A 56350-nucleotide genomic window follows, 5' to 3' on the forward strand; every position below is an offset into this window, starting at 1 on the left:
AGAATACCGGCCTGTCACGCCGGGGGTCGCGGGTTCGAGTCCCGTCCGCTCCGCCACTAATTTGAAAGGCCTTCCCTCACGGGAAGGCCTTTTTGCTATGCGCCTTCAGCATCTGAGTCCAGGAAGCCCAATCTGTCGATTGGGCTTCTTTCGTTGTGCTTTGCCACTGTGGCGAGGGATTACTCTAGTAGTAGATGCAGAGCCAGACGGTCGTCTCTGTAGGGTGGGTCCACTCCACCCTGTGCTGAAGGTGCGCCGGGATGTTGATGTAATCCCCTGGCCCAAGGTGGACGCGCTCCTGGACCCCGGTATCCGGTGTGATGAAGACCAGGATGGCTTCGCCCTGTATCAGCGCCACCCACTCGTGTTCATCCTGATCGAACCACTCTCCCGTGGGGGTTTGTTGCCCCTGGGAGAGGATGCGCTCGATGCGAAAGTGATTGGTGCTGACCAGGTCGGTGAACACCTCGTTGGGCAGGGGGGAGGGGATCTGGCCAAGCAGGTTGCCTGTGTGCATGGGCTTGTCTCCGGCTGATGGGGGCTAGCTAAGAGTGTAGAAGCTGAAGGGGCGCTTCCCATGTGGAAGTTGAGGCTTCCAATGAGGCTTTAAATGGAAAAGTTCGGGAAAATGGTGCCTGATCCGCTGCAATCTCGCCAAATTCTTGCTATTTTGCGCGCCATTACGCAAACGATTTCCTTCACACATTCAGGATGAGTTATGGCAACGCAAGAAATGACGGCCCGCACCGGCAATAGCGGGTTTCTGGACTCCTATTTCTCCATCACCCAGCGTGGCAGCACTGTCCGCCAGGAGCTGCTGGCCGGTTTGACCACCTTCCTGGCGATGGTCTACAGCATCATAGTGGTGCCGAACATGCTGGGTGCTGCCGGCTTCGAGCAGGGCCCCGTCTTCGTGGCGACCTGCTTGATCGCCGCCTTCGGCTCCCTGCTGATGGGTCTGTGGGCCAAGCTGCCGATGGCCATAGGTTGCGCCATCTCCCTCACCGCCTTTACCGCGTTCAGTCTGGTACTGGGTCAGGGACTGAGCATTCCGGTCGCCCTGGGCGCCATCTTCCTGATGGGGGGGCTGTTTACTCTGATCAGCGTCACCGGCGTGCGCCAGTGGATCCTGGACAACCTCCCCTCCGGCATCGCCCACGGCACCGGCATTGGTATAGGTCTGTTCCTGCTGCTGATCGCCACCAACGGCGTCGGCATGGTGATCAAGAACGAAGGGGCCGGTCTGCCGGTTCAACTGGGTGAAGTGACCTCCTTCCCGGTCATCATGACGGTGCTGGGTCTGGCCGCCATCTTCGGTCTGGAGCGTCGCAAGGTGCCGGGCGGCATCCTGATGGTGATCATCGCCATCTCCATCCTCGGCCTCATCTTCGATCCGAAAGTGACCTGGCAGGGCTTCTTCGCCATGCCGAGCCTGACCGGCGAGAAAGGTTCGCTGGTTGGCAGCATGGATCTGCTGGGCGCCCTCAATCCGGTGGTCATCCCGACCGTGCTGGCGCTGGTGATGACAGCCGTGTTTGACGCCACCGGCACCATACGTGCCGTGGCCGGTCAGGCGGGCCTTATCAACGAGCGTGGCCACATCATCAGCGGCGGCAAGGCCCTGACTGCCGACTCCGTCAGCAGCATGGTCGCTGGCGTGGTGGGTGGTGCTCCGGCTGCCGTCTACATCGAATCTGCCGCAGGCACTGCGGCTGGCGGCAAGACCGGTCTGACCGCTGCGCTGGTCGGCGTGCTGTTCCTGCTGATGATCTTCCTCTCCCCGCTGAGCTACCTGGTGCCGGCTTACGCCACCGCACCGGCGCTGATGTACGTCGGCCTGCTGATGCTGGGCAACGTCACCAAGCTGGACTTCAACGACTCGGTCGATGCCCTGGCAGGCATGCTGTGCGCCGTCTTCATCGTGCTCACCTGCAACATAGTGACCGGCATCATGCTGGGCTTCGTGGCCCTGGTTGTCGGTCGTCTGTTTGCCGCCGAGTGGAAGAAGCTGAACGTCGGCACCGTCATCATCGCCCTCGCGCTGGTGATCTTCTATGCCGGTGGCTGGGCTATCTAAGGCTTCCGGTGATAGTGAAGGGCCCTGCGGGGCCCTTTTTCATGGCTGTGAGGCCGCTAGCAGTTTCTCTCCCGTTTGCCCCGCCAAGTTTCAGATTGAAACGCCAACGCACCTAATCCTGTTTCAAATCCGAACCTAACCTGCTGTCATTTTCCTCCCGATTTATCCCGTTAGACTGGCTCCATCAACCATCTGCCTACCCCGTGTGGTGGCAAGCCAAGGAGTGAGCCATGAAGAAACTGATCAATGCCGTCGATGCCGTGGTCCGTGAACAACTGATGGGGATGGCTGCCGCCCACCCCGAGCTCAAGGTACGCATCGAACCCCACTACATCACCCGCGCCGACGCCCCCGTGATGGGCAAGGTGGCGCTGGTCTCCGGCGGTGGCAGCGGCCACGAGCCGATGCACGGCGGTCTGGTGGGCAAGGGGATGCTGGATGGCGCCTGCCCCGGCGAGATCTTTACCTCCCCGACCCCGGATCAGATGTACGAGTGCGGTCAGGCGGTCGATGGGGGCGCGGGCGTGCTGTTTCTGGTGAAGAACTACACCGGCGATGTACTCAACTTCGAAACCGCGGTCGAGCTGCTGCACGGTGACGGGGTCAAGGTCGGCTTTTCGCTGATCGATGACGACGTAGCGGTCAAAGACAGCCTCTATACCGCCGGTCGCCGTGGCGTTGCCACGACAGTGCTGTGCGAAAAACTGGTGGGGGCCGCAGCCGAAGCGGGCTATGACCTGACCCGCTGCGAGGCGCTGGCCCGCCGCATCAACAACCAGAGCCGCACCATAGGCGTCGCCACCCACGCCTGCACCGTGCCTGCCGCTGGCAAGCCCTCCTTCACTCTGGCCGACAACGAGATGGAGTTCGGCGTGGGCATTCACGGCGAGCCCGGCATCGAGCGCCGCCCCTTCACCGACCTCAATACCCTGGTGGATGACATGTTCAGCGAGCTTGCGGACAACACTCCCTATGGCCGTACTCTGCGTCACTGGGACCGAGCCTCCGGCAGCTGGCAGGAAGAGCACACCTTTATCGAACCGCTCAACAAAGGCGATCGGGTTATCGCGCTGGTCAACAGCCTGGGCGGTACCCCCATCTCCGAGCTCTATGGCGTCTATGGCCGTCTTGCCACCCTGTGCGAAGAGGCGGGCATCCATCTGGTGCGCAACCTGATCGGCCCCTACTGCACCTCTCTCGACATGACCGGCATCTCCATCACCTTGCTCAAGGTGGATGATGAGCTGATGACCCTGTGGGATGCCCCCGTTCACACCCCCGCCCTGCGTCGCGGCTGCTAAGGAGAACCCATGCTAAGCAAACATCAGATCGTCAACTGGCTGCTCGACTGCGAACACATCTTCACCGAGCAGCGCGACTACCTCACCGCGCTGGATACCGACATCGGCGACGGCGACCACGGCCTCAACATGCAGCGCGGCTTTGCCAAGGTGGCCGAGAAGCTGCCCGCGGTGGCAGACAAGGACATCGGTCAGGTGCTGAAAACCACCGGCATGACCTTGCTCTCTTCGGTCGGCGGTGCCAGCGGCCCGCTCTACGGCACCTTCTTTATCCGGGCGGCGGCCAGCAGCGACGCCTGCCAGAGTCTGAGCCTCAGCCAGCTGTGCAAAATGCTGAGCGACGGGGTCGAGGGGATCGTCTCCCGCGGCCGTGCCGAGCCGGGCGACAAGACCATGTGCGACGCCTGGTGGCCGGCGCTGGCCGCCCTGCAACAGGCCCAGCAGCAAGAGCTTTCCCTAAACGATGCGCTGGACAGGGCGGTGGCCGCTGCCGCCGCCGGTACCGAGGCCACCATCCAGATGCAGGCCCGCAAGGGGCGCGCCAGCTATCTTGGCGAGCGCAGCATAGGCCATCAGGATGCCGGGGCCACCTCGACCCTGCTGCTGCTGACCGCCCTGCGTGACAGAGCGAGGTTGTGACATGATCGGAATCGTAGTTGTCTCTCACAGCGCCCAGCTGGCGGCCGGCTTGAAAGCGCTGGCCGACCAGCTGGGCAGCCCGGCGAAACTGTTGCTGGCGGCCGGGGTCGATGACCCCGACCACCCCATCGGCACCGACGCCATCGCCGTGATGAGTGCGATTGAAGAAGCGGACGACGGCAGCGGCGTGCTGGTACTGATGGATCTCGGCAGCGCCCTGCTCAGCGCCGAGACCGCCCTCGAACTGCTGCCCCCGGAGCTGAGTGCTCGGGTGCGGCTCTGCCCCGCCCCGCTGGTCGAGGGCACCCTGGCCGCCGTGGTGGCGGCCGGTTCCGGCCTGACGCTGGATGAGGTAGCCGCCGAGGCACTCGGTGCGCTGGGCCCGAAACAGGCGATGCTGCCAGCCAGTGCGGCGCCGACCGCCACTGAGACAGCCCCCGTTATCGACGATGGCTGGCTGCGCTGCGAGGTAGTGGTGGATAACCCCCACGGCCTGCATGTGCGCCCCGCCGCCCGACTGGTGGCCGCCCTCAAGCCCTTTGCCGCTGAACTCAAGCTGCAAAAGGGGGATAAAGAGGCCAACCCCCGCAGCCTGACCCGGCTCGCCATGCTCAACGTGCGCCAGGGCGACCGGCTCACCCTGCTGGCGCGCGGGGAGGATGCCAACGCCGCCTTGGCCTGCTTCCAGCAGCTGGCTGACGAGCGTTTCGGCGACTGACCTGTCTGCTTCAAGGCGCGGCAGCGGCTTCATCGGCCAGCCGCCGCGCCACTGTTATGCAAGTAAAAGACGAAGGAGTCCCCGGCACAGCCGCCCCTTCGCCCCGATTCTTAATAGATAAAGAGAGAGGGATAGAATATGGACCGCATCATCATCAGCCCCAGCAAATACGTGCAAGGCAACGGGGCCCTCGCCAATATCGGCAACTACGTCAAAGCGCTCGGCAGCAAGCCGCTGATCCTGGCCGACGCCTTCGTCACCAAGCTGGTGGGCGATTCCGTGGCCACCAGCTTCCACGGCGCCGGTATCAAGCCGGAGTTCGACTGCTTCAACGGCGAATGCTCCCGTCCCGAGATCGACCGCCTGCTGGCTCGCTGCAACCAGACCCCGTTTGACGTCATCATCGGCATCGGCGGCGGCAAAACGCTGGATACCGCCAAATCGGTCGCCTTCTACCAGAAGGTGCCGGTGGTCATAGTGCCGACCATCGCCTCCACCGATGCCCCCACCAGCGCGCTGGCGGTCATCTACACCCCACAAGGGCAGTTCAGTGAATACCTGATGATCCCGACCAACCCCGACATGGTCATCATGGATACCGGTGTGGTCTCCCGCGCCCCAGTACGGCTGCTGGTCTCCGGCATGGGGGATGCGCTCTCTACCTACTTCGAGGCGCGCGCCAACAAGGTCTCCGGTTGCCAGACCATGGCCGGTGGCGCCTCCACCCTGGCGGCGCAGGCCATCGCCGAGCTCTGCTACAAGACCCTGCTGGCCGATGGCTACAAGGCCAAGCTGGCGGTGGAGCAGGGGCTCTGCACCAAGGCGGTGGAGAACATCATCGAGGCCAACACCTATCTGAGCGGTATCGGCTTCGAGAGCAGCGGGCTGGCCGCCGCCCACGCCGTCCACAACGGCCTGACCCAGCTCGCCGAGTGTCACCACCTCTACCACGGTGAGAAGGTAGCGTTCGGTACCCTGGTGCAGCTGGTGCTGGAGAACGCGCCGATGACGGAGATCGAGACCGTGCTGGCCTTCTGCCGCTCGATCGGCCTGCCGACCAACCTGCATATGATGGGGGTCAAGGAGCTGGATATGGCGCGCCTGATGGAGGTGGCCAAAGCCTCCACCGCCGAGGGGGAGACCATCCACAACATGCCGTTCAAGGTCACGGCCGAGGATGTGCTGGCGGCCATTGTCACCGCCCACCAGCTGGGGCTGTAACCGCGCCACCGCTGACCTTGTCATATAACACGGCCCCGCATCTGCGGGGCCGTTTCGTTTTCTGCGGGCCTCTTGGCGACGGCTCACCGTCAGCCGTGATAGTCGACGGGATCGATCTCGAGCAGCTTGAGCCGCCGCCAGAGGGTGGTGCGGCTAATGCCAAGATGCTGGGCCATCTGGCTCACCTGTCCCTTGCAGGCATGGGCGCAGCGCAGGATGGCTTGCCGCTCCAGCTCCGCCAGGGTGAGCAGCGGTTGCCCCACCACCTCGTCCGCCACCTGCTGATAGCCGTGACGAATGGCAGCGGGCAGCGCCTCCGGCGGGATCGGCCCCTGACCGGCGTGGAGCAGGGCATGCTCGACGGCGCTGCGCAGCTCCCCCAGATTGCCGGGCCAGGGATAGGCGAGCAGGCAATCGAGGGCCGCCGGGCTGAACTGGCGCACCGGCTCGCGCCCCTGCGCCCCTAGCTGCTGGCTGATAAGGCCCGGCAGATCCGCTGCACGCTCCCGCAGCCCCGGCAGCCACAGCTCGCACGCCTGCAAGGCATAGAGCAGCTGGCGGCCAAACAGCCCCTCCTGCACCCGCTGCTCCAGCGGGGCGCTGCTGGTGGCGATGATCCGCACCTTGAGCGGCAGGATGCGGGCCGAATCGAAGCGCTGGATGCGGCCGGTCTTGAGCAGTTGCAGCAGCGCCGCCTGCATGGGGGCAGAGAGGCACTCCACCTGCTCCAGCACGAGCGTGCCGCCGTGGGCCAGCTCGAACTTGCCCGCCCGCTCCTGCCCCGCCTCGTCGGAGCCCATCAGCTCCAGCGCCATCCGCTCGCTCGGCAGCGCCTGACAGTTGAGGGTAATGAGCGGCCCGGCGGCCCGTTCGCTGCCAAAGTGGATCGCCTCCGCCAGCTGGGCCTTGCCCACCTCCTCCTCGCCGCGCAGCAGGATCGGCCCCTGACTCTGGGCCGCCTGCCGGGCGTAACGCAGCAGCTTGCGCATGGCGCTCGATTCCCCCACCAGCGCCGACAGCTCGGGCACCGTCTGGCGCAACTGGTGGATGGCCCGCAGCCGATCGACCGGGTGCAGCAGGGCGATAAAGCTGACCCCCTCCGGCCCCGGCAGCGGCTTGAGGCTCACCAGCGCATTGATGAACTCCCCCTCCTGAGCGCCGAGCCGCTCCAGCGTCACCTCCACATGACTGAGCGGCGTCTGCCCCTTGATGGCCAGTTGCAAACGCTGGGGCAGCAGCAGGTGCTGCTCCAGGGGCTGGCCGAGACAGAGCGCCGGATCGAGCCGCAGCCGGTGTGCCGCCAGGGCGTTGAGGTAGCGCAGCCGACCCTGCGGATCCCAGGCCAGCACGCCGTCATCCATGCCGTCCAGCAGGGCGTAAAGCTCGCTCAGATGGTGCTGGGACTCCTGCATCAGGGTCTCCATCTGCAGCAGATGGGCCAGCTCGCGCCCGGCGCTGACGGTGAGCGCCAGATCCCCGGCACTCGCCTCTTCCACCTTGCAGAGCAGCGCCATGATGGCGACCTGACGGCCATTGCTGTTGTAGACCGGGCTGGCGCAGCTGTGCCAGGGGTGCAGGGTCTGGTTGAAGTGCTGGGGGCCGCTGACACAGAGCGGCACCCCCTCCAGCGCCGCCAGATTGATGGCATTGGTGCCGATGCGCCCCTCGCTGAAGAAGGCGCCGGGGCCAAACCCCAGGGCTTCGAGTTCTGCCAGCGTGTCGGGATGGCCGGTGCGGGCCAGCAGGCAGCCGCTCTCGTCGGTGAGCAGCAGGGCGCAGGGGCGCCCCTCCATGAATTCGTAGAGATCCTCGAGGGCCATCTCGCCAGTGGTGAGCAACTCCCGCTTGCGCTGACGCAGGCTCTGCAAGGTCTGCCCCTTGGCGCTGTGGGGCGGGTGCCAGAGGGTGGCGCTGGTCTGGTGGGCGCAGCGCAGCCAGGAGGCCTGCAGATAGTCAGGCCAGGGCTGAAGGTGCTGGTGGTCGGATGGCATGGTCACAGCAATATCCGGCAAGATGTGAGTCGACCATTTAACCACTCTTGCCGGCCCGATTCAGTGACCTGCCTCAGAGGGTGGCAAGCCCGCCCCCCTCCTGGTCGCGTTCACCGTCGGTAAACTGCTGGCCGAGCCAGTGGCAGAAGGCGCGGCACTCCGGCATCGCCTCGCACGCCTGCTATGTCACCTCGATCACACACCTGAGCTGTTTTATGAGGAGGAGGCCGGATGGCGCTTTCCATTGCCGCCCCAGAAGTGTATTTTTGCCAGACGGCCAAAAATAGAGCCAAAGGAGAATGTTGAGAGGGTGCGTTCAGCACCAGAGTCCATAGGCACTACAGCGCTTTAAAATGAACTTTTCCGCAGTGTTCAGAGCGAATCGGTGTTATATGGAAGGCTTTATTAACGGATTAGTACCGCCTTCCATATAATCACTGTTATAACTCATTATCAAATCTGAGGATGGGCATTAAGTTGGATTGGAAAACATTCATAGTTGAAATCGTAAAGGCTTCAGCTTGGCCTTTAATTGTCGCATTAATCGCTTTCCAGCTAAAAGATAAAGTATCGGAGCTACTACCTAGAATTAAAAAACTAAAACATAAAGATACGGAATTAGAGTTTGCAGAAGGTGTAAGTAAGCTAGTTCGAGAGCAGGAAGCGGAAGGCAATAATAAACCAGTGAGTTTTGTGACTAACGAGGCTCAGGAACGATATAATTTCTTGTTGAAGTTAGCTGATATTTCTCCTCGTTCAGCGGTGTTAGAAGCATTTCGAGAAATAGAAAACGCATCAGTCTCTACGATATCAAAATTATCAGGTGAAAATTCAGCACATGGTGCTATACCCCCTTCGATTATGCAACGGATGTTGTCCGAGTTAGCATTGACCAAAAATGAAGTCAAAATGTTTAATCAGCTTAGGATGTTGAGAAATAAAGCAGCACATGATAGAGACTTTAATCTTCATGGAATGCCTATCGAGGCTTATATTGATCTTTCCCTAAGCTTGGCTAATAGAATTAGTTTGGCGGGAACTGAGTTATAACAAACGCTTCAAGAGGAACTTCCAACGCGCGGCATTTTTACTGTGCGTTGATTTCAGTAGTTTCAGTGTTATGCGGAAACTTGGTAGTAGCGTTGTCAGCCCCTTAAGCGGGCGTTATGTGCAATAAGAAAAAGGAGATGACGTGCAAGGCACTGTAAAATGGTTCAGCTCAGAGAAGGGTTACGGCTTCATTACGTCTGAAGCCGGAGAAGATCATTACTTCAATGTTCAGAGCATCAATGGCGCATCACTGCCATCAAATGGCGATTCGGTTCAGTTTGAGTCAAAGTCCGGTAATAAAGGCCAGAGAGCAATCAATATCACAATTACTGCGAAAGCATCCTCGCAAAAAACTCGGCCTGCTGATGACAGAATCAACTGCCCAAGTTGTGATAAAAAAATTGTTCCTAGACTCATTACTTATCGAGGTAGCCCAGAAAAGTCGGTTTGCCCCTATTGTGCTGCAACAGTAAAAACTTTCAGTAAGTGCTTCATTGCTACTGCTGTTTATGGCGATCCTTCGTGTTACCAAGTAAGAGAGTTGCGCAAATATAGAGATGAAACGTTATTAAGAAGTGTCTTGGGTAGAGCCTTTGTGAAGACCTACTACAAAGTATCTCCAGCAATAGCCAACTGGTTAATAACTAAACCTGCTTTATCAGGCCAAATACGGGCTGTCCTAAATTTTGCAGTAAATCACATAACAAATACCACCAGCCCGTAGGTTCGATTAGCCGTCAGGCGTAATCGGACGTTCGCGTAAATCCATTCCCCCGCAATAACGGCCACCCGATTTCCCCCTCTGCCAGATGCCGCTGGCTCACGAATACAACCGGGACAGCGGCATCTCGATCGTCCGATTACGCTTCGCCAATCGAACCTGTATGGGACGGTAATAAACCAAAGAGCCGCCCTTATGGGCGGCTCTTGGCATCAGCGATGGATGGCTGATTCGTCTTTTTACTGAATCGTCACTCCGCCTTGGGCGCTTCAACCGCAGCGGTCGCCGGTTGCTCATCTTCCTTGATCCAGGCGTCCAGCAGGGTGTAGCCCACCGCCAGCACCACGGGGCCGATAAACAGGCCGATGATGCCCATCGCCAGCAAGCCGCCGATAACCCCTACCAGAATGAGGATCAGCGGCAGGTCGGCGCCACGCTTGATCAGGAAGGGGCGCAGGATGTTGTCCATGGTGCCGTTCCATGGTACCTCGCTCAGATCCCCGTCATGCCGATCTCGTCGAGCTGGACATGGGCGCCCTGGCGCAGGGTGTAGAGCACGGCCTCGGCCAGATCCTCCACCTGCAACCAGCCGGGCTTGCGATCGCCCGGGCAGGCCGGGGGCGGCACCTGGACCAGCCCGGGGCAGAGGGTATGCACCCGGATGCCCTGATGCTGCACCTCCTCCCGCAGCGCCTTGGCAAACCCCAACACGGCAAATTTGGCGGCGCAGTAGACGCTGGCCCGGGCGTAGCCGTGCCTGGCGGCCTGGGAGGCGATATTGATGACGGTACCATGGTGGCTTGCCAGCATGTCCGGCAGGCAGGCCTGGGTCAGCAGAAAGGTCCCCTTGGCGCAGGTGTCCATGACCCTGTCCCACTCAGACTCCGGCAGATCCTGAACCAGATGGTCGCTGCCCACCCCGCTGTTGTTGACCAGCAGGTCGATGGGACCGAGCCGCTCCCGGGCCTCGGCGTGGCGGGCGCGGACCTGATCGCCGTCGCAGAGATCCAGCGCAAGCGGCAGTACCCTCACCCCGTAGCGGGTGCTGAGTCGCGCCGCCTCCTGCTCCAGCAGTCCCAGGCGGCGCGAGACCAGCACCAGCTCCACCCCCTGGCTGGCCAGGGCTTCGGCGATGGCCAGCCCTATGCCACTGGCGCCACCGCTGATCAGGGCGCGTGTTGCTCTCAGTTCGTTCATCTTGTCTCCTCCTTCAATGGAGCAGCCATTGTGGCGGCAGGGGCCTGGGGATCCCAGGGGAGGGAGGGGGCGGATTCGAACCCTGGTTCGTGTTTTGGCGAGACGATTCGAACTTTGGTTCTATGTGGGCGCGACCGGGCCCAAGCCGTGCAAAAAAAGACGCCGCCCAGTGGGCGGCGTCTTGCTTCTCTTGCGGGCGGGTCACTCCACCGGGGGCGGCACGGGCGCCTCTGCGGCGGGCGTTTGCTCCCCCTCTTTTATCCAGGCATCCAGCAGGGTGTAACCCACCGCCAACACCACGGGGCCGATAAAGAGCCCTATGATCCCCAGCGCCAGCAGGCCGCCGATGACGCCCACCAGGATCAGGATCAGCGGCAGGTCGGCGCCGCGCTTGATGAGGAAGGGGCGCAGGAAGTTGTCCATGGTGCCCGCCAGCAGGGACCAGACCAGCAAGAAGGTGCCCCAGGTGGTATCCCCGCTCCAGTAGAGGTAGGCCACGCTGGCCAGCAGCACGGGGAAGGGGCCTATCTGGGCGACGATCAGCAGGAACATCAGCACCACCAGGATCATGGTGTAGGGAATGCCGGCGATGAGCAGGCCTATCCCGGCCACCGAGGATTGCACCAGGGCGGTCACCACCACCCCCATGGCGACGGCGCGGATGGCCTGGGAGGCGAGCACCACGGCGTTGTCGCCGCGCTGGCCCGCCAGCCGGTGGGCGAAGCGGCGAATGCCGTCGGCGGCTTTTTCCCCGGAGTGGTAGAGCAGGCCGCAGATGGCCACCGTCAGCAGGAAGTGGACGAACAGCAGGCCGAGGTTGCCCGCCTGGGCCGCCAGCCAGCGGGCTGTCTGGCCGAAGTAGGGGGCCAGCTTGGCGAACAGCACCTGACCGCCGCTCGCGAGGATCTGCTGCCAGAACTCGAACAGCTTGTCGCCCACCAGAGGCACCTGTTGCAGCCAGAGCAGCTCGGGGGGCGGGGAGTGGCTCAGCTCGGTGCCGAGATCGATCAGCATGGGTGCCTTCTCCGCCACGTTGGCCAGCGCCATGAACAGGGGGATGACGAACATCAGCAGCAGGATGCAACTCATCAGCAGGGCGGCCAGGGTGCGCTTGCCCCACAGCAGGCGCTGGGCCATCTGCATCAGCGGCCAGGTGGCTATGGTGATCATGGTGGCCCAGACCAGGGCGGGCAGGAAGGGGCGCAGCACCATGAAGCACGAGATGATGAGCAGGCTGAGAAACAGCAGGCCCAGGGTGATCTTGGCCAAATCCACTTTTTTCATATGCATTGCGTTCCCTTTAACGAGGGGTGGGGCGCCGGGATCCGGCGCCAGTATTGATAAAAGACAGCAGCCACCAGAGTGCGGCACTCAGCCAGAACCCCAGGCAGCCATAGAGTAACCCTTTTCCCGCCAGGAGCAGCACAGAGCTGTCGGTGAGCACAGGGAGCACGAACAGCCCCCCGCCGATGAGCAGGCCGCCCGCCAGGGCCAGCAGAGTGGCATGGAGGGCGGGAGCTGGGTGTCGTTCGAGTTGTAGCAGATTACCCGATACCAGTCCCAGGGTGAACATGGCGAGCCCCGCCAGGGCGGTGGACTGGGTCAGCCAGCCCGCCAGGGCGCAGGCCAGCAGCAGGAGAGCCCAGGGGGCTTGGCGCTGCGCCAGTGCCGCCAGGGGGGCGCGCAGTGCCAGCAGCAGGGCGCCGAGACCCAGGCCGGCCGCCACATCCGAGAGGAAGTGCACGCCGAGCCAGATGCGGGCCAGCCCGGCCAGGGCCGCCAGCAGCAGGGCCAGCCCCATGCCCTGCCAGGCTCTGAGGGAGGTCAAGGCGCCGAGCAGCAGGCCCCAGTAGAGCAGGGTCGAGGCGGCGTGGCCGCTCGGCATGCCAAAGCCCTGGGCGCTCCTTTGCCCCAGCATGGGATCGAGGTGGAAGGGCCTGGGCCAGGCTACCCCCTCCTTGAGCAGCTGCACCAGCAGGGTGAGCAGCACCATGGCAAACAGCAGGTTGCGCAGCCTTGGCCAGCCCAGCAGGGGGAGCAAGAAGGGGATCAGGGCCAGCTGGAAGGCCGCCGATCCCAGCAGATTGCCGACCTCAAGCCAGCGCGCGTCTGGCCCCAGCCACTGCTGCAGGCGCTGGATCAGCGGCAGCTCTGCCCTGTGCAGGGCGCTGCCTTCGGGACTGAAGTCCGGCACCCACTGCACCTCGCTCTCGGGCACCTCGGCCAGCCTTGGGGTTATCCAGTCGAGCTGCGTCGGGAAGCGGCGCTGATCATGGGGCAGGCTGGCGGCATCGATCAGCCTGGCGTTGAGAATTTCGCCGCCGAGGTTCGGGGCCTCAAGCAGGGAGACAAAACCCGAGCCGCGCTGGGCCCGGATGGGGGTCAGCGTCTGGCAGGCGAATACCATGGCGCGCTGCCAGCGCCCCAGCTCCCCGGTGATCCGGCCATGGAGCCCCGTCTCCTCGAACAGCTCCCGCAGAGCCGCCTGGGCGGGCGTCTCGCCCCCGTCTATGTAGCCGCCACTCAGGCTGTAGCGATCGGAGATCCTGTCCTGGACCAGCAACAGATCCTGCTGGTGGCGGATCACGCAGGCGGCCGCACCTGGGGGCGCCTCGGCGGCGAACAGGGAGGATGACAGGGAGCCGAGCAGCAGAAGCAGTAAGAGAGCGAGTCTGGGCATGATGGTGCCACTAAGGGAATAGATGGGGACAAGGGTCACAGAAATCAGATACTTGGGCAATGACTTCCGGTAGATGGCCGGTGCAGGCCGGGAGTGTCTCGGCCCAATCTGGGGCGCAAGGATTGCCGTCGGCCCGGGCAGTCCCTAGTATTGGCGGCTATTGTTCTTCTCATTCAACACATCTTGGGGCCTTTCATGCGACAGTTCGGTTTCTTCCTGGGGATTGCCATCGGCGTCATCCTGATACTGTTTGGCAGCATCGTCATCTTCCAGGCCTTGCCTGCCGCACTGGACGTGCTGGAGATGCCGAGCCGCATTCCGTTCGTGCGCGAGGTCTACACCTGGCTGATGACCAGTGCCAATGGCCTCACCAGCCAGCTGGAGCAGAACTTCCTGGAAGCCTTCCAGACAGTGCTCAAGCTGATCCTGCTCATCACCTTCATGTGGGTCTGCGTCAAGCTGGTCAACATGGGGGTGCTGATCATCCGGGCCGGCGTCGACCTCATCCGCACCGCCATCGAGCACAGCGAAGACAAGGTGGCCAAGCCCACCGAGCAGGACCGCCACCTGTAAGGCTCCCCTGCCCATTCGCAGATAAACGACAGGCCATCCTCGGATGGCCTGTTTGCATGGTGCACGGGTTCGCCCTCTTACACGACTTAGTTGAGCAGCTTCTCCAGCTCGGCCTCGGCATCCGCCCTGGCCTGATCGCTCTGCTTCATCTGGGTTTCCACCTTGTCGGCCTGCACCTGCACAGTGCCGGTCGCCCCGCTGACCACCTTGTTCAGCTGTTGCTGCGCGGCCTGCCTGGCGGTGTCGCCGACGACCTTGTCTGCCTGTTGCTGCGCACTGGCTGCGGCCTGCTTGGCGGTATCGTTGACCGCCTGCTGGGCGGAGCGGCTCACGGCCTGGTTGGTTTGCCGCAAGATATCGGTGGCATCGCTCACCGTCTGGGTGGCCGAGTCGCTGACAGCCTTGCTGGCCTGCTGCTGCGCCTGGGCAGTGGCACTGCCGACCGCCTGTTTGGCCGAGTCGCTCACCGCCTTGCTGGCCTGCTGCTGCGCCTGGGCAGTGACGCTGCCGACCGCCTGTTTGGCGGAGTCGCTCACTGCCTTGCTGGCCTGCTGCTGCGCCGAGGCAGTGGCACTGCCGACCGCCTGTTTGGCCGAGTCGCTGACAGCCTTGCTGGCTTGCTGCTGCGCCGAGGCGGTGGCACTGCCGACCGCCTGCTTGGCGGAGTCGCTCACCGCTTTGCTGGCCTGTTGCTGCGCCGAGGTGGTGACGCTGCCGACCGCCTGTTTGGCGGAGTCGCTGACAGCCTTGCTGGCCTGCTGCTGCGCCGAGGTGGTGACGCTGCCGACAGCCTTGCTGGCCTGCTGCTGCGCCTGGGCAGTGGCACTGCCGATCATCTGGCTGGTCGAGTCGGTCAGGGCCTGAGTCGCGCTCTGTTGCAGGTTGCCCATCACATTGCCAAGCAGGGAACCGCTTGTTCCCGTCATCACCTTGCCGGCGTCGGTGAGGGCGGTGGCGGTCGGGTTGCCGGCCTGCCACTCCTGCATGGCGCTCGGCCAGATCGGGGTCGCCGCCGTCAGGTTCTCGCCAAACACCTGGGTGGCGCCGTCGCCCTTCTGCAACATGACGGAGAGCTGGTTGGTGTCGGCGTTCCACACCATGCCGGCCTGTTTGGCCACATCCGGCACTGGGGCGTAGCGGGAGACCACGTAAAACAGCGGCCCCTCCTGCTGCAACTCGTTGGCCGTCTTGAGCAACTGCATGGTGCTGTCGTAGTTGGGCCCCAGCATGGCGGTCATCCTGTCCTTGATCAGCGGTTGTTCGAACAGGTTGGCCTCGTTCGGATCGAAACCGACCAGGGGTTTGAGCAGGGCCCACATCAGCTGGCTGGTGGGGCTCATCATCAGCAAGGGGGCCACGCAGGCGGACAACATCAGGCTCAGGCAGGCGGCCTTGAGCAACGGCATGATACGCATCGACAACATATCCAAGTAATTATTTGATTAATAAGGTTATATACTGTCTTTTCCCGACAGCATGACCCGAACTGGCCCGGCCCTTCACCCATGGGGATCGGCGGGCGCTGGCAGGCTATCATATTGCTTCCGGAATGCCAGATGAGCCGACACTTATTGGTCAAGTCGGCGACGCTGGTGGTCGCTTTAGGGGATCACTCTCTCGTTGTCACAGGTGTCACTCATGATCCGAACCGCGTTTTGTCTGTTTGCCCTCGGCGGGCTCCTCCCTGCCCAGGCGGCCCCGGCGTCGAACACCCTCAGCCACTCGGTGGGCACGGATCTGGTGTTGCCCCTGGGCTCGCTGCCCGAGCGGGTCTGCTGGTATCAGGATCAGAAATATTCCCTCGGATCTCGCATCCAGCAGGGGGATCTCTGGCTGGAGTGCGGCCCGCAAAACGACCAGGAGAGCAACGGGCCCCTGGCCTGGCGCGAACCCGCCAGCTACGAGCCCGTCGACGAAGGGGCGGCCAACAGGGAGACGATCAGGGTGGGTCAGTGAGCCTTTTCTTGATCCAGCTACAGACACGGGCGTGATCCCTGTCGCATAATGCAGCTCCTTTCTTCTCTTGGCTGGAACCTAAGAAATGGCTCGTCGCTCTTCCAATGCACAACGTCGTCGCAGTAGCTGGTGGTACAAACGCTTGTTGGCAAGGGAGCGGGAAGAGCGCGAAGCGCGTTCCGTCCGGGATTGATACCGCATTGAAAAACGGAGCCTCGGGCTCCGTTTTAATTCATCACCACAGGTTCATTACCGCAGGCAGGTTGATTACCACAGGTGGATAATGGTGCCGCTCTGCCAATGCACAACGTCGTTGCCGTCGTAAGCTGGTGGTACAAACCCTTGTTGGCAAGGGAGCGGGAAGCGCGCGAGGGCGCTGCGTCCGGGATGGATACCGCATTGAAAAACGGAGCCTCGGGCTCCGTTTTTATTCATCACCACAGGTTCATTACCGCCGGCAGGTTGATTACCGCAGGTGGATAATGGCGTCGCTCTGCCAAGGCACAAGGTCGTTGCCGTCGTGAGCTGGTGGTACAAACCCTTGTTGGCAAGGGAGCGGGAAGAGCGCGAGGGCGCTGCGTCCGGGATGGATACCGCATTGAAAAACGGAGCCTTGGGCTCCGTTTTTGCATTTATCACCGTCAGCATCACGATAACGGGGGCCATCAGGCCCCCGCTTTGCGTTTGCAGATGTTGCCTGCCTGCGGCTTAGCGCTGCAAGGCGGCCAGTGCCAGCTCGACCCGCTTGGCGTACTCGGGGTCGGCCTGCTCGAAGTGCTTGAGCTGGGCCGCGACTATGGCGTCATCCTCCACATTGATAAGGGAACGCGCCAGGTTGGCGGCCAGGCGCGCGCGCTGCCCCTCGTCCATCAGGCGGAACAGATCCCCCGGCTGGCTGTAGTAGTCGCTGTCATGGTCACGGAAGTCGTAGTGCAGGGCGGCCCCCTCCAGACTCAGCGCCGGCTCGTGCTGCTCGCTCGGTTGCTGGGTACCGAAGCGGTTCGGCTGGTAGTTGGGGCTGGCGCCGCCATTGCTGTCGCTGCGCATGGCGCCGTCGCGGTGGGCGCCGTGGTGGAAGGGGCAGCGCGGGGCGTTGACCGGCAGCAGGCCGTGGTTGACGCCGAGGCGATAGCGCTGGGTGTCGCCGTAGGAGAAGAGCCGCCCCTGCAGCATGCGATCCGGCGAGAAGCCGATGCCGGGCACCACGTTGGCCGGGGTGAAGGCGGCCTGCTCCACGTGGGCGAAGTAGTTGTCCGGATTCTGGTTGAGCTCAAGCACGCCGACCGGGATCAGCGGGTAGTCGCTGTGCGGCCACACCTTGGTGAGGTCGAACGGGTGGATCCTGTAGGTCTGGGCCTCGGCCTCCGGCATCACCTGCACATAGACCTTCCAGCGCGGGAAGTCTCCCCGCTCTATGGCGTTGTAGAGATCCGCCTGGCTGGTCTCTCTGTCCTGACCGACGGCATTGGCCGCCTCCTCATCTGTGTAGAAGCTGTGGCCCTGCTCTGTCTTGAAGTGGAACTTGACCCAGAAGCGCTCGTTGGCCGAGTTGATGAAGCTGAAGGTGTGGCTGCCGTAGCCGTTCATCTCCCGCAGGCTCCTGGGGATGCCGCGATCGCTGAACAGTATGGTGACCTGATGCAGGGATTCCGGATGGCGTGACCAGAAGTCCCAGGCGGCGGTGGCGCTGCGCAGGTTGGTGCGCGGATCCCGCTTCTGGGTGTGGATGAAGTCGGGGAATTTCAGGGGATCCCGGATGAAGAAGACGGGGGTGTTGTTGCCCACCAGATCCCAGTTGCCCTGCTCGGTGTAGAACTTGAGGGCGAAGCCGCGCACGTCGCGCTCGGCGTCGGCGGCCCCCTTCTCACCGGCCACGGTGGAGAAGCGCAGGAAGACCGGGGTCTGCTTGCCGATGGCGTTGAACAGGTCGGCCTTGGTGAATTGGCTGATGTCGTGGGTGACGGTGAAGGTGCCGTAGGCGCCCGAACCCTTGGCGTGAACCACCCGCTCGGGAATGCGCTCGCGGTCGAAGTGGGCGAGTTTCTCCATCAACCAGATGTCTTGCATCAGCACGGGGCCGCGGGGGCCGGCGGTGAGGCTGTTGTTGTTGTCGACGACGGGGGCACCGTTGGCGCTGTGCAGGGTCTTGTCAGTCATGGGGCATCTCCTTGTGATGAGCCGCCAGACTAGGGGAAGGGCGCGCCCGGCTCCAATGGAGTGTGCCTAACCCTTTGATTGGTTTCGCTGATGGGGGGTGGAAACGAACGCCAGCCTTGCGGCAAGATGGGACTCAGCCAATCAGGAGGTCTCATGTCCATCACCATTCGCCGCGCCGGGCCGGAAGATGCCGCCCCCCTGCGCGATCTCTACGCCATGCCCAAAGCCCAGGCCGGTACCCTGCAACTGCCCTTTCCCTCCCAGCAGCAGTGGGAGCAGAAGCTTGAACCGCGCGACGGAGTCTACAGCCTGTTGGCCGAATCCGATGGTCTGGTGGTGGGTAACCTGACCCTGTGGCAGGAGCCCAACCCGCGTCGGCGCCACGTGGCGAGCCTCGGCATGGCGGTGCGTGATGACTGGGCCGGGCGCGGCGTGGGCTCGGACTTGATGGCGGCCGCGCTGGATCTGGCGGACAACTGGCTCGGGCTGACTCGCCTCGAGCTCACCGTCTGGAGTGACAATGAGGCGGCGCAGGCGCTCTACCGCAAGTTCGGGTTCGTGCAGGAAGGTGTCGCCCGGGATTACGGCCTGCGCCACGGCGTGCTGGTGGACACCCTCTATATGGCGAGAGTGCGCTCATGATCGACTATCGCGAGCGCCTGACTCCCGTGCTGCGGGCACTGGAGCAGGAGCCGGATCTCTCCATCGAGGAGCTGGCGAGCCGCGCCTGTCTCTCCCTCTATCACTTCCACCGGGTGTTTACCGCCGTGGTGGGGGAGTCCCCCGGCGAGATGTGCCGCCGGCTGCGGATGCAGCGGGCAGCCTGGCAGCTCTGCTATACCGATGCCAGCGTCACCGCCATCGCCCTGGGGGCGGGGCTCGCCAGCTCCCAGGCCTTTGCCAAGGCGTTTCGCCGTCACTATGGCTGCACCCCGGGGGAGTTTCGCCGCGACAAGGGCAAGAACGGACACCTGGATCGCAAGGAAGGACACGCATGGCAAGGGGTACTCCCTTATGCTGAAGACCACTCATCAGCAAGGAGCAACACCATGAACACCGTCGAGATGGACGCCCGCACCCTGGCCTATATTCGCGTGACCGGTCCCTATGGCGAGGGGTATGACGCCGTCTGCAACCGCCTTCACCAGTGGGCCGCGCCCCGAGGCCTGGAAGGGGGAGAGTGGATCTTCATCTACCACGACAACCCCGAGGTGACGCCGCCTGCCCAGTGCCGTACCGACATCGGCATCACAGTGCCGGTGGGCACCCTGGGGACGGGGGAGGTGGAGATCCAGCTCATCCCCGCCGGGCGTTACGCCCAGTCACGCTACCTCATCACGGATCGCAACCAGTACGGGCCGCGCTGGCAGGAGCACATAGGCGACATAGTCTCCGCCGGGCTGGCGTTCGGCGACGGCCCCTGCTTCGAGCTCTATCACAGCGTGAGCAATGACCCCCTGCGCGACGACGTGAGCTTCTGCTCCAGCGTGCGCTAGGCAGACGGCAATAAAACGAGGCGCCCCTGGGCGCCTCGTTTTATTGGGGGGATGGCGCCATGCCTGCATCAGGGTGCAGCCCACCAAGGTTCGCTCGTTCAGGGTTGGCTGGGCACCTTGTCCCGGCGGGACTTCCACCACCAGCGCAAGCGGATCTGGGAGATCAGCATGCCCGCCAGCATCGGGGTGCAGCCCACCAAGGTTCGCTCGTTCAGGGTTGGCTGGGTACCTTGTCCCGGCGGGACTTCCACCACCAGCGCAAGCGGATCTGAGAGATCAGCATGCCCGCCAGCATCAGGGCGCAGCCTACGATGGCTCGCTCGTCCAGATGTTCCCCCAGCAGCAGCACACCGCCGATAGCGGCGAATACCGTCTCCAGGCTCAAGATGATGGCGGCGTGGGCCGGATGGGCACCGCGCTGGCCGACCACCTGCAGGGTGTAGCCTATACCGACCGACACCAGCCCCGCGTAGAGCAGGGCCTGCCAGCCCGCCACGGCGCCGCCGAGGGTCGGGGTCTCGATGACAAAGGCAGTACCAAGACTGAGCAGGCCGCACACCACGAACTGCACCCCGGCAAGGCGGATGGGGGCGACCCGGTTCGAGTAGTGATCCAGCACCAGCAGGTGCACGGCCCAGAACAGGGCACCGATCACCTGCAGCAGATCACCGTAGCCTATGGTGAACTCCTCGGTGACGCTGAGGTAATAGAGGCCAGCCATGGCGATGAGGGCGCCAATCCAGGTGTTGGCCCCCGTCTTGTGGCGCAGGACCAGGCCGATGACGGGCACCAGTATGATGTAGAGACCCGTGATGAAGCCCGCCTTGGCGGCCGTGGTGTAGAGCAGCCCCACCTGCTGCAGGGAGGCGGCGCTGAACAGCACGCCCCCGGCTATCAGGCCCCCGACCAGCAGCAGGCGGCGATCGCCCGATGATGATCCGGATTGCGGTCTGGGCTGGCGCGACTTGAGCCACCACAAGAGCGGCAGCAGGGAGGCGGCCCCGAGCAGGAAGCGCAGGCCGTTGAAGGTGAAAGGCCCCATGTGATCCATCCCCAGGCGCTGGGCGACGAAGCCCAGCCCCCAGATGGCGGCGGCCATCAATAACATCATGTTTGAACGCATACGGATTCATCCCTGAGAGAGCAGTGACAGAGGCACTCGGGCCCCTCTCAGTACGATACCCGTCAGCGGGGGGCTTTGTCGCCGGTGATTTGCAATCAGATGGGCGCCAGCCCGAGGCGGCTACCAGCCGCCAGCCAGCCTGGCGAGCAGGGGCAGCAGGGCGAGCAGCAGCAGGTTGCCCCGAAGGATCCAGATCACCCAGAACTGCTGCTGGATGGAGACAATGGGGGCGCGCCCCTGACGCAGGGAGCGGCGCCAGTGATGGAACAGCCGGCTGGGGTAGCCGAAGCTGAGGGCCATGGCGAAGAACAGCAGCAGCTTGGTGCGATAGCCGGGATTGGCCAGCAGGGCCGAAGGTTGCAGCGGATGAGCGAGCACCATGAGCACGCCAGTGATGAAGATGAACAGCAGCGCCAGCGCCGCCAGGCTGTCTGCCAGCAGCAGCTTGCGCACCTGCTCGATGGACATGCCGCGCCGAAACAGAAAGTACACCGAGGTGATGGCGCCGGTCAGGGTGATCACGGCGCAATAATGGAGCGCGGTCAGCAGTTCCGGGTTCAACATCCGAGCCTGTTCCTTCTCGTTGGCCACATGGCAAGCTTCTCTTTGGACGCCATAGAGCGGGGCTGATATTCTGACACTACACGACGTCGGGGGATAGCAGGAGGCAGGGTTGGATAAACGAGCAGTCTCCAAAAAGACCTGGTCCCTGGTTGCCAGGATGCGTCTGGGCCTGTTGCTGTTGTTCATTCCCGTGCTGATGCTGGGCGCCATCTACTACCTGCACATGGAGCGCAGCCTGCAACGAGAGTTGCAACACCGTCTGCTCGCCACCAACCACCAGTTGCGTCACGTCTTCATCGAACCCTACCTGCACGAAATGGAACGCCAGTTCACCCTCATCTACGACCAGGTGAAGGTGGACGACATCAGCGGCCCCCGCCTGCACAATGCCGAGAGCTATCTCAAGGAGTGGCGCCTCTACAAGGGGGTCATGGCGGATCTCATCTACATCTATGTCGGCACCGCCGAGCGCCAGATGCTTATCTACCCCGAGTGGCAGGCGGATACGGGCTTCGATCCCAGGACGCGTCCCTGGTATCAGCTGGCCAGCCAGCATGTGGGCAAGATGGTCTGGACCGAGCCCTATTACGACTACACCAACGGCAACCTGGTGATCGCGCTCGCACGGGCGCTCACCGACCAGGAGGGCAGGGTGCGCGGGGTGTTCGCGGTCGATGCCATCTTGGCGCCCTTCTCCGCCCAGCTGAACCGGCAGTGGAACAGCGGTTACCAGATGATCGTCAACCAGTCCGGCAAGGTGCTGGCCCATCCCGATCCTTCCCGGCTGCTCAAGCCCATGACGCACCCGAGCTGGCTCTCCCGCTTCAGCGCTGAGGACGGCATCTTCCTGGACTCGGACTCCCGGCAGTTTGTGGCCTACAGCCGCCTGCCCGATCGCAACTGGGTGCTGATCAGCGTGCTGCCGGCGTCGAGCATTCAGGTCGTGGTGGCGAGCGCCTCCCTCAACGTGCTCGGGGTGGTGGTGCTGGCCTGCATGCTCTATGCGCTGCTGGCCCTGGTCTGGTCCCGTTATTTCAGGCGGATGCTGGACGAGATCTCCACCATGATCCGCGCCAGCAGGATGCCACCCGATGGGGTGCCCCATGGGGGCATGCACGAGCTCAGGCACGTCTATGCCGAGCTGGCGGAGGTGAGCAAGGATTACCACGAGGCGCGCCAGCAGGCGAATCTGGACAAGTTGACCGGCCTCTACAATCGCCGCTTCTTCGACGAACGAGTCAATCGTCTGCTGTTCGAGCATCAGCCGTTCTGCCTGGCCATGGTGGATCTGGACGATTTCAAGCGGGTCAACGACACCTTCGGCCATCAGACCGGAGACGTGGTGCTCAAGCGGGTGGCCAAGCTGGGCAACCAGCTGCTGGAGGATCACGGCTGGGTCTGCCGTTACGGCGGCGAGGAGCTGGTGGTGCTGTTCGCCAACCCCGACATCCACTTCTGCCAGATGCTGCTGGAGCAGTACAGGATAGGGGTCGCGTCCCTGGACTGGCGTGAACCCGGCCTCGGGATCACCTTCAGCGGCGGCCTGGTGGCGAGCGCCCCCGGTCTGGATGCCAAGGGGCTGCTCGATATCGTCGATGCCGAGGTGTATCGCGCCAAGCGAGATGGCAAGAACCGCATCTATCTGGGGGGAGGTGCCCCCTTGGCGCAGCAGGAAGTGCCGCCGGAAGACGATGGGATACTGAGCAAGGAAGAGGCCTGAGGGCCTCTTCTTCATTCAGCGGCTCAAGGGAGCAACTGCCACGCCCACAGGGGCCAGCCCAGCTCCGAGGCGCACTGGCGCAGGGCAGGGGCCGAATTGACCGCATGGGGATGGGTCACCGCCCGCAGCATGGGGAGATCGTTGTGGGAGTCGCTGTAACCAAAGCTACCCTGCCAGATCTGCTCCCGCCCGGCAAAGAGCTGGTTGATGCGGGCCACCTTGCCCTCGCGAAAACTCAGGGTGCCGCGGGTCTGGCCGGTCAGCCTTCCCTCCTCCTCGTCGAGCAGGATGGCGACGCAGTGATCCATTCCCAGCATCTTTGCCATGGGGGCCACCAGGTGCTCGCCGGAGGCGGAGATGAGCACCAGCTCGTCGCCGCGCTGGCGGTGCCACTCGATGCGGGCCAGCCCCTCGGGGTAGAGGCGCTCGCGCAGCACCTGCTCGGCAAAGCGGGTGCAGAGGGAGTCGAGCCACTGGCGCGTCTTGCCCGCCAGGGGTTGCAGGGTGAAGGCCATGTACTGGTGCATGTCCATCTTGCCCTGATGGTAGAGGGACATCATGGCCTGCTCCTCGGCCACCATGCCCGCCGGGGCCAGCTCCTCGGCCACCATGTACTCCAGCCAGAGGCTGGCGGAATCCCCGGCTATCAGGGTCTCGTCCAGATCAAACAGTGCCAGTGCCATGGGCGCTCCTCGCAGTGAAAATGGAAATGAAATGCGGCCTCATGCTACCTCACAGAGCTGATCCCGGGCCACCGCCAGGGTCACGGCGCTCCCCACGGCCAGCAGATCGCCGGCACAGCGGTTGAGGCAATCCACCGTCAACAGCCCCGCCTCGCACTCCACCTGATAACGGATGACGTTGCCGAGCAGCTGTTGCTGGCGAATGATGCCGGGCAGGCTGGGTTCGCTGCTGCTCGCCCCGGCGGGCAACAGGGTGATGGACTCCGGCCGCAGCGCCAGCTTGCCCTGAAAACGGGGGCCGAACAGGGACTTGCCCTGCTCGGCGCCGAGCAGGTTGTAGTTGCCGATAAAGCCCGCCACAAACTCGCTGGCGGGGCGGGTGTAGATCTGCTCCGGCGTGCCGCTCTGCACGATGGCTCCCTTGTTCATCAGGAAGATCCTGTCCGACAGGGTGAGCGCCTCCTCCTGATCGTGGGTGACGAAGATGGTGGTGAGCTCGAGGCGCTGCTGGATCTCGCGGATCTGCTGGCGCAGGCTGCGGCGGATGCGGGCATCCAGCGCCGAGAGCGGCTCATCCAGCAGCAGGATCCGCGGCTGCACCACCAGGGCGCGCGCCAGCGCCACCCGCTGGCGCTGGCCGCCGGAGAGCTCGGCCGGATAGCGGCGCTCGAAGCCGGTCAGCTCCACCAGCGCCAGCGCCTCTTTCACGCTGGCCGAGAGCTCGCGCCCCGGCTGGGGCTTCATCTTGAGGCCGAAGGCGACGTTGTCCCACACCGTCATGTTGGGGAAGAGCGCATAGCTCTGGAACACCATGCCGATGCCCCGCTTCTGGGGCGCCTGCCAGGTGATGTCTTCCCCGGCCACCCGCACCTGACCGCCATCCACCGGGGTGAGCCCGGCCAGCGCCCGCAGCAGGGTGGACTTGCCGCAGCCGGAGGGGCCGAGCAGGGTCACCAGCTCCCCCTTGCGGATGCCGAATTCGATCCCCTCGAACACCGGAGTATCGCCGTAGGATTTGTGCAACTGATTGACTTCTAAATGAAACATCTTGGATCACCGATGAAATCTGTTGGCCGCCCAGGTGAGCAGCAGGGTCAGCAGGAAGTAGCTCATCACCAGGGCGCTGGTGAAGTGGCCCGAGGTGGACCTCATGTTGTAGAGGTAGACCTGCAGGGTCTCGTAGCGGGTGCCCACCAGCATGTTGGCGAACACGAATTCGCCGAGCAGGAAGGAGAGGGAGAGAAACAGCGCCGCCAAGAGCCCCTTGCGCAGGCAGGGAATCACCACCAGCAGGAAGGCGCGCCGACTACTTGCCCCCAGCAGGTGGGCGGCATCCATCAGATCCTTCAGCGGTACCCCTTGCAGACTGTTGGCCAGCGCCCGGTACATGAAGGGCAACACCACTGTGAACCAGGTGCCGATCAGGATCCACGGGGTGCCGATGATGGGCAGGACGCCGTCGGCGTAGATCTGCAGCAAGCCCACAGAGGAGACCACGGGCGGCACCGCGAAGGGGAGCAGGATCAACAGGTTCATCCAGGGATCCAGTTTGGGGAAGTAGTAGGCCACCACCAGCACGGTCGGCACCAGCACCAGCGTGCCCAGCAGCAGGGTGGCGAGGCAGACCAGCAGGCTGCGGCCAAAGGCTGCGAGAAAGCGCGGATCGCCCCAGAGTTTGAGATACCAGTCGAGGGTGAAGCCGTCCGGCAGCAGGGTCGCCCCCCAGCGGGTGGAGATGGAGTAGAGAAAGGTGGCCAGCAGCGGCAGCAGCAGGGTGGCGACCAGCGCCCCCAGCACCCAGCGCGGCCAGCGCGGCGTCAAATCATGCATGGGATTGCCCCTTGTTCACATAGCTCTTTTTCAGCAACCACTGGTTGGCGGCTGTCACCACCCCCAGCAGCACCATCAGGATCACCGCCAGCGCCGCCGCCATATTGGGCTCGAGGAAGATATCGCCGGAGACCAGGCTCGCCACCCGGATGGTCACCAGGTTGAAGTTGCCGGTGGTGAGGGCATAGGCAGAGGCATAGGCCCCCACCGCGTTGGCAAACAGGATGATCAGGGTGCCGAGCAGCGCAGGAGTGAGCACCGGCAGCGCCACGTGCCACACATACTGCCCTTTGCTCGCCCCGAGCAGGGCGGCGGCCTGGGGCCACTCATCCTGCAGCGCATCGAACGCCGGATAGAGCAGCAGCAGGGCGAGCGGGATCTGGAAGTAGGTGTAGATGAGGATGAGGCCGGTGCCCGAGTAGAGGTTGAAGCCGTCGATGAGGCCCCAGGATTTCAGCAGCAGGGTCACGGCGCCATTGATGCCAAGAATGATGATAAAGGCGAACGCCAGCGGCACCCCGCTGAAGTTGCCGGTCATGGTGACGAAGGCCAGCAGCAGCCGTTTCACCCGCTCTCCGCTGTGGCGCAGCGCGGCCGCCCCGAGCGTGCCGATGGCGAGCCCCGCCAGGCTGGCGATGCCGGCGATGCGCAGCGAGTTGCCGAAGGATTGCAGATAGAAGGGGGAGCTCAAAATCTCCCGGTAGTGGTCGAGACCCCAGCCATCGGGGGTCTGGACGCTGCCCACCAGCACCCACACCATGGGGGCGAGCTGGAACAGGATCATCAAGAGGACAAAGGGCAGCAGCACCAGGGCCGGCAGCCAGTGGCGGCGCACCCGGCGTGGCTTCATCTGTTGATCCGCGAGGATCTCGGTGGTGGCAGGCATCATCAGTGCACCTCGCGCATAAAGGCCGCCTTGAGCAGCGGGGGGGCTGCCGGCTTGTCGTGGGGAACTCCCAGCAGATCCGCCATCAGGGCGCAGAGCTGGGTCTGGGCGATCGCCACCCCATCCGGCCAGCGCTCGACGAAGGCATCGCCAAACAGCCAGAGCGGCACGGTGCGCTCCTGGGCCAGGGTGCCGCCATGGCTGAGATCGTTGTTCATGCCGTGATCCGAGGTGATCACCACCTGATACCCCTCTGCCAGCCACTGGGGCAGCAGATCGGCCAGCAGGCTGTCCATCCGGCGCGCCTGATTGCGGTACTGACGGGAGTCGAGGCCGAACCTGTGGCCCGCGTCATCCACCCCCATCGGGTGGATCAACAGAAAATCGGGGTCGTACTGGCTGCGCAGCCACTCGCCATCCATCAGCAGATGGCTGTCGGGGTAGGCGTCATCCCAGTAGAAGCAGCCGTGCTGAATGGGCAGCTGCTCGTCGTGAGTAAAGCGATCCCGGGCCGCCAGCCAGGGGCTCTGGTTATAAAGCTCGCTCACCCAGTAATAGGCCGCCGCTGCGGTGCGTTTGCCTGCGGCACGGGCCAGATGGAAGATGGATTCATGCTGGCTCAGGCGACTCACCCCGTTGTGAGTGATGCCGCTCGCCACCGGCGGCACGCCGGTCAGGATGCACTCGTAGAGGGGTCGGGAGAGAGAGGGCAGGGCAGAATTCAGGGTCGTATGCAGGCCGCGCCCCGCCTCCACCATGCCGAAAAGGTAGCCCATGCAATGGGCTACCTCGGCAGAGAGGCCATCCACAAGTACCACTATCACCTTGTGTTGCACTGGCCGCTCCTTACTGCATGTTGATCATGACGGTTTCCTGCCACTGGCGCGGCAGGGCCTTGGAGCTCTGCTCCCAGGCGGCGTGATCCTGCACCGGCTTGGCGTTGGCGTACTGCTCGGCCGGCAGCAGCTTGGCCTTGACGTCATCCGGCAGGGTCACATTGCTGCGGATGGGGCGGGCGTAACCACGGGCCAGGTTGATTTGACCGGCATCGGAGAGGATGTATTCCCGCGCCAGCTTGGCGGCGTTGGGGTTCTTGGCCCACTTGTTGATGATGGTGGTGTAGCCGGCGATGACGGAGCCGTCGCTCGGGATCACCACGTCAAACTTCTTGGGGTCGATCTGGTCGCGGTAGTTCAGGGCGTTGAAGTCCCACAGCACACCCACTTCCACTTCGCCCTTCTCGATATTGGCGATGGTCGGATCGTTCAGGGAGAGGCGACCCTGCTTGGCCAGCTGGCCGAACAGCTCCAGCGCAGGCTTGAGGTTCTTCTCGCTGCCGCCGGTGGCATAGGCCGCCGCCAGCACGCCGTTGTTGGCCTGGGAGGCCACGCCCACGTCACCCAGGGTCACCTTGTAGTCGCCACCCAGCAGGGACTGCCAGCTGGTGGGGGCCGCCTTGACCAGATCCTTGTTGATCAGGAAGGCGATGGTGCCGGTATAGGCCAGCATCCAGTGACCGTCCGCATCCTTGGCCCAGTTGGGAATATCGGCCCAGGTGGAGGGTTTGTAGGGCTGGGTGACCCCCTGCTTGACCGCCACCGGACCGAAGGCGCCGCCCACGTCGCCGATGTCGGCGGTGGCGTTGGCCTTCTCGGCGGCAAACTTGGCGATCTCCTGCGCCGAGCTCATGTCGGTATCCTGATGCTTGATGCCGTAGATGCTGCCGAGCTGCTGCCAGGTATCCTTCCAGTTGGCCCAGCTGTCGGGCATGCCGATGCTGTGGAGCTGTCCTTCGCCGCGAGCGGCCTTTTCGAGATCCGCGATATTCTCGGCGGCAAACAGTGGCTGACTGATGGCCACCAGGGCCAGTGCACTTGCGATCACGCTTTTCATCATCCCATCCCTCTGGACTAGGTCAGTTAAGGTTCGAGAGGGATGCTAGAGGGGAAATATGACGGTGGCGGGGCGCTTTGATGGCGTTTTCGTGACAATCGCCCTGTCATGGCGCTGTCATCAGGGGCGGTTACAACTCGGGGTCGACAGCCGCTGGTCTACTCCAGGGGGCGCACACCGGAATGACCGACAGGGATGTGACAGTGACAGAGCGATTGAGTGAACAGGGGCTGACCGATGGCCGCAACCCCTCCAAGTGCGAACAGATTTGCCGGACCCTGCGCCGCTATATCGGCAGCGGCCAGCTGGGGGCCGGGCAGCAACTGCCCGCCGAACGGGCCCTGAGCGAGCGCTTTGCCACCACCCGCATCACCATCAAGGAGGCGCTCTCCAGCCTGGAGGCGGATGGCCTCATCTACCGGGCCGAGCGGCGCGGCTGGTTCGTGGCGCCGCCAAGACTCACCTATGACCCCGCCATCCACACCCACTTTCACCAGTGGATCGGCGAGCAGCAGCGCACCGCCGAAACCCGGGTGCTGGCCCACGGCAGTGCGCTTGCCAGCAGCGAACTGTGCAGCCGGATGGGGCTGGAACCCTTCACCCCGCTCTACGAGATCCGCCGCCTGCGCCTTATCGACGGCCGCCCTGTGCTCCACGTCAGCCATCACCTGCTGGCGAGCCGCTTTCCCGATATCGCCAGCGCGCTGCTGGCCAGCTCCCTTACCGAGCTCTATCAGCAGCGCTATGGCATAGACCAGGGTGGGGCGAGTCTCGAGATCACCCCCTCGGCGGCCCGGGGAGAGATAGCCCGCGCCCTCAATCTGGCCCAGGGGAGCGCCGTGCTGCGGCTGGTGCGGGTTAACTATGACGAGCGGGGCGGTCTGGTGGATTGCGACATCGAACACTGGCGGCCGGATGCCATCCGCATCTGCCTCGATACGCGAGCATTGCAGCCGCTCGCTGGCAAGCTGCAACAAACCCGGCTCGCCGATTAGGGACTATCCAGAGCACTGTCGGGCACAGTGGCGATCCGCATCTGTCTGGATACGCGGGCGCTGCAGCAGGACTTGGGCAGATCGCAGAAGGTTCAGCAGCCCGCAGATTAAGGGGCGCTGCATCCGGAGGCGGCAAGAGGGTCTGAATGGCCGATGTCAGGCTAACGGCCGAGCCAGCGAAAACGGACGGATCCCGCAGGATCCGCCGGGATCAGTTGTCGATATTGGGGATAAGGTCGTCGAAGCTCTGGTAGCCGCAGTCCGCCAGTTGCAGCGACATGGTGTAGGTCTTGCTGCCCTCCCGCTGGCCTATGGCGGGGCGGTTGAGCTTGAGCTCCTGATGCCAGTACTCCTTCATGCGATCGATCAGAGCCATGGCCTCGCTCTCGTCCAGGTGGAGCTGGCACAGCGCCATATAGTTGTTCGACTTGTGCATGTTCTCCACCAGATAGTCCCCCAGCACCGACATGGCCTGGCGTGCCTGCTGGCGGGCGAAGCGGCTGTGCTGCTCGAAGCTGATCCGCTCGCTGATGAGGAAGTGGTAGCTGTTGTCGATGCCGAGCTGCAAGATGCCGAGCTTCTCCAGCTTGCGCAGATAGAGGTAGCAGGAGGCGTCGGTCAGGCCGTATTCCCGCTTGAGATCGATCAACGTCTTGTCGCGCCAGAAGATGTTGGCGAGGAAGGCGTAGAGCCCCGGCTCCTTGTGAAACGCCTCGTCCTGCTCCTGGGTGAAGACGGCGCGGCGGCTCTGGGCGTCCTGGGTGCGATCCAGCAGCTCCTCGAACGAGAGTCCCACCAGATGACAGATCTCCAGCAGGGTATCGAACGGCAGGGAGGGCTTGTTCATCATCCGCTTCACGGTGGCGATGGAGACCCCCATGGCTTCCGCCAGGGTCTGATAGCGGATCCCCTTGTCGGTCAGGGTCTTCTTCAGGGTGTCGAGAATGTGGTTGGCCAGGGTCTGGCTGTAGGTCATGCAACTATTCCTTTATCTGCATTTTTAGTCGTGCCAGAAAGTGAGTCATTTATCTGTATCGGGCTCAATTTTTGACACCTAGAAAAACCAGAGGAGAGTAATCCGGTGATAACGGCTGAAATGGCCTGACCAGTTGTGGTGCAAGGTGGCAGATAATGACACTCGGTGGTGCATATCCTTCAACCTTCCAACATTTTGCTGGTGATGCATATTACATCGCACATAATCCAACACGAATCGGATTCAATACCTTCCTGGTTGAGAAAACGATTGTTTGCTTCCAATTTAAGGGTTTTTTTAACCGCAAGGTTTTATTCTTTCCTGGCATTGAGCGGAACTCGCAAGAGGTCCGCTTTTTTTCTTTTCTCCGAATTTGAGCCCGCCGTCAAGAAAGGGGCGCATTTTTTGGCACCTCCTGCGCCGCCCTCCCGAGGGCTATTCCCCCTTGCAGGGGAACAGCTTGGGGATCTCCCGCACCAGCCAGCTCTTGGCCTTGCCCATGGTATCGCGCCGCCACGCCAGCACGACCTGCACCTGATGGCGATATTCGGGGCCGATCACCTTGAGGCGGCCCGCCTTGATGTCCTCTTCTATCCAGCTCAGGGGCATGGTGCCGACACCAATGCCCGCCAGCAGGGCATCGCGCTTCTCCCCCATGGTACTGACGGTCAGGCGCGGCTGCTTGTCCAGCAGGCGATAGGTGAGGGCGGGCTTGCGCCGCGCCGTGTCGGCGATGGCGATGGCGCGGTAGCGGCGCAGGGTCTCGTCCGCCAGGGGCTCGGGCTCCAGGTGCAGGGGGTGATCCGGGTGGGCGACGTAGAGCATCACCTCCTCCTGCAAGGGCTGGTGCTTGATGCCGGTCAGGGTGATGTCGGGATTGAGGGAGGAGATGAGCAGGTCGGCGCGGCCATCCTCCAGACACTCCCAGCTGCCCGCCAGCACCTCGGCCCGCAACCGCAGCCGGGTATCCGTCAGCTCGGCCAGCCGCTCCACCAGGGGGTAGAGCGCCTGCAGCGGCACCAGGGCATCGACGGCTATGGTGATGTCGGTCTCCCAGCCCCGGGCCAGGGCCCGGGTCTCTCCCACCAGATGCTCGGCGGCCTCCAGCAGCAGACGACCCTGCTCCAGCAGCATGCGCCCGGCCGGGGTGAATTTGGTTCTGTGGCCGCTGCGATCAAACAGCATGGCGTCCAGCTCGTCTTCCAGCTTCTGTACCGTGTAGCTCAGCGCCGAGGGCACCTTGCCCAGCTCGTCGGCGGCCGCCGCGAAGCTGCCACGGCGGTCTATGGCGTCCAGCACCCGGATCGCCTCCAGGGTCAGCGCCCGCTCCTTGTTCGATTCCTTGGTCATATCTAACCTTCAATTTTTTTGAACATGTTTGCCAGATTATCTCGCTAACAACTTAGGGCAAGTGACTTTAATATTCAATCAACGCTTAGGCAGGAAGGCCAAGCGGCCAAATAAAAGGTAGTTCCAGGCTGAGACATCACACAGAACGATGTCTGCTGTAGGTGAAAGAACAACACACTATTTGAATAACCTCTTGCATGGATGCATTGATTCGGGCCAGACCGGCCTTGGCAATGACATAAAAACCAAGAGAGTGAATGAACATGAAAAACGTAATCAAGATGCTGGCCGTTGCAGGCCTGATGACCGCAGGTTTCGCCCAGGCTGCCGTACCGGCCGACATCAATGCCGCCCCTGGCGTGCTGTTCGTGAACTGGAACGCGACCGCCGCCATGGCTGGCAAGTCCAACCCCATGCTGGAGGTGCGCGATGAGTCTGGCGATCTGCTGGCATCGGTTCACGCCAGCCTGATGGGCACCCAGCAGGTCAAGATCCCGAGCCGCACCCAGGGCAACCTGACGGTCAGCCTGGGCAGCGAGAGCAGCAGCTACCGCATCCCGTTCGGTCTGGGTGACGGTCGCCAGCGCTAATCAACCGTTTCAAGGTATTGGAGGAGCACACCATGATGAAATTGAGAGCCGCAGCAGAACGGGGTCATGCCAACTTCGGCTGGCTGGATGCACGCCACAGCTTCTCGTTCGGTCACTACTATGACCCGGACTGGATGGGGCACTCCGTCCTGCGGGTCATCAACCAGGATCTGGTGTCGCCGGGTGGCGGTTTCGCTACCCACCCTCATGCCAACATGGAGATCCTCACCTGCGTGCTGAGCGGCACCATAGAGCACAGGGACAGCCTCGGCCATGCCGAGCAGATCCCGGCGGGGGATTTCCAGCTGATGAGCGCAGGGTCCGGCATCCGGCACAGCGAGTACAACCCCTCGCAGACCGAGCCCCTCTCCCTGCTGCAGATCTGGATAGAGCCGAACGAAGTGGGCACTACCCCGGGTTATCAGCAGAAGAAGATAGCCACCCAGCCGGGGCTGACGCTGGTCGCGTCACCGGATGGGGAGGATGGATCCTTCAGGATCCGCCAGCAGGCCCGCATCTGGCGACTGCAACTTGCCGCAGGGGAAACCCTCGAATGGGCATTGCAAGGGCGTCATGGTTACCTGCATATGATTTCAGGGGAGCTGACTGGCAACGGTCTGGCTGCCCGACCCGGCGACGGCCTGCTCAGTCGCGATGAGGCGTCCTGGACGCTCACCGCCTCCGAGGGGAGTGAAGCCCTGCTGTTTGACTTGCCCTGATAGATAAATCACGGCGAAAAGAATGAGTTAACAATTAGCTCTTACACTGTTTATTACCAAGATGGGTAATCAAAGGAATCTGACGATGGACAAGATGAAAGATGTTGCACTGCTGGCGGGTCGTATTTTGCTGGCGCTGATGTTCGTGATGGCAGGCTGGGGCAAGATCGGCGGTTACGCCGGTACCCAGGGTTACATGGAAGCCATGGGCGTGCCCGGGTTCATGCTGCCCCTGGTGATCCTGCTGGAGCTGGGTGGCGGTCTTGCCATAGTGCTGGGTCTCTTTACCCGCAGCCTCTCGGTGCTGCTGGCCGGCTTCACCCTGATGGCCGCCTTCATCTTCCACTATCAGCCTGCCGAACAGATGCAGATGCTGATGTTCATGAAGAACCTGTCTGTGGCCGGTGGTTTCCTGGCCCTGGCGGCAGCCGGTCCTGGCGCCTTCAGCCTGGATGCCCGCCTCGGCAAGTGCTGGTAATACCCTGATAGTTCAAGTTTTCCAACGCCTTTTGGCCGGTGCAGCTGCACCGGCTTTTTTATGCCCGCCAGGGGGCGAATGCCGGTACTGTGACGAGGCCCGCCCAGTGACGGCAAGCGCCTTTTGCATCTTATCCCCCGATCCCCGACAATCCCATTTCGTGTGAAGTGACGGAAATGGCTCGCCTTTTCCGGCGCGCACCCCTCTTCATGAAATTGGCGGGAGTCGTCCATGTTTACCCTCTACCACTCCAATCAGCTGGATCTGCTCAAGGAGCTGCTGGTGAGCCGCATCCGGCAGGCGCCCCTCTCTCACCCCTTCGAGCACGAGCAGATCCTGGTGCAGAGTCCCGGCATGGCCCAGTGGCTCAAGCTGGAGCTGGCCAAGGCCTTCGGCATCGCCGCCAATATCGACTTTCCGCTGCCCGCCAGCTTTATCTGGGAGATGTTCACCCAGGTGCTGGCGGACGTGCCGCGCCAGAGTCCCTACAACAAGGGCTCCATGAGCTGGCAGCTGATGACCATCTTGCCCGCCCTGCTCGGCAGGCCCGCCTTCGCGCCGCTGGCCGCCTATCTGGGCGGGGATGAGGAGGATCCTGCCCAGGATCCCGAGCAAGTGCGGCTCTGGCAGCTCTGCCAGAAGGTGGCGGATCTGTTCGACCAGTATCTGGTCTACCGGCCTGACTGGATCGCCCGCTGGGAAGAGGGGGAGGGATTGGGGCTCGAACTGGCCGGGGTGAGCGGTCAGGATTGGCAGCCGGAGCTGTGGCGCGAGCTGGTGGCCCGCACCCTGGCGCTCTCTCCCAGCGGTTACCACAGAGCCAACCTCTACGAGGAGTTTATCCACGAGCTGGAGCGTACCGCCGATCTGCCGGGCAAGCTGCCGCAACGGGTCTTCGTGTTCGGTATCTCGGCGCTGCCGCCGCGCTATGTGGAGGCGCTGCTGGCCCTCGGCAGTCGGCCGGAGGTGGAGGTGCACCTCTTCGTCACCAACCCCTGCCGCTACTACTGGGGGGATCTGCTCGATCGCAAGACCCTGGCGCGGCTGGAGAACAAGCTCAAGCCCGGCACCGACATCGAGACCCTGCAGGGCCCCGCCAATCCGCTACTCGCCTCCATGGGCAAGCTGGGGCGCGACTACCTGCATCAGCTGATGGAGCTGGAGGTGCCGCAAATCGAGGCCTTCGTCGACATCGACGAGGTGGATGCCGAAGGCAATGTCAGCCTGCTGTACGCCATCCAGAAGGATGTGCTGGAGCTTGCCGAGCGAGGCGCCGGTGAGTTCAGTCTCGACGCCAGCCACCACAAGAGCCCCATCAGCCCGGCGGATGGATCCTTGCAGATCCACGCCTGTCACGGCCCGATGCGGGAGCTTGAAGTGCTGCACGACCGGCTGCTGGCGCTGTTCGAGCAGGACTCGTCCCTCACCCCGAAAGACGTGGTGGTGATGATGCCGGATGTGAACAGCTACGGCCCCTACATTCAGGCGGTGTTTGGGGCGCGGGGCCAGATCCCTTTTGCGGTGTCGGATCGGGCGGCGAGTCAGGAGAGCCCGCTACTGCAAAGCTTCCTCGCCCTGCTCAGGCTGCCCAACGCCCGCTTCGGGGCGGGGGAGCTGCTCGCCATCCTCGAGGTACCCGCCGTGCTGCGCCGCTTCGAGCTGGATGACGACGAGTTCAACCAGCTGCGGGTCTGGGTGCAGGAGACCGGCATCCGCTGGGGGCTGGACGACGGCTACCCCGAGCGCTTCGATCTGCCGCCCATGTCCGGCAACAGCTGGCTGTTTGGCCTGCGCCGCATGCTGCTCGGTTTTGCCATGGGGGATGGCGAGCCGGTGGCGGGCATCCTGCCCTATGCAGATATCGAAGGTCAGCAGGGTCTGGCGCTCGGCAAGCTCGCCTGGTTCGTCGATTCGCTGGCCGAATTCCTGCCCCGGCTGCAACAGGCGCAGCCGCTGACGGAGTGGCACGCCTGCCTGCTGGCGCTGCTGGAGCGCTTCTATCTGGCCGACGAGGAGGAAGAGCGTCAGCTGCAGCTCATTCGCAGCCAGTTGGCCGAGTGGCAGACCCAGCTCGGCGAGGCCCGCTTCGAGCAGCCCATCTCGGCCTCCCTGCTGCAGGATTATCTCGGCAGCGTGCTGGGAGAGTCCCGCTCCAGCCAGCGCTTCCTCGCCGGTCAGGTCAACTTCTGTACCCTGATGCCGATGCGCTCCATCCCCTTCAAGCAGGTCTGCCTGCTCGGCATGAACGACGGCGTCTACCCACGCACCCTGGCCCCCATGGGGTTCGATCTGATGGCGGTGGCGTCGCGGCGCGGGGATCGCTCCCGCCGCGATGATGACCGCTACCTCTTCCTCGAGGCGCTGCTCAGTGCCCAGCAGGGGCTCTATATCAGCTATCAGGGCTTCAGCGCCCAGGACAACAGCGACAAGGTGCCGTCGGTACTGTTGGCGGAGCTGATCGACTATGTGCGGCAGGGCTTCGTGCTGGCGGGGGATGAGAGCCTCGATGACGAAACCTCAGGCCGGCGGCTGCTTCAGCACCTGATGGTGGCGCACCCGCTCACCCCCTACAGCCGCAACTACTTCTATCCGCAGGCGGGTTCGCGCCTCTTCACCTATGCCGCCGACTGGCTGCCCGCCCTCAATCCGGTGCGTGGCGCCGCCAACTTCCAGAGCGGCGAGCTGCCTTTACCCCCCGAATGGGGCAAAGAGCAAGGCCTGGAGCTGGCGGAGCTGCTGCGCTTCTATCGACAGCCCACCAAATATTTCCTCAACCGTCGCCTCAAGGTGTGGTTTGAGCTGAACGAAGCCAATATCGAGGATAGCGAGCCGTTCGAGCTGGATGGCCTGCAACATTATCAGCTGAAAGATCTGCTGCTAGATGCTCATCTGGCGGAAGGTGACAGCACAGTGCGTCGCGAGCGGTTGCAGCTCACCGGACTGTTGCCGCAAGGGTGGTTCGGCAGCCTGCTGCTGGACGATCTGGATGCCGAGATGGGCAAGCTGGCGGATCGGCTGCGCCCCTGGGTTGCGGCTGATGAGGATGAAAAGCAGGCGGTGGAGATCGATATCTCCCTGACTCAGGGCCAGCTGCAAGGGTGGATCGACACCCAGAAGGGGCGAGCGCTGGTGGTCAAACCCGGCAGCTTCAACGGCAAGGATCTGCTGCTGGGTTGGGTTCAGCACCTCTGTCTCTCATTGAGCTGCGCCCCCGGCGACACCCTGCTGTTCGACGCCAAACAGAGTCTGCGGTTGCCTGCGCTCTCTGCCGACGAGGCGCGCCCCAGGCTGGCGGCCCTGGTGGCGTGCTGGGCCCAGGGGATGAAGCGACCGCTGCCGTTTTTCCCCAACACCGCCTGGGAGTGGCTCAAGGCGATGGAGAAGGATCCGGACAAGCCGGAGGCGGCCGACAAGGCTGCCCTCACCCGCTTCAACGGCGGCTACATGGTGACGGGGGAGGGGCAAGACCCTTATGTCGCCCGCTGCTTCCCCGAGCTGGATGACGCCGTGCTGGACCAGCTGCAGGCCCTGGCCCGCGGACACCTGACCCCGCTGCTCAAGACCCTGGAGGAGCTGAAATAATGGCTAACCCGCTCAATACATTGCGTTTTCCCCTCCATGGTGAACGACTGATCGAAGCCTCCGCCGGTACCGGCAAGACCTACACCATAGCCGGTCTCTACCTGCGCCTGCTGCTGGGCCACGGCCCGCTCATCGAAGAGGGTGCCGATGCTGGTCAGCCGAGCGCCCACGAGCGCCCCCTCTCGGTGACCGAGATCCTGGTGGTGACCTTTACCGAGGCGGCCACCGCCGAGCTGCGGGGGCGGATCCGCGGCCGCATCCACGAGGCGCGCCTCGCTTTTATGCGCGGCCATAGCAGTGACACCCTGCTGGCCCAATTGTTGGCAGAGGTGGAGGATCATGAACTGGCGGCCCGCCGCCTGCTGGCCGCCGAACGGCAGATGGACGAGGCGGCTGTCTTCACCATCCACGGCTTCTGCCAGCGGATGCTCAAGCAGAACGCCTTCGAGTCGGGCGCCCTCTTCGAGACCGAATTTTTGACCGACGACAGCCAGCTCAGGCTGCAGGCGGTGAGTGACTACTGGCGTGCCGAGTTCTATCCGGTGGACAAGACCCTGGCGAGCTCGGTGCGCGCGCTCTGGCCGAGCCCCGCCGCCCTGCTGCGGGAGATGAACGGCTGGCTCGACAACAGCGAGCTGGAGATCCACCCCGCCTTGGGGGATGAGACTCTCGCCGCCCGCCATCAGGCTGCCATGGCCCGCATCGGGGCGGTGAAAGATGCCTGGCTGGCGCAGACGGACGAGATCCGCCGCCAGACAGAGGGGCAAATCAAGCTCTATACCGGCAAGAACTACGAAGGCTGGCTCGCCAAGATCGGCGACTGGGCCCAGGATCCGACCAGCGGTTATACCCTGCCCAAGGATCTCGAGCGCTTCGGCCAGGAAACCCTGGAGGCCAAGCTGAGCAAGGGGAAGGCGTTACCGACCCTGCCGCTGTTCAGCCAGATCGACCAGCTGCTGGCGAGCCGCCCCGGTATTCGCGACCTTATTCTGCAACGGGCCGCCAAGGTGGTGCGCAGCCGGATGCAGGCCAGCAAGCGGCAGGCTCATCAGCTCTCGTTCGATGACCTGCTCAAAGACCTCGACGGAGCGCTTGGCTCCAGCCTTGGCGAACGACTCTGCGAGCGCATTCGCGCCACCTACCGGGTGGCGATGATCGATGAATTCCAGGATACCGACCCCCAGCAGTACCGCATCTTCCATCGCCTCTACGGCGGCCACACAGACACGGCGCTATTGATGATCGGTGACCCCAAGCAGGCCATCTACGGCTTTCGCGGCGCCGACATCTTTACCTACATACAGGCGCGGCGAAATGTGAGCGCCCACTACACCCTGGGGCGCAACTGGCGCTCCAGCGGCGCGCTGGTGGGGGCGGTCAACGGCCTGTTCGAGCGGGCCAGGGATCCCTTTATCTACGAGGCGGATATCCCCTTCCTGCCGGTGGAGGCCCAGGGCAAGAGCAAGGCGCTGCTGCTGGAGGGCGCCACCGCGCCCGTGCTCCACTGCTGGCAGCTGACCGGCCAGCCCACCTTCAATCGGGGGGATTACCAGAGCAAGATGGCCCGTGCCACCGCCGCCGAGATCCACCGCCTGCTGACCCTGGCCCGGGAGGGCAAGGCATTGATCGGTGATCAGGCGGTGAAGGCCGGGGATATCGCCGTGCTGGTGCGCACCGGCGCCGAGGGCAAGCTGGTGCAGCAGGAGCTGGCGCGCCTCGCCATCGCCTCCGTCTATCTGTCGAACCGCGAGAGCGTGCTGGAGCAGGTGGAGGCGCGGGAGATATTGCTGATCCTGCACGCCTGCCAGAACCCGAGCGAAGAGCGCAGCCTTAGGGCGGCGCTCGCCACCGGCCTGTTTGATCTGGATGCCAGGGCGCTCGACGCCCTGGCCTCGGACGAGCGGGCCTGGGAGAGCGCGGTGCAGGAGTTTATGGAGTACCGATCGATCTGGCATCGCCGCGGTGTGCTGGCCATGCTGCGGGCCCTGCTGCACAGGCGCAATCTCGCCTCCTCCCTGCTGGCGAGCCCCTATGGCGAGCGGCGGCTGACCAACTTCCTCCATCTCGGCGAGCTGCTGCAACAGGTGAGCAGCGAGCTGGACGGGGAATATGCCCTGCTGCGCTGGCTGGGGGAGGCGGTGAGCCGCCCGAGCGGCCAGGATGCGGAGCAGGTACTTCGCCTCGAATCCGAGCGCAAATTGGTGCAGATCGTCACCATCCACAAATCCAAGGGGCTGGAGTACCCCCTGGTGTTCCTGCCCTTCATCTGCAGCCACAGAACCGCCGAGACCCCGCTCTATCACGAGGCTGACGAGGGGGGCAATCGCACCATTCTCGATCTGACCGGCGCCGAGGGGTCCTTGGCGGAAGCAGACAAGGAGCGCCTCGCCGAAGACTTGCGGCTGCTCTACGTGGCCCTGACCCGGGGTGTCTACGCCACCTGGCTGGGGCTGGCCCCGGTGCGCTCGGGCAACGGCAAGTCGGAGAAGACAGAGCTGCACCAGACCGCCATCGGCTACCTGCTGCAAAAGGGGGAAGAGGGGGATGCCGAGACCCTGGCGACCGCCCTCACCGAGCTTGCCCAGGCGCTGCCCGGGGTGGCGGTCGGTGAGCCCTCGCTCACCCGTCCGGCCCCGCTGCCGCAAGAAGAGGAGCAGCTGGGGGAGCCCCAGGTGCGCCACTTTAGCGGTCGGCTGGAGCGGGACTGGTGGATCAGCTCCTACTCCGGGCTGGCGGCCCAGGGGAACGGCCACGGCAAGGGGGTCCTGGCGAACCCCGGCTTCGATGACGAGGTAGTGACCGAGGCGGCTGCATTGGCTTCCGAGCAACCGGAGGAGGCGCCCCAGCCCTCCATCTTCACCTTCCCGAAGGGGGCGCGCCCCGGCACATTGCTGCACAGCCTGTTCGAGACCATAGACTTCGAGAGCGCGGCGGGCGAGCCGCTGGCGCAGCATATCGCTGGCCTGCTGGCGCAAGATGGTTTCGACGAGAGCTGGGCCCCCGTGTTGCAACAGCAGGTGGAGGCTGTGCTGGAGACTCCCCTTGAGACCGGCCTTGGCGAGCCGGTGCGGTTGCGGGATCTGGCGCCCGGGCGCAAGCAGGTGGAGCTGGAGTTCTTCCTGCCCATGGGTCGGGTGACGGCACCGGCGCTGACTGCGCTCTGCCAGCAGCACGACCCCCTGTCGCGGGGCAACAAGCCGCTCGGCTTCGCCGCCGTGCAGGGGATGCTCAAGGGCTTTATCGACCTGGTGTTCGAGTGGCAGGGGCGCTGGTATCTGCTCGACTACAAATCCAATCACCTCGGCATGAGCCCCGCCGACTACAGCCGTCCGGCGCTGGAGCAGGCGATGGCGGAACACCGCTACGACCTGCAATACCAGCTCTATTCCCTGGCGCTGCACCGGCTGCTCGGCTTGCGGCTGCCGGGCTACGACTTTGAGCGGCACTTTGGCGGTGTCTTCTACCTGTTCCTGCGCGGCATGCCGCAGGGGGGGGTATTCCATACCCGCCCGAGCCGTGAACTGGTGCTGGGGCTCGACAAGTTGTTTAGTGAAGGTGTGACGCCTGACGATCATCGTTTAGAAAAATCAAACAAGGCAGAGGCATGATGGGCGAGATGAAGTGCGACGGGATGATCGAACGGCTGAAAGCCCTGGCGCTGGCGGGGCGTATCCGCCAGCTGGATCTGCAATTTGCCAAGCTGGTGGCCGATCTGGGCGGCGGCCCCGAGCTGGTGCTGGGGGCGGCGCTCGCCTGCTATGAGCTGGGGCGCGGCCATGTCTGCCTGCCCCTTGAAATGCTAACGGCCGGTTCCCTGCGCCCGTTCGGGCTGGATCCGGATCAGAGCCGGGATCTGCTGGCCGATCTCGCGGATCCTGCGAGCTGGCCGGCCCTGTTTGCGGCAAGCCCCTTGGTTGGCACCGAGCAAGATGAGGGGGAGGCCCCGCGCTGGCCGCTGCGGCTCTGGCGCGATCGCCTCTACCTCACCCGCTACCATGACTTTGAGCTGGGGGTGGCCCGCCATCTGCGCGCCTTGAGTGAAAGAGCCGAATGGCCGGAGATAGCCCCGGCCCTGTCGCGGCTGTTTGCCCGCGACTACGGGCTTGTGTTCGATGCGCTGCTCAAAGCCCGCCTTACCCCCGACTTCTCGGCTCGCCACTTTATCGAGAAGTACCTGGATCTGGTGTTCCCGAGCGAAGTGGATTGGCCCGCCATCGAGGCATTGCTGGCCAGCGCGCAGGCTGCCAGCGAGCTGAGCCCGCTGGATGCGCTGGTGCCCGAGGCGCTCTGCTGCAACGGCCAGAAGCTGGCGGCGGCCACCGCGGCGGCGCGCCCCTTCGCGGTCATCTCCGGCGGCCCCGGCACCGGCAAGACCACCACGGTTGCCAAGCTCCTGGCCATCCTGGTGGAGACCGGCCTGCAATCGGGCAAGGCCCCGGCGATCCGGCTGGTGGCCCCCACCGGCAAGGCGGCGGCGCGCCTCACCGAGAGTATCGGTTCTGCCCTGCAGGCGCTGGATCTGCCCCCGGAGTGGGCCCAGGCCATCCCCACCGAGGCGGGCACATTGCACCGGCTGCTCGGGGTGATCCCCGGGCGCAGCCAGTTCCGCCACCACGCAGGCAACCCGCTGCACCTCGACCTGCTGGTGGTGGACGAGGCCTCCATGGTGGACTTGCCCATGATGGCGCGCCTGCTGGACGCGCTGCCAAGCCACGCCCGCCTCATCCTGCTCGGCGACAAGGATCAGCTCGCCTCGGTGGAGGCGGGGGCCGTGCTCGGGGATATCTGCAGCTTTATCGAACAGGGTATCAGCCCGGCGCAGGCGCAGTGGCTCTCCCGTCAGACCGGCTACCGCCTGCAGGGCTCGCCCGCAGGCGCCCCGGTGCGCGACAGCCTCTGTTTGCTGGCCAAGAGCTGGCGCTTCGATCAGCACTCCGGCATAGGCCAGCTGGCGCGGGCCTGCAACGGTGGCGATGCCGCGGCGGTGGAAGCTGTCTGGAGTGCAGGATTCAAGGACATCAGCCTGCATCCCTGGGCTGGGGAGGCCTACGACGAGCTGATTGCAAAGGGGGTCGCCGGTTACGGCAGCTATCTGAAGGCGGCCCGCGCGGGGGAGGAACCCACCGCCGTGTTCAAGGCGTTCAACGGCTTCCAGATCCTCTGTGCCCTGCGGGACGGCCCCTTCGGCGTCGAGGGGCTCAACGAGCGGCTCGAACTGGCCCTGTCACGGGCCGGGCTCATCGCCCGCGACGGCGACTGGTATGCGGGCCGCCCTGTGATGGTGGTGCGCAACGATCACGGCATCGGCCTCTACAACGGCGATATGGGGCTCTGCCTGCCGGACGAAACCGGCCGCCTCAAGGTATGGTTCGAGCAGCCGGATGGCACCCTGCGGGCCCTGTTGCCCAGCCGGTTGCCGCCCCATGAGACGGTCTACGCCATGACCATCCACAAATCCCAGGGCTCTGAGTTTGCCCATACCGTGCTGGTGCTGCCGGACAGCCCAAGCCCATTGCTGACCCGAGAGCTGGTCTATACCGGCATCACCCGCGCCAAGGCCCGCCTCGATCTCTACGGCGATCGCGCCCTGCTGGCACAAGCGGTGCGGAAAAAGACCGAACGTTATTCCGGATTGGCGGAGAGGTTGGGGGAGTGAGCAATTGGACGGTGGTAAAGGATTTACCTCTATGGGAAAAGAAGTTTGCTACGTATTATCATAAATTGATTCTGATTAGAGGTTATTGATGAAGGATTTACTTAAGTCATTGAAAGATAATGCCACATCTAGACTAAATAATCCTATTGTCGGTGCTTTCGTCTTGTCTTGGATGTTTTTGAATATAAATGGGGTGGCTAGGTTTATATTGGAAGGCAACCAAGGAAAGCTTGACATTATAAAGAATAAAAACTGGGTCTTTACAGACGATCTGGTAATTCCATTTTTAGTATCTATTGGGTATTTAGTATTACTTCCTATTTTAAATGCGGTCTACAGTTTTATACATGATAATTGCATTGATAAAGTAAGAGATGAAAATAGCAATAAAGCACAGAAAGATGCCTTTCTTAGGAGAAAGGAAACAGTGAGTGCAAAAATTGAGTCAACAGATGAATATGTTGTTAAGTTAAAGGACAAGGAACTAGATTTATGGGCAGAGCAAAAATTAGAACTCATCCGTGAAATAATAAATCTTAAGGGAAAATATTCAAAATTGCTTTCTGATTTCGAACTTAGATCGAAGGAATTTCGTTCTGAAAACAATAAAATGAGTCTATCTATTAGACAATTGGAAGATGCCAATAAAAACTTGTCTGCACAGGATTCAGAACAGCGAGATTATATTAGGAAGGTTGTGACAAACCTTGATAAACTATTGAACTCAATAGAAAATAAAATCCTAAGCGATAATAAGGTTGATGAAATAGAAAAAATTAGAAATGAAATATCAGACGTTAGAAATAAATTCTATTTATGGGATGATGATATTCCATTCTGATTTTTTCATTGCTTGTAGTTTATCTCGTATATTGGGCTTCTCAGGTTCAGCACCAACCTACCGATTGTGCCGGTTGTGGTTGAGCGTAGCGAGGCCCAATGTTTTCCATGTGATCTCTTTTTCCAACCCCTCATCCCCAACCCTTCTCCCGCAAGGGGAGAAGGGGGTAAAGTTCGCCTTTACCACCTCCGCTTACGCTTCGTTAATTTAATTCTCGTGACTGGCGATCATATCTCGCTGCTGCTTTATCCCCTCTCCCGTTGGGAGAGAGGGTGAGGGGATCATTTAGCCATTAGATGGTCAATTCCAGCCGGTTGCCTTCGGGATCCAGGAAGGTGCTCTCGTAATAGCCGTCGCCGGTCCAGCGGGGGCCGTCCAGGTGTTTCACCTCGGCGCCCTTGAGCAGCTTGAGGCGGGCGGTCATCTTGTCCACCGCCTCTGCGCTGCCGAGGGAGAAGGCGATATGGGCCAGCCCCTGCAGCGGGTGCGGCAGACTGAGATCTGCCGGAAACAGGGTGGGGGTGTGCATCAGCTCCAGGCTGGCGCCCCCCTCGAAGTGCACGAAGTAGGAGGAAAACTGTTTGGTCGGGTTGTGGTAGCGCTCATAGGCCTGCCCGCCAAACAGGGTGCAGTAGAATGCCTTGAGTGCCTCCAGATCCTGCGCCCAGATGGCGACGTGATGGATATACATGGCTGGTCTCCTGTGACTTGATACCCCCAATGCTATGCCGGGGCCTGCCCCTTCGACATGGCTGAGTCCGTCCTGATGATGTCTGAAACTGCCAATCATCTTCGGTCGATTGCGGCGCAACCGAGATCGGGTGAGTGCCGAGAGCCAACTGCGCTACGCTGAGCCGGTGTGAAACCAAGACTCGCGAGCTGCTTATGTCGGGCATAAAGAAGAAGGCCCCCGAGTCGGGGGCCTGTCTTGATATCACCCGCAAAAGAGCGCGGACTTATTTTTTCAAAAACGGCAGCAATACCGTCATCAGCTGTTCCGGGCACTCCTCCGTGACGAAGTGACCGCATTCACCGAGCATGGCGCCCTGCAAATTCACCGCTCGTCCCTGCATCGTCTGCTGGGGGGCGTCACGGGTGGCATGATCCGCACCTATTGCCAGCACCGGCATCAGCAGTTTTTTCTCTGCCCGCTGTTTATTTTGTGCAATGGTTTGCGGAATCGCCCGGTAATACGCGAAGCCTGCCCGCAATCCGCCAGGGGAGGAATAAGCATCTATATAGGTTTGTGCGGCGACGCGATCACGACGATAGGACCAGCGATCAAAAATGAAATTCAGATATTCCCGCTCTTTGCCGGCCGTCAGCATTTCCGGCAAGTCCTGTACCTGATTAAACATGAAGTGCCAGAGGAAAATATTGTCCTGGGGATCGACGAAGATGGACGGTGCCGGCGCCAGGCCCGGAATAACCGCTTCGGTCAGTGCGATTTTCTTGATGTCTGCGGGATAGTCACTGGCCAGGGCATAACCCACCCACATGCCGATGTCGTGACCGACAACCGAATATTGCTTATGACCGAGCTGATTCATCATATTGTGCAATGTGGTCGCCACAGCCCCGGTATCATAACCCGTGCTCGGTCGATCGGAATAACCGGTTCCCGGCGGATCAACCGCTATCGCCATATAGCCTTCGGCGGCGAGTCCGGTCATCACATGACGCCAGGCATACCAGGTTTGCGGCCAGCCCGGGATGAGCAACACGGGCTCCCCCTTTCCCGCCGTCACATAATGGATCTTCTGCCCCGCCACCTTGACATAGTGATGCTGAAAATCGGCTTCACTGACCTGCGCCGTTACTGACGTCACTGCCGGGCGTTGTGTGTTTGCCGCGACCGCAGTGCCCTGCAATGTGAACAGCATGACTGCCGCCAGAGATACTCTGAAGAATGTGTTCATACCCTTTCCGTTTGAATTACCTATAAAAAATCCCCGCAGAAGGCCATAGACAAGGCGTCTGCCAACTGGGAGGATGGCTATTGTTTGTCGATCAACAGCGAATAGGGTAAGAGGGAGTCTCAATCTTTGTCAATCACCAAAAAATAATTCTTTGTTAGTCGACAATGAACTGGTAGCCTTGGTCTGAAATGACAGATGCGGAGAGTGTGTTATGGCCGGTAGACCAAGAGAATTTGATCGTGAAGAGGCGTTGCGCATAGCAAAAGAGGTGTTCTGGCAGCGTGGCTATCAAGGGACTTCCCTGTCTGACCTGGTGGCTGCACTGGGGATTGCGTCTGCCCGGATTTATGCCGCCTTCGGCTCAAAGGAAAATCTTTTCCGTGAGGCGATAGCGCTTTATCTGGCCGAAGAGGGGGCTTTTGCTGACGCCGCCCTGTCACAGCCGGACACCCGCCAGGCTGTCAGGCAACTGCTGGTGAACGCGGTCGAAGCCTACACCCGTGACGATAGGCCTCACGGCTGCATGGTGGTCCTGTCGCTGACCAACTATGGCCGTGATAACGAAGAGATCATGGCATGGCTGGCCGGTTACCGCCGGGAGCGGATAGAGGGCATCATTGAGCGCATCCGGCAGGGCGTTCAGTCCGGCGAACTGCCGGAAAGCACCGATATACAGGGGCTCGGGGATTATGTGGCGACCGTGTTTCACGGGATCTCCATCCAGGCCCGGGATGGCGTCAGCCGGGCGCGTCTGCTGGCAATGACGGATATCGCCATGCAAGGCTTCGATGCCATGACGGCCCCGCCGGTCGCGCAATAACTCGGTTGTTTCTTTCAGGAGAATTTCTGATGTCATATTCAGTGCCTTCAGCCTCGCCAATGCGCGACGGGTGGATATGCACCTGGCTTTCCAGCTCCCAGCCTGCATCGGGAGAGGCGTTTCCGTTTCCATCGGATATAGCGGTCATTGATGGGGATCAGACACTCCGGCAGTCACTGCGCATCAGCCTGGGCGGCCACAAGCTGCGACTGATCTTTTCCAATCGTTATGGCGCCCAGCCGCTGGTCATAGGCGAGAGCCATATTTCCGTGCCTGATCTGTGCGGCGCACTGGCTGTCACCTTTAATGGGCAAGCCGGCGCGACAATTCCAGCGGGGGGGACTCTGTGCAGTGATGAAATTCCATTGGATATTCCCTCGTTATCGGTGATCACTCTGCGGACCTATCTGCCGGAGCCGATGCCGGTCAATACCTTCCACTGGGATGCCCGCCATTTTTCGTTGCTTGAGCCGGGTAATCAGGCCGTCAGGGAAGAGGCCGGCGACGGTCAGAAAATCAGCTCCCGTTTGCTGGTTGAAAGCGTCCAGGTTCAGCCGGGATCCGCGTGCCGCACTCTGGTCGTCATCGGTGATTCTATGGTGGATGGCAACGGCGTGGAGATGGACACCTATGGCCGTTGGACAGATTTTTTGGCAGAGCGCCTTGTTGCCGACAATATTGCGGTGGTGAATGCCGGGCAGTCGGGTTCCCGGTTGCTGAAAGACGGCGTCGGCATCGCCAGCCTGTCGCGTTTCGAGCGTGATGTGCTGCAGCAACCCGGTGTCACCGGCTGTATCGTGCAGGTCGGGCTGAATGATATCGGGTTGGCGGGCACGGCACTGGATCCGGATAGTCCGGTGCCGGCGGCAACGGTGCTGATCAACGGTTATCGGCAATTACTGAAGAGGGCGCGGGAATACCATATCCGCATGACAGGCGTCACCCTGGTGCCGCTGCGGGGAGCCGGTGAGTATGGTATTGAGCGCTTCTATCAGCCAGAAAAAGAGGTTGTCCGGCAGGCCGTGAATCACTGGATGCGCACCAGCGGAGAATTTGATGCCGTGATTGACAGCGACCTGCTGGTGCGGGATCCGGAATGCATGTCGCGGCTCGGCGCGCACTACGATGTCGGGGATCACCTCCATCTCAATCTTGAAGGACATCTGCGGGTCGCACGGTCAGTGCCGCTGACCGTTATCCGGGCTGATTGACGGCTTTCCCGGCGGCCTCAAGCGCCCCGCCATGTTGCGGGGCGATTCACTCAGCAATAACCCCTCGTATCCATCGACTGCCTCATGTGTATATATGCCGCTGGCCGGGAGCTGATCCGGGGATCGACGATCTGGCCAGGCAGTGACCCTTGTTTCGGCTGCGCCGCCAGCCGCTGGGGCTGTGCATCGGCTCCAGACTGGCCCCTCGAAGCGTACCAAGCAGGAGCTGAACGGCTTGGCTTGTGGCCGCGTCCATTGGTCTGCCCGCCAAACAGGGGGCAGTTGAATACCTTGAGCGGCTCCGGATCCTGCGCCCGGATGGCGACGTGATGAAGGTGCATGGCTGGTCTCCTGTGACTCGGCGCCCTTGATGTTATGCTGGGGCCTTCCCCTTCGACATGGCTGAGCCCGTCCTGATGATGTCCGACACTGCCAACCCCGAGCTTATCGACGTCTCCCCCGACTGCCGCGAGCAGATCTGCTGTGACAGCCTGCTGCCCGCCCTCGCGCAGGAGCGGGTCTGGCTGGCGGGCCACTCCCGCCTGCGCACCCGCTATCGCATCGAGCGCCGCCTGGCGGACGTGCACTGCTTCCTGCTGACCCTGGGGGGCGAGGGGGAGGTGCTGATCGGCGATCGCTTCGAGCGGCTGCCAGTGGGGGAGTGGGCGCTGATCCCGGCGGGGGAGCCGCTCTGCTATCGACTACCAGAGACGCGATTGCCAGAGATGCAGCTACCGGTGACACAGTGGCCAGCGCCGGAGCCGCCGCAACCGGCGGCTAGGGGCGACTGGGATCTGGTGTGGCTGCTGCTGCACAAGGACTCCCCCTGGGATGCCTTTGCCAGCCGCCCTCGTCTGGGCTGTACCTCCCAGCAGGGGACATTGCTTCGTACCATAGAGAACCTCTATGCGGAGCAGGAACGTCATCAGGACCCGCTGCTCAGCGCGCTCCTGGTGGAGCAGCTCGGGTTCTACCTGCGCCGCCTGCTGCAGAAGGGGGAGGGGCAGAGTCGCGGCGAGCGGCTGGCCCTGCGCCTGGAGCTGCTGCTCAAGGAAACCCTGACCGAGTGCTGGAACATAGGGCGGATGGCCGACGCCCTGCACCTCTCGGAGCGCCAGCTTTATCGGCTCTGTCAGCAGCACTTCGCGCTGGCCCCCATGGCGCTGCTGCAACGGCTGCGGCTGCAGCGGGCTGCGCTCCTGCTGGCGAGCCGGGCCGATTCGGTGAAGCTGCTGGCCGCCCAGTGCGGCTTCAAGAACGAATACCACTTCTCCACCGCCTTCAAGCGCCAGCACGGCCTGGCCCCGAGCCACTATCGCCGGTTGCATCACCCCGCCTTCAAGGGGCGCTGAGGGCACCCCAAAAAAGAGCGGGGCCCGAGGTCTCCCCCGGGCCCCGCACGCCACTGACGGTGTCAGGTGCTGGATTTGATGCTGACGAACTCGGGGTAGGCATCGACGCCGCACTCGTGGAGATCCACGCCCAGCATCTCTTCCTCTTCGCTCACCCGCAGGCCCATGGTGGCCTTGAGCAGGCTCCAGACGACCAGAGAGACGGCAAAGACCCAGCCGAAGATGACGGCGGCCCCCAGCAACTGGACGCCGAAGGTGGCGCTCGCGTTGGAGAAGGGCACCACCATCAGGCCGAACAGGCCGCAGACCCCGTGTACCGAGATGGCACCGACCGGATCGTCGATCTTGAGGCGATCGAAGGCGACGATGGCGTAGACCACCAGGGCTCCGGCCAGGGCGCCGATCAGGCTGGCGAACAGCGGGCTGGGGGAGGCCGGGTCGGCGGTGATGGCGACCAGACCGCCGAGGGCGCCGTTGAGGATCATGGTGAGATCCGCCTTGCCCCAGGTGAGCTTGCTGACCAGCAGGGCGCCGACCACACCGGCCGCCGCGGCGGCATTGGTGTTGACGAAGATGGTGCCGATGGCGGTGGCGTCAGCGGCGCTGGAGAGCGCCAGTTGGGAGCCGCCGTTGAAGCCGAACCAGCCCATCCAGAGGATCAGGGTGCCCAGGGTCGCGAGCGGCATGTTGGAGCCTGGGATGGGGTGGATCTCCCCCTGCTTGCCATATTTGCCACGACGGGGGCCGAGCAGCAGCACGGCGGCCAGGGCGGCGGCGGCGCCCGCCAGGTGCACGATGCCGGAGCCCGCGAAGTCGGAGAAGCCCGCCTCTTTCAGGAAGCCGCCACCCCAGCTCCAGTAGCCCTCGACGGGATAGATGAAGCCGGTCATCACCACGCAGAACAGCAGGAAGGACCAGAGCTTCATCCGCTCGGCCACCGCCCCCGAGATGATGGAGGTGGCGGTCGCCACGAAGACCACCTGGAAGAAGAAGTCGGCGTGCAGTGAGTGGCCCGCGTCGTCCGCCTGGCTGCCCATCAGGCTGCCAAAGCTCGGCAGCCAGCCGCCGGCGCCGTTGTCCACGTACATGATGTTGTAGCCGACCAGCAGGTACATGACGCAGGCGATGGCATAGAGCAGGATGTTCTTGGTCAGGATCTCGGTGGTGTTCTTGGCGCGGACCAGGCCCGCCTCCAGCATGGCGAACCCGGCGGCCATCCACATGACCAGCACGCCGGAGATCAGCAGGTAGAAGGTGTCGAGTGCATAGCGCAGCTCGCTGACGGATGTGATCAACTCTTCCATGTCGTATTCCTCTGTTCCAGTCGTATCAAAGGGCGTCTGTGTCTGTCTCGCCGGTGCGGATCCGCACGGCGGCCAGCAGGTCGCAGACGAAGATCTTGCCGTCGCCTATCTTGCCGGTGTGGGCGGCCTGGCTGATGGCTTCGATGATGGGCTCGACGTTGTCGGCCTGGGTGGCGATCTCCAGCTTCACCTTGGGCAGGAAATCCACCTGGTATTCGGCGCCTCGATAGAGTTCGGTGTGCCCCTTCTGGCGGCCAAACCCCTTGACCTCGGAGACCGTCAGCCCCTCTACGCCGAGGGTGGCGAGGGCTTCGCGAACGTCATCGAGTTTGAACGGCTTGATGATGGCTGTGATTAACTTCATGCAATGTCCCCAATCCTTGGTGCTTCATTCAGGCAAACGCAAATATTGCGCCAAGTATTTTCCCCTATTTATTCAATGATTTAATTCATCCATGCCCGAGAGGCTGACGAGAGACGCCCCATTTGGGCAGGGTTGCGCCAAGGCGGTGCACCGACCTGGTGCAAGGGGGCGGGAAGATAAAAGGGGGAAGGCGTGACGGCGCTCAAGACCGGCGGCAGGCCCTGCTGCTACTGTTATTCAGGGGAACCAGGGGACGGCCGATAACCTTGTCATGACAGGGATTGCAGGCAGGCAGTCGTCGTCGGGTAGCCCGGCAGGCGGCCGCATTTTTCAATGATGTTCAACCGTCGGACTCGAGTCACCCGCAGTGGCGCGGGGGAGCAGAACAAGGATGGATTCCATGCTGCAGGACAATGACACTATCAGGATCCCGGATCTCAACGACGCCGCGGTGCACGGCATTCTGGAGGTCATCAGCGACGGGGTCTGGGACTGGAATGCCAACACCGGCTTCGTCTATCGCAATCCGGGCTGGTACCAGATGCTGGGCTATGAGCCGCACTCCTTCGACAACAACGTCTTCACCTGGGAAAACGTGATACACCCGGACGATCTGCCGCGGGTGATGGCTCGCTTCGATGCCTATCTGAGCGGCCAGACTGCCGACTACAGAGCCGAGTACCGCTGTCGTTGCCGCAACGGCGACTATATCTGGGTTGAGGATTGTGGCCGCATCATAGCGCGCAACCCGGACGGAACCGTGGCCAGGATGATAGGGGCGCACCGGGACATTCATGCCCAGCGGGAGCTCTACGCCCGGCTGGAGCTGCACAATCGCACCCTGGAGCAGCAGGTGGCGGAGCGCACCGCCGAGCTGGAGCGGCTCAACCTGGCGCTCCAGCATCAGGTGGAGGAGAACCGCCGCCTGGCGGAGACGGACTCCCTGACCGGGGCCGCCAGCCGCTATCGGCTGGAGCAGGCCGTCCGGCTGGAGTATGAACGGGCCCGGCGCTTCAAGGAGCCCTTCGCCGTGATCGCCATGGACGTGGACGACTTCAAGCAGATCAACGATCGCCACGGCCACGGGGTGGGGGATCAGACCCTGATCGACATAGTGCGCCTGACGCGCGGCGCCATCCGCGAGATTGATCTGCTGGCCCGCTGGGGGGGCGACGAGTTCATGCTGGTGCTGCCCAACACCCGGCTGGCGGAGGCCCACGTGGTGGCCGAAAAGCTGCGACAGCGACTGGGCCATGCCAGGGTCAAGGGGGTGGAGCCCATCACCTTGAGTTTCGGTCTGGTGGAGTCCAGGCCGGATGAACCCCTTAACCAGCTGATGGCGAGGGTGGACAGGGCGCTCTACCGGGCCAAGCTGGCGGGCAAGGATCAGCTCTCTGGCTAGGGGCGCCGCTATCCATCCCCGGCCGCCATCTTCACTCAAGGGAATGACCCTTGCCCCCCGAATGCGGCTTGACCTTGGGATCATCTTGACTCCAATCGAGCACACTGGTCTGATGCGCGCTCTTTCATTCCTGTGAGATGTATCTTAATGAAAAAGTGCCTTCTGATTGCCCTGACCGCCCTGCCCCTGGTTGCCCACGCCGGCCTGATGGATTCCCTGACCGACTCCGTGACCAGCAGCGTCACCAGCACCGCCAAAGAGATGGCCGGTACTGCCGTGGACAGCGCCTCCAACGAAGCGATCAAAACGGCCCTGGATATCAAGGAAGGCGGCTCCAACAAGCAGGCCATCAAGGACAAGCTGGGCGCCCCGGCCAGCACCAAGACCGATGCCGGTCTGGAAGTGTGGACCTATGATCTGAGCGCCCTGAACAAGGCCTCTCCGCTGCTGGCCGAGACCACCAAGTCCCTGCTGAAGGATTCCGAAGTGGCGCAGAAGAACGTGGTGATCAAGTTCGAAGGCGAGACCGTCAAGACCCTGAACCTGGCCAACAAGGCCTGAGTCCTGGTGACGTGCATGAAAAAGGGGCCCGCGGGCCCCTTTTTGCTGGCTGGCGTTCGCCATCACACCTTGAAGCGGCGCACCAGGGCCAGCAGCTGGCGGTTGGAGCCGAGCAGTGACGCTGCGCTCTGCTCGGTCTGGCTGCCGTTTTGCACCAGCAGGTTCAGCATGTCGCGAATGCTCACCATGTTGCGGTTGATCTCCTCGGTCACCCGGCTCTGCTCCTCGGCGGCGGTGGCGATCTGGCTGCTGAGATCGTGGATCTGCACCACGGAGTCAGCCATGCTGTCGAGCCCGCCGGTGACCTGACCCGTGGTGTCGGCTGCGGCCTGGCAGCTGCGCTTGGTCTGCTCCATGGCGACCACGGCCTCGGCCACCCCCTGGGTGAGTCGTGACAGCATGCTGCCCACCTCGGCGGTGCTGTTCTGGGTGCGGGCCGCCAGGGCACGCACCTCGTCGGCCACCACGGCGAAGCCTCGTCCCTGCTCCCCGGCCCGGGCCGCCTCGATGGCGGCGTTGAGTGCCAGCAGGTTGGTCTGGGCGGCGATGCCGCCTATCACCCCGAGCACGCTGCCGATCTGCTTGGCATCCTCCTGCATCTCCAGCACCTTGGCGGCGGCGAGATCCACCTCGTCGATCAGGGCCACAACGCTGGCGGAGGCCGATCCCACCACCTTGCGCGAGTTGGCGGCCTGGCCATTGGCGGCCTCGGTGAAGCTGGCCGAGTCGCTGGCGTGCCGGGCCACGCTGTCGGCGGTGGAGCTGAGCTCGGTGAGGGCGGTGACCACCTGATCCGTCTCGCTGGCGTGTTCCCCCAGGATCCGTCGGCTCTGACCGGTCTGCTGATCGAGCTGTGCCAGCTCCCGGGTGATGAGGTCGGTGGCGTCCGTTACCTGCACCATCATCTGCTGCAGGTAGGTGATGAAGCGGTTCACCGACAGGGCTATGTTGTCCAGCTCGTCATGACCCTTCACCTGGATGCGGGCCGTCAGATCTGCATCGCCGGCGCTGAGGGCATCTATGTTGAGCCTGAGGGTCTGCAGCCGACTGCCGAGCTGGCTGATGGCCAGCACCATGAGCACGAACAGCAGTCCCACCAGAGGCAGCTGTATGCTGGCCAGAGTGGCGAGCACGTCCCGGCTGTCCTGGGTCAGGACGCGGGTCGGCAGGGCGGTGGCGAGCAGCCAGGGGGTGCCGTCGATGGCCTCCATCAGCAGGGTCTGCTCCTCCCCCTGATCCTGGAAGGTGGTGCGCAGCAAGCCCTTGCTCGCGTCCTGGCCGAGCAGGCCGGCGATGGCACCGGCGAAGGGGTAGTCGGCGTGGGCGGAGAGGTTGCCGAGCACCACATCGCCGCCGAGGCGGGCGTTCTTGCTCAGGATCTTGCCGTCAGCCTCGATTATCATCACCTGGCCGCCGATCTCCTGCTCCTTCCTGGCCACCAGATCGTTGAAGAACCCCAGGGTCACGTCTATGGTCGACACCCCGTAGAGGGCGCCGTCCTTGTAGATCCCCATGGCGCAGTTGGTTCTCGGCTGCTGGCTGGCACCATCCTTGTAGGCGGCAGCCCAGACGCACATGCCGCGAGGGGCCTGCTGCCCCGCCTTGTGCCAGGGTTGCTCGAAGTAGTTCGGCGCCTCGGCCGAGTTCCAGTAGGTGTTGGGGATGAGGGCGTTGGCCGCATCCCTGTGATAGAAGGTGCTGAACTTGGCGCGGCCCGCCTCCCGTTTCTCCGGCAGTGGCCAGATGCCGCCGCCAAAGACCATGGCGTTGCCGTATTGATCGATGAGGGCGGGCAGCAGGGCGTCTATCTGCTCGCTCGGCAGCCGGGCCACCAGCTGGGTGATGCTGCGGGACTGGCTCTGCACCCCGTTGAGCTGGTCGCGGATGTCGGTGGCGATCTCGCTGACCCGCAGCGCCACATTCTGCTCGCCGGCCTTCTGCAGCGCCGGCTTGATCCAGAGCTGGATGCCGATCACCGTCAGGGCGCACACCAGCGCCATGAACCCCAGGAAGACGGCGGTATAACGCCCCTTGATTGTGCCCAGATTCCATCCCATAACGACTCCTGTCCACCGTGGCCGGGGCCTTGCCCGATCCTGTTGTTTGAGCCGCCATTATTAGCCATTTCGAACATAAAACGTTTGTTATCGCTCACATATCCCGGTGCTGGGGCAGAAAAGGGAGCGTGGGAATCTCGGTCTGTGCGGTTGAGCGGACGCGAAAAAAATACGGGGTGGCCATGGCCACCCCGTCGTCATCTTGCTTGCTTCGCCGTATCGGTTTACTGATTTGCCTCGGCAAGCGACTTCATGACCTCGACTTACTGGTTCGCTTCTGCAAACTGTTTCATCACCTCTGCGTGCTTGACCATGCCGTCGGCACGCAGCCCGAGGTTTTTCACGAACTCGGCCTTCTTGGCCGGGTCTTCAATCTTGTCGTAGCGCTGTTGCAGGTGGGCCTGGATCTGTTCCGGGGTCATGTTCTGCATGCGTGCCATCTTGTCGTGGCGGCCGCCGTGGTGCTTGCCGCCCATCATGCCGGCACCGTCCATGGGGCAACCGGCCGCCATGGCCTGGGTCGGCTGGGCGGTGGAGACAGCCTCGCTGGCGGCATAGGCGCCCAGCGGCAGGCCGAGGATCAGGGTGGCGGTCAGCAGGGTCTTGGTCAGGTTTTTCATGGGTCACTCCTGTCTAATTGGGATGGATGCAGGCTGTTTCGCCTTGGTACCCAGTAAACACCGTGGAAGTGTCTGAACTTTGCCAGTACCGGACTATTTTGTAGCAGAGTGTGGCATCTTGGCGCTCTGGCACACTTTGACACAACCCGCCCGATTGATTCTCGTATAATCGCCCCAGCTCGATAACGGGAGAGACAGTGATGAACCAAGGCAGCCCTCATATTCTGGTGGTGGACGACCACAGCGAGATCCGCGATCTGCTCAAGCGCTTTCTGGAACAGCACGGCATGCGCGTCAGCTGCGCCAGGGATGGCAAGGAGATGAAGCGGCTGCTGGACGAGCGGGAGTTCGACCTGCTGGTGCTGGATCTGATGATGCCGGGGGAAGATGGCCTCACCCTGTGCCGCGAGCTCAGGGTGAAGTCCCGCCTGCCCATCATCATGCTCACCGCCATGGGGGAGGAGACGGACCGCATCATCGGGCTGGAGATGGGGGCGGACGACTACCTCGCCAAGCCGTTCAACCCACGGGAGCTGCTGGCCCGCATCAAGGCGGTGATGCGCCGCACCCAGGCGGAGATCCAGCCCGTCCTCGAGGCCCTGACCCGGGATCTGCGCTTCGATCGCTGGCTGCTCGACATCAATCGCCGGGAGCTGGTGGACGAGGAGGGGGTGGGAATGAGCCTCTCCACCGCCGAGTTCGATCTGCTCAAGGTGTTTCTGGAGCGGCCCCAGCGGGTGCTGAGCCGGGATCAGCTGCTGGATCTGGCCCGTGGCCGGGAGGCGGTCGCCTTCGATCGCGCCATCGATACCCTGGTGAGCCGGCTGCGGCGCAAGCTGGAGCGGGATCCCAAGAATCCCGAGCTCATCAAGACCATCTGGGGCGGCGGTTACCTGTTCGCCGCCGACGTGACCCAGGAGTGAGGCCGGCATGATCAAGGGCTTCTTCGCCAGGCTGCTGCCCAAGGGGCTGACCGGCCAGATAGTGCTGGTGGCCCTGGCGGGACTGGTGCTGATCCAGCTGCTCAGCATCCAGATCTACCGCTCGGATCGGGAGGAGGCGCTCGGCTACGTCAAC

General features: G+C 62.9%; 51 protein-coding genes and 1 pseudogene (1 of these 52 cut by a window edge). 27 read left to right on the forward strand and 25 right to left on the reverse strand.

Going from position 1 to position 56350, the window contains the following annotated elements:
• Window positions 1-184: 184 nt before the first annotated feature.
• Complete coding sequence (locus AC3WR3_RS18405) at window positions 185-517, reverse strand: cupin domain-containing protein (RefSeq protein WP_042001328.1); 333 nt, start codon at window positions 515-517, stop codon at window positions 185-187.
• Window positions 518-718: 201 nt separating this feature from the next.
• Between AC3WR3_RS18405 and AC3WR3_RS18410 the strand changes: the two genes are divergently transcribed.
• The 5 genes from AC3WR3_RS18410 (at window position 719) to AC3WR3_RS18430 (ending at window position 5956) form a co-directional block, all read left to right on the forward strand.
• Window positions 719-2077, forward strand: coding sequence for an NCS2 family permease (locus AC3WR3_RS18410; RefSeq protein ID WP_492292775.1), 1359 nt, complete (start codon window positions 719-721; stop codon window positions 2075-2077).
• A gap of 230 nt (window positions 2078-2307) precedes the next feature.
• Window positions 2308-3378: a dihydroxyacetone kinase subunit DhaK gene (gene dhaK / locus AC3WR3_RS18415; RefSeq protein WP_492292777.1), complete on the forward strand. Its 1071-nt coding sequence runs from the start codon at window positions 2308-2310 to the stop codon at window positions 3376-3378.
• 9 nt (window positions 3379-3387) lie between these two features.
• A complete protein-coding gene (dhaL, locus tag AC3WR3_RS18420; protein ID WP_492292779.1) occupies window positions 3388-4017 on the forward strand; it encodes a dihydroxyacetone kinase subunit DhaL in 630 nt (209 codons plus the stop codon).
• A 1-nt stretch (window position 4018) separates the two neighbouring features.
• Complete coding sequence (gene dhaM / locus AC3WR3_RS18425) at window positions 4019-4735, forward strand: dihydroxyacetone kinase phosphoryl donor subunit DhaM (RefSeq protein ID WP_492292781.1); 717 nt, start codon at window positions 4019-4021, stop codon at window positions 4733-4735.
• 138 nt (window positions 4736-4873) lie between these two features.
• The gene (locus AC3WR3_RS18430) at window positions 4874-5956 is read left to right on the forward strand and encodes a glycerol dehydrogenase (protein WP_492292783.1); all 1083 of its coding nucleotides are present in this window, start codon (window positions 4874-4876) and stop codon (window positions 5954-5956) included.
• 89 nt (window positions 5957-6045) lie between these two features.
• Here the strand turns inward: AC3WR3_RS18430 and dhaR are convergent, their stop codons facing one another.
• A complete protein-coding gene (dhaR, locus tag AC3WR3_RS18435; protein WP_492292870.1) occupies window positions 6046-7947 on the reverse strand; it encodes a dihydroxyacetone kinase operon transcriptional regulator DhaR in 1902 nt (633 codons plus the stop codon).
• A gap of 477 nt (window positions 7948-8424) precedes the next feature.
• Between dhaR and AC3WR3_RS18440 the strand changes: the two genes are divergently transcribed.
• Window positions 8425-8997, forward strand: coding sequence for a hypothetical protein (locus AC3WR3_RS18440; protein ID WP_492292785.1), 573 nt, complete (start codon window positions 8425-8427; stop codon window positions 8995-8997).
• A 142-nt stretch (window positions 8998-9139) separates the two neighbouring features.
• A complete protein-coding gene (locus AC3WR3_RS18445; protein WP_492292787.1) occupies window positions 9140-9721 on the forward strand; it encodes a cold shock domain-containing protein in 582 nt (193 codons plus the stop codon).
• 247 nt (window positions 9722-9968) lie between these two features.
• On the opposite strand, the pseudogene AC3WR3_RS18450 reads toward AC3WR3_RS18445, so the two are convergent.
• The 4 genes and pseudogenes from AC3WR3_RS18450 to AC3WR3_RS18465 form a co-directional block, all read right to left on the reverse strand.
• Window positions 9969-10193: pseudogene (locus tag AC3WR3_RS18450) on the reverse strand (AI-2E family transporter); the annotation flags it as partial.
• Window positions 10194-10210: 17 nt separating this feature from the next.
• A complete protein-coding gene (locus tag AC3WR3_RS18455; RefSeq protein WP_492292789.1) occupies window positions 10211-10915 on the reverse strand; it encodes an SDR family oxidoreductase in 705 nt (234 codons plus the stop codon).
• Between the two features lie 201 nt (window positions 10916-11116).
• Window positions 11117-12205: an AI-2E family transporter YdiK gene (gene ydiK, locus AC3WR3_RS18460; protein ID WP_202047564.1), complete on the reverse strand. Its 1089-nt coding sequence runs from the start codon at window positions 12203-12205 to the stop codon at window positions 11117-11119.
• Between the two features lie 10 nt (window positions 12206-12215).
• Complete coding sequence (locus AC3WR3_RS18465) at window positions 12216-13595, reverse strand: bifunctional NUDIX hydrolase/phosphatase PAP2 family protein (protein WP_492292791.1); 1380 nt, start codon at window positions 13593-13595, stop codon at window positions 12216-12218.
• A gap of 195 nt (window positions 13596-13790) precedes the next feature.
• Between AC3WR3_RS18465 and AC3WR3_RS18470 the strand changes: the two genes are divergently transcribed.
• Window positions 13791-14168 (forward strand): hypothetical protein, encoded by a 378-nt coding sequence (locus AC3WR3_RS18470; protein WP_106885584.1) that lies wholly within the window; start codon window positions 13791-13793, stop codon window positions 14166-14168.
• An 86-nt stretch (window positions 14169-14254) separates the two neighbouring features.
• Here AC3WR3_RS18470 and AC3WR3_RS18475 read toward each other — a convergent pair whose 3' ends face one another.
• Entirely contained in the window at window positions 14255-15583 is a 1329-nt protein-coding gene (locus AC3WR3_RS18475) for a hypothetical protein (RefSeq protein ID WP_492292794.1), read from the reverse strand.
• A gap of 223 nt (window positions 15584-15806) precedes the next feature.
• Between AC3WR3_RS18475 and AC3WR3_RS18480 the strand changes: the two genes are divergently transcribed.
• Window positions 15807-16124: a YnjH family protein gene (locus AC3WR3_RS18480; RefSeq protein ID WP_205642988.1), complete on the forward strand. Its 318-nt coding sequence runs from the start codon at window positions 15807-15809 to the stop codon at window positions 16122-16124.
• 267 nt (window positions 16125-16391) lie between these two features.
• On the opposite strand, the gene AC3WR3_RS18485 is transcribed toward AC3WR3_RS18480, so the two are convergent.
• Window positions 16392-16790 (reverse strand): hypothetical protein, encoded by a 399-nt coding sequence (locus tag AC3WR3_RS18485; RefSeq protein WP_492292796.1) that lies wholly within the window; start codon window positions 16788-16790, stop codon window positions 16392-16394.
• Window positions 16791-16832: 42 nt separating this feature from the next.
• Entirely contained in the window at window positions 16833-18281 is a 1449-nt protein-coding gene (locus AC3WR3_RS18490) for a catalase (protein ID WP_492292798.1), read from the reverse strand.
• 153 nt (window positions 18282-18434) lie between these two features.
• On the opposite strand from AC3WR3_RS18490, the gene AC3WR3_RS18495 reads away from it, so the two are divergent.
• Entirely contained in the window at window positions 18435-18923 is a 489-nt protein-coding gene (locus AC3WR3_RS18495; protein ID WP_492292800.1) for a GNAT family N-acetyltransferase, read from the forward strand.
• Window positions 18920-19777, forward strand: coding sequence for an AraC family transcriptional regulator (locus tag AC3WR3_RS18500; RefSeq protein ID WP_492292802.1), 858 nt, complete (start codon window positions 18920-18922; stop codon window positions 19775-19777). Before AC3WR3_RS18495 ends, AC3WR3_RS18500 begins: the two co-directional genes overlap by 4 nt.
• Before the next feature lie 211 nt (window positions 19778-19988).
• On the opposite strand, the gene AC3WR3_RS18505 is transcribed toward AC3WR3_RS18500, so the two are convergent.
• Window positions 19989-20900: a DMT family transporter gene (locus AC3WR3_RS18505; RefSeq protein ID WP_492292804.1), complete on the reverse strand. Its 912-nt coding sequence runs from the start codon at window positions 20898-20900 to the stop codon at window positions 19989-19991.
• A 120-nt stretch (window positions 20901-21020) separates the two neighbouring features.
• The gene (locus AC3WR3_RS18510) at window positions 21021-21464 is read right to left on the reverse strand and encodes a DUF2214 family protein (RefSeq protein ID WP_202047557.1); all 444 of its coding nucleotides are present in this window, start codon (window positions 21462-21464) and stop codon (window positions 21021-21023) included.
• 109 nt (window positions 21465-21573) lie between these two features.
• Here AC3WR3_RS18510 and AC3WR3_RS18515 point away from each other — a divergent pair, with 109 nt between their 5' ends.
• The gene (locus tag AC3WR3_RS18515) at window positions 21574-23184 is read left to right on the forward strand and encodes a sensor domain-containing diguanylate cyclase (protein ID WP_404837318.1); all 1611 of its coding nucleotides are present in this window, start codon (window positions 21574-21576) and stop codon (window positions 23182-23184) included.
• 23 nt (window positions 23185-23207) lie between these two features.
• Here the strand turns inward: AC3WR3_RS18515 and AC3WR3_RS18520 are convergent, their stop codons facing one another.
• From AC3WR3_RS18520 to AC3WR3_RS18545, 6 genes are read right to left on the reverse strand one after another with little or no spacing between them, the layout of a single operon-like run.
• Window positions 23208-23867 carry an HAD family hydrolase gene (locus AC3WR3_RS18520; RefSeq protein ID WP_492292806.1) on the reverse strand — a complete coding sequence of 220 codons (660 nt, stop codon included), beginning with the start codon at window positions 23865-23867 and terminating at the stop codon, window positions 23208-23210.
• A 39-nt stretch (window positions 23868-23906) separates the two neighbouring features.
• Window positions 23907-24914, reverse strand: a complete 1008-nt coding sequence (locus AC3WR3_RS18525; RefSeq protein WP_492292808.1) for an ABC transporter ATP-binding protein — start codon at window positions 24912-24914, stop codon at window positions 23907-23909.
• Between the two features lie 6 nt (window positions 24915-24920).
• Window positions 24921-25697 carry an ABC transporter permease gene (locus AC3WR3_RS18530; RefSeq protein WP_492292810.1) on the reverse strand — a complete coding sequence of 259 codons (777 nt, stop codon included), beginning with the start codon at window positions 25695-25697 and terminating at the stop codon, window positions 24921-24923.
• The gene (locus AC3WR3_RS18535) at window positions 25690-26586 is read right to left on the reverse strand and encodes an ABC transporter permease (RefSeq protein WP_492292812.1); all 897 of its coding nucleotides are present in this window, start codon (window positions 26584-26586) and stop codon (window positions 25690-25692) included. The genes AC3WR3_RS18530 and AC3WR3_RS18535 overlap by 8 nt, the downstream gene beginning before the upstream one ends.
• Window positions 26586-27419 carry an alkaline phosphatase family protein gene (locus AC3WR3_RS18540; protein WP_492292814.1) on the reverse strand — a complete coding sequence of 278 codons (834 nt, stop codon included), beginning with the start codon at window positions 27417-27419 and terminating at the stop codon, window positions 26586-26588. The genes AC3WR3_RS18535 and AC3WR3_RS18540 overlap by 1 nt, the downstream gene beginning before the upstream one ends.
• A gap of 10 nt (window positions 27420-27429) precedes the next feature.
• Window positions 27430-28476, reverse strand: a complete 1047-nt coding sequence (locus tag AC3WR3_RS18545) for an ABC transporter substrate-binding protein (protein WP_047440511.1) — start codon at window positions 28474-28476, stop codon at window positions 27430-27432.
• A gap of 182 nt (window positions 28477-28658) precedes the next feature.
• Here AC3WR3_RS18545 and AC3WR3_RS18550 point away from each other — a divergent pair, with 182 nt between their 5' ends.
• Entirely contained in the window at window positions 28659-29471 is an 813-nt protein-coding gene (locus AC3WR3_RS18550) for a UTRA domain-containing protein (protein WP_492292816.1), read from the forward strand.
• A gap of 211 nt (window positions 29472-29682) precedes the next feature.
• Here the strand turns inward: AC3WR3_RS18550 and AC3WR3_RS18555 are convergent, their stop codons facing one another.
• The gene (locus tag AC3WR3_RS18555; protein ID WP_005330085.1) at window positions 29683-30447 is read right to left on the reverse strand and encodes a helix-turn-helix domain-containing protein; all 765 of its coding nucleotides are present in this window, start codon (window positions 30445-30447) and stop codon (window positions 29683-29685) included.
• A gap of 435 nt (window positions 30448-30882) precedes the next feature.
• Window positions 30883-31797 carry a LysR family transcriptional regulator gene (locus AC3WR3_RS18560; RefSeq protein ID WP_492292818.1) on the reverse strand — a complete coding sequence of 305 codons (915 nt, stop codon included), beginning with the start codon at window positions 31795-31797 and terminating at the stop codon, window positions 30883-30885.
• A 257-nt stretch (window positions 31798-32054) separates the two neighbouring features.
• Between AC3WR3_RS18560 and AC3WR3_RS18565 the strand changes: the two genes are divergently transcribed.
• From AC3WR3_RS18565 to AC3WR3_RS18595, 7 genes are all read left to right on the forward strand, one after another.
• The gene (locus AC3WR3_RS18565; protein WP_202047548.1) at window positions 32055-32387 is read left to right on the forward strand and encodes a hypothetical protein; all 333 of its coding nucleotides are present in this window, start codon (window positions 32055-32057) and stop codon (window positions 32385-32387) included.
• A 32-nt stretch (window positions 32388-32419) separates the two neighbouring features.
• Window positions 32420-33106: a pirin family protein gene (locus tag AC3WR3_RS18570; protein ID WP_171272794.1), complete on the forward strand. Its 687-nt coding sequence runs from the start codon at window positions 32420-32422 to the stop codon at window positions 33104-33106.
• 85 nt (window positions 33107-33191) lie between these two features.
• Entirely contained in the window at window positions 33192-33584 is a 393-nt protein-coding gene (locus AC3WR3_RS18575; RefSeq protein ID WP_106885601.1) for a DoxX family protein, read from the forward strand.
• A gap of 231 nt (window positions 33585-33815) precedes the next feature.
• Window positions 33816-37166: an exodeoxyribonuclease V subunit gamma gene (gene recC, locus AC3WR3_RS18580; RefSeq protein WP_492292821.1), complete on the forward strand. Its 3351-nt coding sequence runs from the start codon at window positions 33816-33818 to the stop codon at window positions 37164-37166.
• On the forward strand, window positions 37166-40774 hold the full coding sequence (gene recB / locus AC3WR3_RS18585) for an exodeoxyribonuclease V subunit beta (RefSeq protein WP_492292823.1): 3609 nt from the start codon (window positions 37166-37168) through the stop codon (window positions 40772-40774). Before recC ends, recB begins: the two co-directional genes overlap by 1 nt.
• An 8-nt stretch (window positions 40775-40782) precedes the next feature.
• Entirely contained in the window at window positions 40783-42822 is a 2040-nt protein-coding gene (gene recD, locus AC3WR3_RS18590; protein ID WP_492292872.1) for an exodeoxyribonuclease V subunit alpha, read from the forward strand.
• A gap of 88 nt (window positions 42823-42910) precedes the next feature.
• Window positions 42911-43663: a hypothetical protein gene (locus tag AC3WR3_RS18595; RefSeq protein WP_268423759.1), complete on the forward strand. Its 753-nt coding sequence runs from the start codon at window positions 42911-42913 to the stop codon at window positions 43661-43663.
• Window positions 43664-43955: 292 nt separating this feature from the next.
• On the opposite strand, the gene AC3WR3_RS18600 is transcribed toward AC3WR3_RS18595, so the two are convergent.
• Both AC3WR3_RS18600 and AC3WR3_RS18605 read right to left on the reverse strand, forming a co-directional pair.
• A complete protein-coding gene (locus tag AC3WR3_RS18600; RefSeq protein WP_492292825.1) occupies window positions 43956-44354 on the reverse strand; it encodes a VOC family protein in 399 nt (132 codons plus the stop codon).
• 265 nt (window positions 44355-44619) lie between these two features.
• Window positions 44620-45582, reverse strand: coding sequence for an alpha/beta fold hydrolase (locus AC3WR3_RS18605; RefSeq protein WP_492292827.1), 963 nt, complete (start codon window positions 45580-45582; stop codon window positions 44620-44622).
• 211 nt (window positions 45583-45793) lie between these two features.
• Here AC3WR3_RS18605 and AC3WR3_RS18610 point away from each other — a divergent pair, with 211 nt between their 5' ends.
• The 3 genes from AC3WR3_RS18610 (at window position 45794) to AC3WR3_RS18620 (ending at window position 48965) form a co-directional block, all read left to right on the forward strand.
• Complete coding sequence (locus AC3WR3_RS18610) at window positions 45794-46402, forward strand: TetR/AcrR family transcriptional regulator (RefSeq protein WP_492292829.1); 609 nt, start codon at window positions 45794-45796, stop codon at window positions 46400-46402.
• A gap of 29 nt (window positions 46403-46431) precedes the next feature.
• Window positions 46432-47613, forward strand: a complete 1182-nt coding sequence (locus AC3WR3_RS18615) for an SGNH/GDSL hydrolase family protein (protein ID WP_492292831.1) — start codon at window positions 46432-46434, stop codon at window positions 47611-47613.
• Between the two features lie 398 nt (window positions 47614-48011).
• On the forward strand, window positions 48012-48965 hold the full coding sequence (locus AC3WR3_RS18620; RefSeq protein WP_492292833.1) for a helix-turn-helix domain-containing protein: 954 nt from the start codon (window positions 48012-48014) through the stop codon (window positions 48963-48965).
• Window positions 48966-49027: 62 nt separating this feature from the next.
• Here the strand turns inward: AC3WR3_RS18620 and AC3WR3_RS18625 are convergent, their stop codons facing one another.
• Both AC3WR3_RS18625 and glnK read right to left on the reverse strand, forming a co-directional pair.
• On the reverse strand, window positions 49028-50269 hold the full coding sequence (locus tag AC3WR3_RS18625; RefSeq protein WP_492292835.1) for an ammonium transporter: 1242 nt from the start codon (window positions 50267-50269) through the stop codon (window positions 49028-49030).
• Between the two features lie 25 nt (window positions 50270-50294).
• Window positions 50295-50633, reverse strand: a complete 339-nt coding sequence (glnK, locus tag AC3WR3_RS18630) for a P-II family nitrogen regulator (protein WP_139436253.1) — start codon at window positions 50631-50633, stop codon at window positions 50295-50297.
• A gap of 400 nt (window positions 50634-51033) precedes the next feature.
• Here glnK and AC3WR3_RS18635 point away from each other — a divergent pair, with 400 nt between their 5' ends.
• Window positions 51034-52035: a sensor domain-containing diguanylate cyclase gene (locus AC3WR3_RS18635; protein ID WP_492292838.1), complete on the forward strand. Its 1002-nt coding sequence runs from the start codon at window positions 51034-51036 to the stop codon at window positions 52033-52035.
• A 147-nt stretch (window positions 52036-52182) separates the two neighbouring features.
• Entirely contained in the window at window positions 52183-52596 is a 414-nt protein-coding gene (locus AC3WR3_RS18640) for a hypothetical protein (RefSeq protein WP_139436257.1), read from the forward strand.
• 62 nt (window positions 52597-52658) lie between these two features.
• On the opposite strand, the gene AC3WR3_RS18645 is transcribed toward AC3WR3_RS18640, so the two are convergent.
• Together AC3WR3_RS18645 and AC3WR3_RS18650 are read right to left on the reverse strand one after the other, a co-directional pair.
• Entirely contained in the window at window positions 52659-54653 is a 1995-nt protein-coding gene (locus tag AC3WR3_RS18645; RefSeq protein ID WP_492292840.1) for a methyl-accepting chemotaxis protein, read from the reverse strand.
• Window positions 54654-54916: 263 nt separating this feature from the next.
• A complete protein-coding gene (locus AC3WR3_RS18650; protein ID WP_492292842.1) occupies window positions 54917-55273 on the reverse strand; it encodes a hypothetical protein in 357 nt (118 codons plus the stop codon).
• A gap of 200 nt (window positions 55274-55473) precedes the next feature.
• Between AC3WR3_RS18650 and AC3WR3_RS18655 the strand changes: the two genes are divergently transcribed.
• On the forward strand, window positions 55474-56196 hold the full coding sequence (locus AC3WR3_RS18655) for a response regulator (protein WP_492292844.1): 723 nt from the start codon (window positions 55474-55476) through the stop codon (window positions 56194-56196).
• 7 nt (window positions 56197-56203) lie between these two features.
• A protein-coding gene (locus tag AC3WR3_RS18660; protein WP_041204391.1) for an ATP-binding protein crosses the window boundary here: on the forward strand, window positions 56204-56350 show its beginning. The gene runs 1239 nt beyond the window's last position; only the first 147 of its 1386 coding nucleotides appear in the window; it begins with the start codon at window positions 56204-56206; its stop codon lies off the right edge, out of view.

Source organism: Aeromonas sp. EU05-FHT14A05, from assembly GCF_058791175.1.

Bases quoted from the DNA above. Each gene is read 5' to 3' on its own strand.
- AC3WR3_RS18405 (WP_042001328.1), bottom strand. From the start codon at position 517: ATGCACACAGGCAACCTGCTTGGCCAGATCCCCTCCCCCCTGCCCAAC.
- AC3WR3_RS18410 (WP_492292775.1), top strand. From the start codon at position 719: ATGGCAACGCAAGAAATGACGGCCCGCACCGGCAATAGCGGGTTTCTG.
- dhaK (WP_492292777.1), top strand. From the start codon at position 2,308: ATGAAGAAACTGATCAATGCCGTCGATGCCGTGGTCCGTGAACAACTG.
- dhaL (WP_492292779.1), top strand. From the start codon at position 3,388: ATGCTAAGCAAACATCAGATCGTCAACTGGCTGCTCGACTGCGAACAC.
- dhaM (WP_492292781.1), top strand. From the start codon at position 4,019: ATGATCGGAATCGTAGTTGTCTCTCACAGCGCCCAGCTGGCGGCCGGC.
- AC3WR3_RS18430 (WP_492292783.1), top strand. From the start codon at position 4,874: ATGGACCGCATCATCATCAGCCCCAGCAAATACGTGCAAGGCAACGGG.
- dhaR (WP_492292870.1), bottom strand. From the start codon at position 7,947: ATGCCATCCGACCACCAGCACCTTCAGCCCTGGCCTGACTATCTGCAG.
- AC3WR3_RS18455 (WP_492292789.1), bottom strand. From the start codon at position 10,915: ATGAACGAACTGAGAGCAACACGCGCCCTGATCAGCGGTGGCGCCAGT.
- ydiK (WP_202047564.1), bottom strand. From the start codon at position 12,205: ATGCATATGAAAAAAGTGGATTTGGCCAAGATCACCCTGGGCCTGCTG.
- AC3WR3_RS18465 (WP_492292791.1), bottom strand. From the start codon at position 13,595: ATGCCCAGACTCGCTCTCTTACTGCTTCTGCTGCTCGGCTCCCTGTCA.
- AC3WR3_RS18470 (WP_106885584.1), top strand. From the start codon at position 13,791: ATGCGACAGTTCGGTTTCTTCCTGGGGATTGCCATCGGCGTCATCCTG.
- AC3WR3_RS18475 (WP_492292794.1), bottom strand. From the start codon at position 15,583: ATGCGTATCATGCCGTTGCTCAAGGCCGCCTGCCTGAGCCTGATGTTG.
- AC3WR3_RS18480 (WP_205642988.1), top strand. From the start codon at position 15,807: ATGATCCGAACCGCGTTTTGTCTGTTTGCCCTCGGCGGGCTCCTCCCT.
- AC3WR3_RS18485 (WP_492292796.1), bottom strand. From the start codon at position 16,790: ATGGCCCCCGTTATCGTGATGCTGACGGTGATAAATGCAAAAACGGAG.
- AC3WR3_RS18490 (WP_492292798.1), bottom strand. From the start codon at position 18,281: ATGACTGACAAGACCCTGCACAGCGCCAACGGTGCCCCCGTCGTCGAC.
- AC3WR3_RS18495 (WP_492292800.1), top strand. From the start codon at position 18,435: ATGTCCATCACCATTCGCCGCGCCGGGCCGGAAGATGCCGCCCCCCTG.
- AC3WR3_RS18500 (WP_492292802.1), top strand. From the start codon at position 18,920: ATGATCGACTATCGCGAGCGCCTGACTCCCGTGCTGCGGGCACTGGAG.
- AC3WR3_RS18505 (WP_492292804.1), bottom strand. From the start codon at position 20,900: ATGCGTTCAAACATGATGTTATTGATGGCCGCCGCCATCTGGGGGCTG.
- AC3WR3_RS18510 (WP_202047557.1), bottom strand. From the start codon at position 21,464: ATGTTGAACCCGGAACTGCTGACCGCGCTCCATTATTGCGCCGTGATC.
- AC3WR3_RS18520 (WP_492292806.1), bottom strand. From the start codon at position 23,867: ATGGCACTGGCACTGTTTGATCTGGACGAGACCCTGATAGCCGGGGAT.
- AC3WR3_RS18525 (WP_492292808.1), bottom strand. From the start codon at position 24,914: ATGTTTCATTTAGAAGTCAATCAGTTGCACAAATCCTACGGCGATACT.
- AC3WR3_RS18530 (WP_492292810.1), bottom strand. From the start codon at position 25,697: ATGCATGATTTGACGCCGCGCTGGCCGCGCTGGGTGCTGGGGGCGCTG.
- AC3WR3_RS18535 (WP_492292812.1), bottom strand. From the start codon at position 26,586: ATGATGCCTGCCACCACCGAGATCCTCGCGGATCAACAGATGAAGCCA.
- AC3WR3_RS18545 (WP_047440511.1), bottom strand. From the start codon at position 28,476: ATGAAAAGCGTGATCGCAAGTGCACTGGCCCTGGTGGCCATCAGTCAG.
- AC3WR3_RS18550 (WP_492292816.1), top strand. From the start codon at position 28,659: ATGACCGACAGGGATGTGACAGTGACAGAGCGATTGAGTGAACAGGGG.
- AC3WR3_RS18555 (WP_005330085.1), bottom strand. From the start codon at position 30,447: ATGACCTACAGCCAGACCCTGGCCAACCACATTCTCGACACCCTGAAG.
- AC3WR3_RS18560 (WP_492292818.1), bottom strand. From the start codon at position 31,797: ATGACCAAGGAATCGAACAAGGAGCGGGCGCTGACCCTGGAGGCGATC.
- AC3WR3_RS18565 (WP_202047548.1), top strand. From the start codon at position 32,055: ATGAACATGAAAAACGTAATCAAGATGCTGGCCGTTGCAGGCCTGATG.
- AC3WR3_RS18570 (WP_171272794.1), top strand. From the start codon at position 32,420: ATGATGAAATTGAGAGCCGCAGCAGAACGGGGTCATGCCAACTTCGGC.
- AC3WR3_RS18575 (WP_106885601.1), top strand. From the start codon at position 33,192: ATGGACAAGATGAAAGATGTTGCACTGCTGGCGGGTCGTATTTTGCTG.
- recC (WP_492292821.1), top strand. From the start codon at position 33,816: ATGTTTACCCTCTACCACTCCAATCAGCTGGATCTGCTCAAGGAGCTG.
- recB (WP_492292823.1), top strand. From the start codon at position 37,166: ATGGCTAACCCGCTCAATACATTGCGTTTTCCCCTCCATGGTGAACGA.
- recD (WP_492292872.1), top strand. From the start codon at position 40,783: ATGAAGTGCGACGGGATGATCGAACGGCTGAAAGCCCTGGCGCTGGCG.
- AC3WR3_RS18595 (WP_268423759.1), top strand. From the start codon at position 42,911: ATGAAGGATTTACTTAAGTCATTGAAAGATAATGCCACATCTAGACTA.
- AC3WR3_RS18600 (WP_492292825.1), bottom strand. From the start codon at position 44,354: ATGTATATCCATCACGTCGCCATCTGGGCGCAGGATCTGGAGGCACTC.
- AC3WR3_RS18605 (WP_492292827.1), bottom strand. From the start codon at position 45,582: ATGAACACATTCTTCAGAGTATCTCTGGCGGCAGTCATGCTGTTCACA.
- AC3WR3_RS18610 (WP_492292829.1), top strand. From the start codon at position 45,794: ATGGCCGGTAGACCAAGAGAATTTGATCGTGAAGAGGCGTTGCGCATA.
- AC3WR3_RS18615 (WP_492292831.1), top strand. From the start codon at position 46,432: ATGTCATATTCAGTGCCTTCAGCCTCGCCAATGCGCGACGGGTGGATA.
- AC3WR3_RS18620 (WP_492292833.1), top strand. From the start codon at position 48,012: ATGGCTGAGCCCGTCCTGATGATGTCCGACACTGCCAACCCCGAGCTT.
- AC3WR3_RS18625 (WP_492292835.1), bottom strand. From the start codon at position 50,269: ATGGAAGAGTTGATCACATCCGTCAGCGAGCTGCGCTATGCACTCGAC.
- glnK (WP_139436253.1), bottom strand. From the start codon at position 50,633: ATGAAGTTAATCACAGCCATCATCAAGCCGTTCAAACTCGATGACGTT.
- AC3WR3_RS18635 (WP_492292838.1), top strand. From the start codon at position 51,034: ATGCTGCAGGACAATGACACTATCAGGATCCCGGATCTCAACGACGCC.
- AC3WR3_RS18640 (WP_139436257.1), top strand. From the start codon at position 52,183: ATGAAAAAGTGCCTTCTGATTGCCCTGACCGCCCTGCCCCTGGTTGCC.
- AC3WR3_RS18645 (WP_492292840.1), bottom strand. From the start codon at position 54,653: ATGGGATGGAATCTGGGCACAATCAAGGGGCGTTATACCGCCGTCTTC.
- AC3WR3_RS18650 (WP_492292842.1), bottom strand. From the start codon at position 55,273: ATGAAAAACCTGACCAAGACCCTGCTGACCGCCACCCTGATCCTCGGC.
- AC3WR3_RS18655 (WP_492292844.1), top strand. From the start codon at position 55,474: ATGAACCAAGGCAGCCCTCATATTCTGGTGGTGGACGACCACAGCGAG.